The organism is Pseudonocardia halophobica, from assembly GCF_027922425.1.
Taxonomy (GTDB): Bacteria; Actinomycetota; Actinomycetes; order Mycobacteriales; family Pseudonocardiaceae; genus Pseudonocardia; species Pseudonocardia halophobica.
On record NZ_BSFQ01000034.1, the window covers coordinates 1 to 56,371 of the forward strand.

The following is a 56,371-nucleotide window of genomic DNA, read 5'->3' on the forward strand; positions in this document are numbered from 1 at the left end:
GGGACGGCCCGCGGTGGGGTGGTTCGACACCCGCCGCCTCGACGAGCCGGGCCGCGGCCCGGGGCAGCCCGGCGCAGCGGATCCCGGCCCGGGCGCCGCGCACCCCGGCCCGGGCCATCCTGCTCCCGGCCGGCCCGACGGGCCGCCCAGCTCGGGGCGTCCGAGCGCGAGCCGGTCCGGTCCGCAGCGACCCGGCCCGGCAGGCCCGCCGCCCCGCCCGGCTGAACCCCGCCCGGCTGAACCCGGCCCGGCTCAACTCGGCCCGGGTCCGTCGCGCACCGCTCAGCCGGGCCCCGATCACGCTGCGGTCACCCAGCCCGCCCCGACCCGGCCCGGTCCCGCCCAGCCCGGTCCCGCTCAGCCCGGTCCCGCTCAGCCCGGCAACGCCCAGCCCGGCAACGCTCAGCCCGCGCCCTGGCCCACAGCACGGGAGCGAACGGCGCGGCAGGAGGCCCGGGCCACCGGCCGCCCGGGTCCGCATCCCCCGAACCAGTCCCCGCCCGACCGCCGCCCCGGGCCGCCGCCCCGCCCGTCGGGACCCGGCCCCTGGCCGAACCCGCCCGACCCCGACGCGACGGCGCCGGTGCACGGCGGGCCCGCGGCGGACCGCCCCCGCCCGGGCGCCGTGACCCGCGGGCCGCAACGCCGGCCCGTCCCGCCGCCGTGGCAGCGCGTGCCGGGCGGCAACTTCGACGACCCCACCGAGCTGATGGCCCCGCTCGACCGGCCGACCGACGTGATCGCGCCCGTCGACGGCCGGGCGAAAGCCGAGCCCGGTCCGCCGAAGGGCCAGTCCCTCGCCCGGTCGAGCTCGATGATGGCCGTCGCGAACCTGGCGAGCCGGGTCACCGGCTTCCTGCGCCAGATCGCGCTGGCCGCGGTGCTGTCGTTCGGCCTGGTCAACAGCTCGTACACGATCGCGAACACGCTGCCGAACATCGTCTACGAGTTCCTCATCGGCGGCGTGCTGACCAGCGTGATGATCCCGCTGCTGGTCCGCGCCCAGAAGGAGGACGCCGACGGCGGCGAGGCCTACACCCGTCGCCTGGTCACCATGGCCGGCGCCGCCCTGCTCGTGGCGACCCTCGTCGCCATGCTCGCGGCAGGACCCCTGGTCGCCCTCTACATGGGCAGCCAGACCACGGACACGGCGAACCCCGAGCTGGCCACCGCGTTCGCCGTCCTGCTGCTGCCGGAGATCTTCTTCTACGGCATCGGCGCACTGCTGGGCGCGATCCTGAACAGCAAGGGCAGGTTCGCGGCGTTCGCGTGGGCGCCCGTGCTGAACAACGTCGTCATGTTCGCCGTGCTCGTCGTCTACGTCCTGGTGCCGGGGGAGATCAGTCTCGACCCGGTCCGGATGGGCGACACGAAGCTGCTGGTCCTGGGCATCGGGACGACGCTGGGCATCGCGGTGCAGGCGCTCGTCCTGCTGCCCGCGATCCGCCGGGCCGGGGTGTCGCTGAGGCCGCTGTGGGGCTGGGACCCGCGACTGTCGTCGGCGGGCGGGTTGGCGCTGTGGGTCGTCGCGTACGTGCTGGTGGGGCAGGCGGGTCTGATCGTCACCACCCGCGTCGCGACCGCCTCGGACCCCGGCGCCTACGCGATCTACTCCAACGCCTGGCTGCTCCTGCAGGTCCCGTACGGCGTGCTCGGGGTCTCGCTGCTCACCGCGCTGATGCCCAGGATGAGCCGGGCGGCGGCGGAGAACCGGTTCGACGACGTCGTGTCCGACCTGTCCCTCGGCAGCAGGCTCTCGACGGTCTTCCTGGTCCCGATCTCGGTGCTGCTGACCTTCTTCGGCACCGAGGTGGGCCTCGCGCTGTTCTCCCTCGGCGCGGGCAACGCGGGTGGTGGCGCCGCGAAGCTGGGCACCGCGCTGGCCTGGTCGGCCTTCGGGCTGCTGCCGTACGCGATCACGCTGCTGCAGCTGCGGGTCTTCTACGCCATGACGGACAGCCGCACCCCGACGCTGATCATGGTCGGGATCGTGGCGTTCAAGATCCCGATGCTGCTGCTCTGCCCGGTGCTGCTGCCCCCGGAGGACGTCGTCCTGGGGCTGGTCGCGGCGAATAGCCTGTCGTTCGTCTTCGGCGCGATCCTGGGGCAGTGGGTGATCGCGCGCCGGCTCGGGCACGTGCGCAGCCGCGAGGTGCTCTCGACGCTCTGGCGGACCCTCGCCGCCTCGGTCGCCGCCGGGCTCGTGGCCTGGCTGGCCGGCCTCGCGGTCCAGGCCGCCGTGGGCAGCGGGTCGGCCGGCACGGCCTGGCTGGTGCTGGCCGTGGCGCTGGTGGTCGCCACGCCGATCCTGCTGGTCGGGATGAAGCTGCTGAAGCTCACCGAGCTCGACCCGCTCTGGCGCCGTCTCCCCGGCCGTCTCGGACGCTGACGGCTCGTGAGTGGCGATGGTCGCCAGAGCGACCATCGCCACTCACAGGCGGTCACAGCATCGGCTGCCGGGCCCGGTGCCGGGCGGTGGTCGGCGGCTCGAAGTGCGCCGCCGTCCTCGGGAGCGGCCGGGTCTCGTCGGTGTCGGCCTCGGTCGTCGCGCGCGGGGCGCCCGCCCCGGTCAGCGCCCGGACCTCCATCTCGGCGTGGAGCCGGTCGTCGACGGGGTCGCGGCGGCCGAACCAGGTCCCGAGCGCGCCCAGCAGGAACGACAGCGGGATGGACACGATCCCCGGGTTGGCCAGCGGGAAGAAGGCGAAGTCCACGTCCGGCAGCATCGACGTCGGCGCCCCGGACACCGCCGGGGAGAACACGACCAGGACGACCGCCACGGACATGCCGCCGTACATGCTCCACAGCGCGCCGCTGGTGGTGAACCGCTTCCAGAACAGCGAGTAGACCAGAGACGGCATGTTGGCCGACGCGCCGACGGCGAACGCGAGCGCGACCAGTACCGCGACGTTCTGCCCGATCGCCACGACGCCGCCCAGGATCCCCAGCACCCCGACGACGAGCGCCGTCCGCCGCGCGACCCGCACCTCCTCGGCCGGTGCGGCGCTCCCGCGCTTGACGATGTTGGCGTACACGTCGTGGGCGAAGGACGCCGACGCGGTGATGGTCAGGCCCGCCACCACCGCGAGGATGGTCGCGAAGGCGACGGCGGCGACGATCCCCAGCAGCAGCTCGCCGCCGAGCCGGAAAGCCAGCAGCGGCGCCGCCGAGTTCGAGGCGCCGGGCGACTTCATGATCGTCTCCGGCCCGACGAGCGCGGTCGCCGCGGTGCCGATGACCAGCACCATCAGGAAGAACGCACCGATCAGCCAGATCGCCCACACGACCGACTTCCGGGCCTGCTTGGCGTCGGGGACGGTGTAGAAGCGCATCAGGATGTGCGGCAGGCTCGCCGGGCCGAGGATCGCGGCCAGCGACAGCGAGATGAAGTCGATCTTCGACAGCTCGGTGCGGCCGTACTGCAGGCCCGGGGCGAGCACCTTGTCGCCCTGCGGGCTGGTCTCGGTCGCCTGGCCGAGGAGGGCGGAGACGTCGAAGCCGTGCCGGCCCAGCGCCCAGAAGGACAGCACGAGCCCGGTGACCATCAGGGCGCAGGCCTTGAGGATCTGGACCCAGGTGGTGCCCTTCATGCCGCCGACCAGCACGTAGACGATCATCAGGCCGCCGACGACCGCGATCACCAGCGCCTGCCCGGCCTTCCCGGTGATCCCGAGCAGCAGGGCGACGAGCCCGCCCGCGCCGGCGATCTGGGCGATCAGGTAGAGCACCGAGACCAGCAGGGTCGAGGTGGCGGCCGCCGCCCGGACCGGGCGGCGGCGCAGCCGGAAGCTCAGGACGTCGCCCATCGTGTAGCGGCCGGTGTTCCGCAGCCACTCCGCGATGAGGAGCAGCGCGAACAGCCACCCGACGAACGAGCCGATCGCGTAGAGCATGCCGTCGTAGCCGAAGACGGCGACCGTGCCGGCGATGCCGAGGAACGCGGCGGCGGACAGGTAGTCACCGGCCAGGGCGACGCCGTTCTGCGCGCCCGTGAAGGCGCGGCCACCGGTGTAGTAGTCCGCCGCCGTCTGATTCGCGCGGGCGGCCCGGAAGACCACGACCAGGGTCAGCAGCACGAACGCGGCGAACACCGTGACCGTCACGGTGGAACTGCCGAGGCCGGACTGGGCAGCGCTCGGGGCGGCGCCCTTAGCGAGTGGACTCTGGGCAAGTGGATTCGACACCATCGGCTCCTCCTGGGCCATATGGTGGATCAGCCACCCGTGCGTGATGTGCCCCGAATGGCTGTATGGCCCTGGGCCACTCAACGACGAGGTCACCGGGAGGTCACGTCCGGACTATCGAAAGGGGGTGGCGGGCGCCCCCGATCGCGTTCCCTCGTGCACGAACGGCGCTCTCGTTCACGAGATATGAGTGACAGGGTCGGTCACCGGGCCGCAAATACGGAAGCCCCCGCCGCGGTCTGCGACGGGGGCTCCGGTGCGCCGGATTCAGTCGTCCGGGTCGTCCGTGACGTCCGTGGCGGAGGCGTGCCCGTTGGAGGTGCTCTTCACCGTGGCGCGGCTGCGGGTGGACCGGCGCTGCGCCGGGCGCGGGGGCGGCGGCGGGGTCGGGGCGGGGCCGCCGTGGCCGCGCCCGAGGATGAGCTCGGCGAAGGTGGCCATGGCCTCGTCGAGCTGGCCCGCGTTGCGCCGCTCGGACTCCTCGTTGGCCTTGGTGACGAGCGCGGTGACCGAGGTCGTGTCGGGGCGGGCCCGCAGCACGGAGTCGAGGTCGCCGAACCGGCCGTCGACCGAGCTGCCCAGGGCGGCGATCTTCTCGTCGACCGCGCCGGTGAGCTCGCCGAGCTTCTCGCCCAGCCCGTTCTCGACGGCGTCGACCCGGCCCGCGACCGCCTCGAGCCGGCCCGCGAGGATCTCCAGCCGCTCGGCCAGCGAGTCGAGCGCCTCGGTCGGGTCGACCGCGGGCCGCCCGGCGAGGTCCTCGAGCCGGCGGTGCAGCCCGACGCTCGTGTCGCCGAGCAGGTTGCGGACGCCCTCGTTGGACTCGTCCATCGCGCGCAGGGCGCCGTCGAGCTGCTCGCGCACCATCTTCTCGACGCCGTCGACCCGCTCCCGGATCGGCGTCGCGACCGCGTTGGGCATCGCGTCGAGCCGCATCTCGTGCCGGTCGAGGCGGTTGTCCAGGTCGTCGAGCCGCTTGTGCAGCCCGCCGAGCCGGTCGTCGAGGCCGTCCATCCGGCCGGAGACGCCCTCGAGGCGCCCGGCCATGCCGTCGAGCCGGCCGTCGAGCTGGGCGAAGGGCTTGGCGAGCTTGTCCGGCAGCGACTCGATCGCCCGGAGCACGGAGGCGAGCACGGCCTCCTGCGCGTCGACCTTCTGGACCGTCTCGTCGAGGCGCTCGGCGAGCACGCCGACCTCGGTGCGGTCCGGCAGCTCGGTGAGCCGCTTGCGGACGGTGCCCAGCGCGTCGAGGGCGGAGAGCCGCGCGTGGATCTCGTCGAGGGAGTCGAAGACCTGTTGCTGCTCGGAGTCGCGGATCTCGGCCGCGCGCATGAGCATGCCGCGCATCCGGTCGAACGACATCGTCGAGTTATCGCTCATTGGCGCCTGGTGCTTCCTGTGATCCGGATGGGGGAGCGGGGAACGCTGCACTGAGGGTAGCGAGCCCGCGAAACCGGCAGACACGGAGTCACCACTAGGCCGACCGGGTGGCACCCGTCCGGCCTGATTCGCCCGATCCGGCCTGGTCGGAAGGGGGTATACGGTGCCCCGGTGACCGCCCCGCTCACCCCGGACTCGATCCGTTCCGCCCCGAAGGTCCTGCTGCACGACCACCTCGACGGCGGCCTGCGGGCCGGCACCGTCGTCGCGCTGGCCGACGCCGTCGGGTACGACAGCCTGCCCACCCGCGACCCCGAGGAGCTGGCCGGGTGGTTCCTCGGCGCCGCGCACTCCGGGTCACTGGAACGTTACCTGGAGACGTTCGGCCACACGGTCGCGGTGATGCAGACGCGCGAGGCGCTGGTGCGTGTCGCCCAGGAGGCCGCGGAGGACCTGGCGGCCGACGGCGTGGTGTACGCGGAGATCCGCTTCGCCCCCGAGCTGCACGTGGAGCGGGGCCTGGACCTCGACGGCGTGGTGCAGGCCGTGCTGGAGGGCTTCGAGCGCGGCTCCGCGGGCCGCGGGATCACGGTGCGCTGCCTGCTCACCGCCATGCGGCACGCCGCCCGGTCGCAGGAGATCGCCGAGCTGGCCGTGCGGTACCGGGACGCCGGGGTCGTCGGGTTCGACATCGCCGGCGCGGAGAAGGGCTTCCCGCCCACCCGGCACCTCGACGCGTTCGACTACGTCCGGCAGCAGAACGCGCACGTCACCATCCACGCCGGCGAGGCCTTCGGGCTGCCGTCGATCTGGGAGGCGCTGCAGTTCTGCGGGGCGGACCGGCTCGGGCACGGCGTCCGGATCGTCGACGACATCACCGTCCGCTCGGACGGGACCGCCGAGCTCGGCCGGCTCGCCGCGTGGGTGCGGGACATGCGGATCCCGCTGGAGATGTGCCCGACGTCGAACGTGCACACCGGCGCCGCGACCAGCCTCGCCGACCACCCCATCGGCCTGCTCCGCGACCTGCGCTTCCGCGTCACGGTCAACACGGACAACCGGCTCATGTCCGGCTGCTCCATGACCTCGGAGATGGCCGCGCTCGTCGACACCTTCGGCTGGGGCTGGGAGGACCTGCGCTGGCTGACGATCAACGCCATGAAGAGCGCGTTCCTGCACTTCGACAAGCGGCTGGCGATCATCGACGAGGTGCTCAAGCCGGGCTACGACGCCCTGGTGTCCTGAACGGTCGTGAGTGGCGATAGTCGTCATAGCGACTATCGCCACTCACGGTTCAGCGGTGGTGCAGGCGGGCCTCGGTGGCGTGCACCAGCTCCCGCCAGCGGGCGGCCTCGGTGTCGAACGGCGGGCTGGGCGCGAGCCGGGTGGGGTTGGGCCGGATCACGAAGGACACCAGCCAGCCCAGGCTCTCGGACTCCGCCAGCGCGCGGGCCGGCTCGGGGTCGCCCGCCCACTCGGCGACGTCGAGGACCAGCTCGGCGGCCAGGTCCAGCTGGGTCGGGTCGACCTGCAGGGTGCCCTCGGCGATGTCGTCGTCGATCCCGACCAGCACGTAGTCGTTGAGGTCGTCGACCACCACGTCGAGCTCGCCGACGGCGGCCTTGTCCAGGACGTCCTGCCAGGTCGAGGCGGCGGCGAGGTCGTTGTCGTCCTTACCGCCGTCGGCCAGCCAGCGGGCCAGCGCGCGCTCGGAGTCGAAGACGTCGACGCGTCCGCCCGAGCCGAGGAACACCGGCTTGTCGTCGAGGTAGCAGCGCAGGGTGACCCACTGGCCCGCGGACGTGGTGATCCGGATCGGGTCGATCCCGATCTCCTCCCAGAACCCGACCGGGCCCTCGGCCTCGGCCTCCGCGAGCTCGGCCTCGTCCTCGGCGACCTGCTCGGTGATTGCCTCCTCGTCGGCGCGCTCGCGGGCGGCCTCCTCGAAGGTCTCGTCGTCCGTGTCGTCCCCCTCGACGTCGTCGACGCCGATCGCGGACTCCGCGTCGGCGATCCGGGCGGCGAGGGCCTCGGCCTCCTTCTCGGCGCCGGCGAGCGCACGGGCGTCGACCTCGGGGGTGGCGATCAGGGCGTCGAGCGCGTCGACGACCTCGTCCCAGTGGTCCTGCACGGTCTGGGCGAGCTGGGTCCACAGCCGGCGGCCCTCGCGCCCGGCGAACGGCAGCGTGCCCTGGTCGAGCAGCCCGAAGCCGGGGGCCGAGTCGAGGACGGCCGTGACCTCCTCGAGGTCGCAGACGTCGGCGAAGGAGCGGACCATCGCGGTGATCTCGGCGAGCTCGCCGATCGTCCAGGTGTCCGGCTCCTCGGCGACCAGCTCCGGGACGCCGATGACGTCGAAGCGGCGCGTCTCCTCGGGGGTCAGCTCCGCGACGGTCAGGGTGGGCACGGCCGACCAGGCCGGGTGGTCGGCGAGGTCGTGTTCGGTCTCCGTGCGGACGTACGCCGCGAGCCGCGCGACCTCCGGGAACGCGAAGACCGCGTCGTCGTCGCCGAGGAAGGCCTCCCACTCCTCGCCGTCCTCGCGCCACCGGGGCGCCCAGAGGGTGACGAGGTCGCCCTCGGTCAGGGACAGCTGGATCGGGACGATGTCGCTTGCCACGGCGGCGATGCTAGCGGCGGCACCGGAGTGCCGCCCCGTCCGTGCACCGCCCGCCGGCCGGTCCCGGGCATGCACGCGCGAGGAGGGTCCGGACGGCCGGTTCCCGAAGGGGCGCATCCGGTTCGGGGGGTGTCGCCCTCGTGCCGGGGAGCGTCGGGGGAGCGTGGTGCCGGGTCCGGCACCGATGGTTCCTCACGGGGCCGGGGAACCGGTGGGCCCGCCCGCGGTGCGGGCGGGCGGCCGGTGCCGGCCCGGAACGTCAGGTCGAGCTGTGCAGACGGACGACGCCCACCGTGACGTCCTCCAGACCGCCGCGGTCGAAGTCCCGACGCAGCTGGTCGGCCTTCACCGTCGCGGTCAGCCCGTCGAACGGCCCGTGCGCGTCCACCTCCCCGGTCTGCGGGTCGACGGCGAGCACCACGTACCCGTCGCACTGGGTGAGCTTCTCGGCGGCAGCCACCAGGGTCTGCTCGTCCGAAGTCGTGTTCTCCGGCACCGGATCACCTCCTTGTCACCTAGTACAGCGTCGGCGACGGCTCCGGCGTGACAGTGTTCGTGCCATACCACCCGTTCGGGTCAGATAAATGGCACCTGTGGTCACGGCCGGTGCGGAGCCCGGTGCGATGCGCGCACGATCCAGTTGATCACTGGTGTCACCTCCGGGGGTCGGGCACGCCGCGTGATTGAGATCGGCCCCGAGAAGTCGATCATGGTGTCTCGTGTGCCCAGGGTGGCCGGGGGACCGGATCGAGGGTCGTCCGCGCGGTGCACACGAGGTACCGCGGACGGCCGCACGGGGCGCACGGACGGGGACTCAGGGTGACGAAACCGCGGTCGTCCCCACCCGGACCGGCGGGTGGTCGAGGGGAGCGGCATCCCTGCGACGATCACCGGGTGCACGACCCCTCCCGGCTCGACGAGGCCAACACCGGCTACGGCTGCGAGCATCCTGGCACGGGGATCGCCGCCGTCCCGGGAGGCGCGCGGTTGTCGTGGCTGCGTCCCGCGCCGCTGTGGCGGTCCCGCAACGACCGGCTCGTCCGCCTCCTCGGCGACCCCACGGACGACATGCGCCGGGAGTGGCTGCGCCGGCTCGATGCGGAGCGCGGGCCCGATCCCGCCCGGCTCGTCGACCGGTTCGCGGGGCGGGACTCGATCGCGGTCGCGCTGCTCGGCGACCCGGGCGAGGGCGACGCCTCGCAGTACTGCGTGGTCCCCGTGCTGCAGCGGGTGGCCGGGGACACCGACCTCGCGGTCGTCGTGTCGGACGTGGTCTACCCGGCCGGCGGGCTGCGCGAGTACGCGGCCAAGCTCGCCCGCCCCTACGCGGATCACCCGGGCCCGATCTACGGCCTGCCCGGCAACCACGACTGGTACGACGGCCTCACCGGATTCATGAGCTGGTTCTGCGGCACCCCGCCGGAGGAGGCGGCGCCCGCGGACCCCGGCACGGGGTGGAAGGCGTTCCTGCGCAGGCTGCTGTGGCGCCGCGGGCCGCGCGGGCGCACCTCCGACCTCGAGGCGGCGCGGGCGTGGCGGCCGGCCGAGGCGCAGCGCGCGCTCCAGCCCGGACCCTACTGCGCGATCGACGCCGGCCCGGTCCGGCTGGTCCTCATCGACACCGGGATCCGCGGGGCCCTCGACCGGGAGCAGGGGGAGTGGCTGCGGGACAGCCTCTTCGCCGCCGACCGACCGACGATCGTGCTCACGGGGAAGCCCCTGATCACCTACGCCGAACACCACCCCTGCCCGATCGAGGACGGCGGCACGGTGGCGGAGCTGGTGCGCGACCCGCGCGCGTCCGTCGTCGCGGTGATCGGCGGCGACGACCACAACTACCAGCGCTACCCGGTCCGGCTCGCCGACGGCCGGGAGATCCTGCACCTCGTCGCGGGTGGCAGCGGGGCCTACCTCTCCGCCACGCACCCGATCCCGAACGTCGACGTGCTGGCGCCGGAGTGCACGGAGGAGGACTTCCGCTGCTACCCGCTGCGCGGGGACTCGCTCGCGCACTTCAGCCGCCGCTACGACGCGCTGCGCCGGTTCGGGACCGGCACCGCCGTCGTCTCGCCGGCCGACGCGACCACGATCATGGCCGAGCGGATCGGGATCGCGCCGCCGCGTACGGGCACCCCGCCGGCGGAGATCTCGCCGCGGGCGCGGCGGGCCGCGGAGCGGGTGCTGGGCGGGCCGAAGGGGCGCTCGGAGAACTGGACCTCCGTGCTCTACGACACCGACCGGCCGCCGATGCTCAAGAGCTTCCTGCGGCTCGACGCGACCGCCGCGGAGATCCGGATCGACTGCTGGGCGGCCACCGGCTGCCTGGAACACGAGCGCGACCCGGTGCTCGAGGACCGGATCGTGGCGCGGCCCGGGGCCGACGGCCGGTGGACGTGGGCGAGCGCCACACCGGGGCGGGCGCACCCCTGAGGAATCGGTCCTGAGGAATCGGCCCGGCGGAATCGGCCCTGAGGAATCGGCCCGGAGGAATCGGCCCTGAGGAATCGGCCCTGAGGAATCGGTACAGCTCCCGCTACTGTCCGGCCCATGGACGTGCGGGTCGTCGACCATCCTCTGGCCAGGGCTCGGCTCACCACGATGCGCGACGCGCGCACGGACAACGCGGCCTTCCGCGCCGCGCTGCGCGATCTCACGCTGCTGCTGATCGTCGAGGCGACCCGCGGCTTCGAGGTGGCGGACTTCCCGCTGCACACCCCGGTCGCCCGCACGACCGGTCACCGGCTCGCGAACCCGCCGGTGCTGGTGCCGGTGCTCCGTGCCGGGCTGGGCATGGTCGACGCCGCGCAGAACCTGATCCCCGAGGCGCAGATGGGGTTCGTGGGCGTGGCGCGGGACGAGGTGACCCACCTCCCCACCCCGTACATGGAGTCGTTGCCGGCCTCGCTCGTCGGGCGCCCGGTGTTCGTGCTCGACCCCATGCTCGCGACCGGCGGCTCGATGGTGCACACGGTCGAGCTGCTGACGGCCCGGGGCGCCGACGACGTCACCGCCGTCTGCGTGCTCGCCGCGCCCGAGGGCGTCCGGGCGCTCGAGGCCAGCGGGCTCCCGGTGCAGCTGGTCACGGCCGCGATCGACGAGCGGCTCAACGACTCCGCCTTCATCGTCCCCGGCCTCGGCGACGCGGGCGACCGGCAGTTCGGCGCGGTCTGAGCGGGCGTCAGGGCACCACGTTCTGGTTGGCGCGGAACACGTTGTTGGGGTCGAGGCGCCGCTTGAGCTCGACGAGCCGCGCGTAGTTCGTGCCGTAGGCGGCGTGGACCCGGTCCCGACCCTCCGCCCCGAGATTGTTGACGTACACCCCGGCCTCGAGGTGCGGGCGCATCGCCGCGGACGCGGCCCGGGCCCAGGCGACGTGCCGGGGCGAGTCGGCCGGATCGGGCCACTGGGCGAGCACGAGGAAGTCGTACTGCGGCGCCCGGTGCGGGAAGGCGGTCGCTCCCGGCGCGACCCGGGCCGCGGCCCCGCGCAGGCCCTGCAGGCCGATGCCGCTGTCGCCGGGTGGCATGGCCTCCGTGACCTCGAGCAGGGTGCGGATCGCGGGGTCGGTGAGGTGCCGGAGACAGGCCGAGCGCCAGTAGTGCAGGCGGCCCGGCGGGTAGCCGGCGTCGGGCACCCGCTGCCAGTCGGCGAAGGGCTGCTCCGCGACGGCGTCGAGGTCCGGGTGCAGTCGCCGGAGCGGGCGCAGGACGGGCCCGGCCGCCCCCGGCGGTCCGCACCAGCACAACGCGATCGTCAGCGCCGGCCGGCCGGACGGGCCCCACGCGAGGGACACCGCCGTCGCGAGCTCGTCGGGTGCAGTGGCGACGAGGTCGTCGTGCGCACGCAGGACCTCGCCCGCGGCCTCCCACGGGAACCCGAGGGCCCCGGCGAGCACGGTGTCGACCGGGTGCAGCCGGTAGGTGAAGGTCGTGACGACGCCGAAGTTGCCGCCCCCGCCCCGCAGGCCCCACAGGAGGTCGTCGTCGACGCCGTCGAGCAGGGTGCCGTCCGCGGTGACCAGCTGGGCATCGATCAGGTTGTCGCAGCTCAGGCCGTATCTCGGGGCCAGCCAGCCGAGGCCGCCGCCGAGGGTGAGTCCGGCGATCCCGGTCCCGGACATCACGCCGAGCGGAGTGGCGAGGCCGAACGCGCGGGTGGCGCCGTCGAGGTCGCCGAGCAGCGCCCCGCCTCCGGCACGGGCCGTCCGTGCGTCGGGGTCGACCTCGACGGTGCGCATCGGGGACAGGTCCAGCATCAGCCCGCCCTCGCACACCGCGGTACCGGCGACGTTGTGCCCGCCGCCACGCACGGAGAGCGCGAGGCCGTGCTCGCGCGCGTACCGGATCCCTCGGGCGACGTCGCCGGGCTCCCGACAGCCGACGATCACCGCCGGTCGCCGGTCGATCATGCCGTTGAACACCGCGCGGGCCCGGTCGTAGCCGGCGTCCCCCCGCCGCAGCACCGTGCCGGTCAGCTCGCCCGTCAGCCTGCTCGTGCTGGTCATCGTGCCTCCCCGTCCGTGGTGGCCCGAGAGTGCCGGCACCGGCTAATCGGCGGCTCATCCCGACGCCGTGATCGCGGCCCGCAGCGCCGCGGCCTCGGCGAGCAGGTGCGCACCGCGCCCGGGGTCCAACCCGGCCAGGCCCTCGAGCGCCGCCGCCCGGCCGGCCCGGTGGCCGATGCGACGGAAGAGGGCCAGCGCCTCGCCGAAGGCCTCCGCGGCCCGTCCGGGGTCGGCCGCGACCCGTCCCGCCAGGAGCGCCGCCGACGCCTCGCCCTCCCGGTAGCCGACCCTGCGGTACTCCGCGAGCGCCGCCTCGACGAGCCGGGACGCCTCCGCCGCGGAGCCCCAGCGGTGCTCGACCGATGCCAGGACGTCGAGCGCGAGGCCACGGGCGAGGGGCTCACCGAGACCGTCGGCGCGGGCCAGCGCACGCAGGGCGAGCGCGCGGGCGTCGTCCTCCGCACCGCGGTCCCGGTGCAGGCGGGCCAACTGTGCCTCCTCCAGCGCCGCCCGCCAGACGTCGCCGCCGCGCAGCGAGGCCGCAACGGCCTCCTCGTAGCGGGCGCGTGCCTCGTCGCTCCGGCCGTGCGCCCAGGCGACGGTGGCGGCCATCCCGAGCGCGTCGCCCTCCCAGCCGGGCTCCCCGCAGGTGCGGGCCAGGTCCCGCTGCTCCTCGAGCAGACGCGTCGCCGGACCGAACTCGGCGCGTCCGACGTGGAAGAGCACGGCGGCGGAGAGGAGCGGGAGGCGCTGCGGCGGTCCGGTCACGGCGGCGAGGCCGGCGTAGGCCCTGCGGAGCCCCTCCTCCCGGGTCCCCCGCAGATCCCAGTAGTGCCAGAGGCATCCGACGAGCCGCGCCCCCGTCGCCGGGTCCGCCTCGAACGCCCAGTCCAGCGCCGCACGCCAGTTCTCCCGCTCCCGGTGCAGGCGGTCCAGCCAGAGGGGGGCGTCGGGCCCGAAGAGGTGGGCCGACGCCTCCTCGGCCAGCTCGAGGAAGTACCCGGCGTGCCGGCGGCGCAGCGCATCCGGCTCCTCCGCCGAGCCGGCCAGCCGCTGCGCCGCGAACGCGCGGGTCGTCGCCAGCAGCCGGTACCGCCCGCCGTCGACCTGGACGGTGCTGGCCGAGACGAGCCGGTCGAGCAACTCGGCGACCTCGCCGGCCCCGGGCGCTCCCGCGCCGGTGACGACCTCGGCCGCGCGCAGGTCGAAGCCACCGGGAAAGACGGACAGCCGGGCCAGCAGCCGCCGCGCCGGGGGCGCGAGCAGGTCGTGGCTCCAGGACAGGGTCGCGGCGAGGCTGCGGTGCCGCGGGTCGGTGCTGCGGGCCGTGAGCAGACGGGCCGACGCCAGCCGGGCGGCGAGATCGGGCAGGGCCAGCGACGTCGTCCGGGCCGCGGCGAGCTCGAGCGCCAGGGGCAGGCCGTCCAGCCGGCGGCAGACGTCGAGCACCAGCGCCACGTCGGCGGGCGCCACCGCGCCGGGCCGGGCGCGGGCGGTGAACAGCCGCACGGCTTCGCAGCCCGCCGCGGTCCGCGAGTCCGCGCCCGGGTCGGCCAGGCCGAGGGGCGGCAGGACGTACACCCGTTCACCCGGGACGCGCAGGGCCTCGCGGCTGGTCACCAGGAGGCGGGCCCCGGTCCGCTCGACCACGTCGACGCATCCGTCGAGCACGTGCTCGCAGTTGTCGAGCAGCACGAGGTCGTCCCGCCCGTCGAGCGCGTCGCGGAGCGCGGTGAGCGATGTCGAGCCCGGACCGCCCCGCACCCCGAGGGCGTCGGCCACGCGTTCGGGCACCTCGGCCGGATCGGCGACGGGGACGAGATCGACGAGATGGACCGGCACGCCCAGGCCACGGGCGACCTCCGCGGCCAGGCGCGTCTTGCCGACCCCGCCCGGCCCGGTCAGCGTGACCACCCGGTGCGCCGCGAGCAGCACGGCCAGCTCGCGCCGCTCGCGGTCCCGGCCCACGAAGCTGCTCACCGCCGACGACAGCGTGCCCCACACCGGAGGGCGAAGATCGAGTTCCGGGCTGTGCCGCAGGACCGCCGTCTCGAGCCGAGCGATCTCGCGCCCGGGCTCCAGGCCGAGCTCCTCCGCCAGCACGGCGCGGAGCCGGCGGGCCGCGGCCAGCGCGTCCGCCTGCCGGCCGCTGCGGTACAGGGCGAGCATCAGCAGCGCGGTCGACCGTTCCCGGAGCGGGTCCTCGGCGACCCGCTCCTCCAGCGCGGAGAGGATCTCGCGGTGCCGGCCCTGCGCGAGCTCGGCCTCGTCCCGCAGGTCGGCGCAGTCGGTGCGGAGCCGGTCGAGGCGGGCCGCGGCGTCGCGGGCGAACGGGCGCTCGACGTCGTGCAGCGCCGGCCCCCGCCAGAGGCCGAGCGCCGAGGTCAGCGTGGCCGCGGCGCGCGCCGGCGGGGCGCGACGTCCCTCCGCGAGCAGCCGCTCGAAGAGGTCGGCGTCGATGCGGCCGGGTCCGCGGACGTATCCGTCCCCGCGGCTGAGGACCGCTCCGCGTCCGAGGCCCGCCCGCAGACCCGAGACGGCCGAGTGCACCATCGTCGCGGCGGTCGGCGGCGGGACGCCGTCCCAGATCCGGTCGGCGAGCTCGGCGACGGTCAGGGGCAGGCCGTCGGCGAGCACCAGGGCCGCGAGCACGGCCCGGCGGCGTGGCGAGCCCAGCGGCTGCGACACGCCGGCGCCGTCGAGGACGCAGACAGGCCCGAGGATGCCGAACTCGAGCGTGCCGTCGCCCGTGCCCTCCATGCCGCTCACCCCACCCGCGGAGCCGTGCGGGAAGGGTCCCGTCCGGACGGGGGCGGAGCAAGGTCGACCTGCTGCCGCCTCCTACGCCCGCCAGCCGTCGACCACCGCGCGCAGGACGACCGGGAAGCCCTTCGCCGGGTCGTCGACCGCGTCCGGGGTGTGCGCGTGCAGCTGGAGCGACACCAGCCCGTGCAGCGCCGACCAGAGCCCGAGCGCGACGGTCGGCGGGTGCGCGTCGTGCCGCAGCACCTTCGCGTCGACCGCCCGCTCCACCGCCTCGACGAGCGGGGTGAAGGCGGCCTCCTGCAGCTCGCGGGACTCGGCGTCGAGCTGGTCGCGGTCGAACATCGCGTCGTAGAGGTGCGGGTCGTGCAGGGCGTCGGCGCGGTAGGCCTCGCCGAGCGCGACCAGCTGCTCGGCCGGGTCGGCGGTGGGCGGGACCGCCGTGAGCGTCCGGCGCAGCCGCCGGAACGCGTCATCGACGAGGGACTTCACCAGGCCGGGCTTGCCGCCGAAGAGCGCGTAGACCGCCGTGGTCGACGTCCCGACGTCCGCGGCCAGCGTGCGCAGCGACAGCCCGGTCACGCCGTGTGCGCTCAGCAGCTCCGCCGCACGGGCGCGCAGCCTGTCGCGCAAGACCTCGTCGTGGACCTTGGGCCGGGGCACCGGCGGAGGCTACCTCTCCTCCCCGGGGTCCCGCCCGTTCACGGTGCGGTCACGGTCCGGACACGGGTGTGTGACGAAGCCGCGCCGGCCCGACCGCCGCGAGCGAGTAACACCCGGGGCCGCTCGGGAGATCTTCTCGTGGGTCGTGCCGGTCGGGGGCGCGCCCGATCGGGAGGGCGGCATGCGCGGCTGGCTCGGGGGGCTCCGCTGGCGGGTTCCGTTGCAGCTCACCGCGATGCTCGTCGCGGGCCTGGTCATCGCCGGGATCCCGGCCGACGAGGGCGGCACGCTGCCGGGGGTGCGCACCGCGGGCGAGGGCGCCGGGCCGAAGGCGATGCTGCGGGTCATGCCGCTCGGTGCGTCGAGCACCGAGGGCGTGGGCAGCCCCGCCACCGCCGGGTACCGCGCGCCGCTGTTCGCCGAGCTGGCCGCGGACGGCATCCGCGTCGACTACGTGGGCTCGCGCCACAACGGCCCGGCGGGAATGGCCGACCCGGACAACGAGGGGCACTCCGGCTGGACGCTGGCGAAGATGATCCCGGCGGTCGGCGCCTGGGTGGCGGAGGCCGACCCGGACGTCGTGCTGCTGCACATGGGTACCAACGACGTGAACTCCGGTGCGAAGGGCAGCGTCGCCGCGGCGAGGCTCGACGCGTTGCTCGACGAGGTCTTCGCCGCCGCGCCGCAGACGCACGTGATCGTCGCGGGGATCTGGGCGCCGCTGCCCGCCCGGGCCACGGAGCGGGCGGTGCTGGCGCGGCTGACGCCGGACGTCGTCGCCCGGCACCGCGCGCTCGGCCACTCCCTGGAGTTCGTGGACACCTCGTCGCTGCTGTCCGCCGGGGACTTCGTCGACGGCCTGCACGCCAACGCCGGGGGCTACCGCAAGATCGCCGCGATGTGGACCACGGAGGTCGAGGGCTGGCTGGCGCAGCGGCGGGCGGCGCCGGTGCCGCCGGTCCCGGCCGCGGCCGTCACTCGCTGAGCCCCGCGGCCACCGTCGCCCCGAGCTCCCAGCACGCCTCCAGCGCCGCCTTGTCCGGCGGACCCATGACCTCCACCGGGGCGGCGACCTGCTCCCAGCCCATGCCCGACGCGATCGCGCCGACGGCCTTCACCGCGCCCTCCACGCCCTGGTTGCCGTGCACGTACAGGCCGTACGGGAGCTTGCGGGTGTCGTCGCCGCAGACGTAGTAGACCTGGTCGAAGAAGTGCTTCAGCGCCCCGGACATGTAGCCGATGTTGGCGGGGGTGCCGAGCACCACGCCGTCGGCCTCGAGCAGGTCCGACGCGGTCGCGGCGAGCGCGGCCCGGCGGCGCACCTCCACCCCGGTGATCTCGGGGTCGCTGGCGCCGCGGACCACGGCGTCGAGCAGCTCCTGGGTGGCCGGCGAGGGCGTGTGGTGGACGATCAGCAGGACTGCCACGCCGCCCGTCCTACCCGATGAGGGCCGTGAACTCCTCCCGGAGCGCCGCCATCCGCCCGTCGGCGCGGGCGCGGGCGGCGTCCACGTCGTCCGTCGGCGGCTCGACGATCTCCAGGTAGGCCTTGAGCTTCGGCTCGGTGCCGGAGGGGCGCACGACGACCCGTGCCCCCTCGTTCCGCAGGCGCAGCACGTCCGGGGCGGGCCGGTCGGCGCTCCAGCCCTCCGGCGGCGCGCCGGCCAGCCGGGCGATGACGGCGTCGCGCTGCTCGGGGGCCATCCGCAGCGAGATCCCGACGGTGCGGTGCACGCCGTGGGCCCGGGAGAGCTCGTCGAGCCGGTCGAGCACGGTGAGCCCGGCGATCTTCAGTCCGGCCGCGAGATCGGCGGCGAGCACGGCCGCGGCGATCCCGTCCTTGTCCCGCACCGCCTCCGGGTCCACGCAGTACCCGAGGGCCTCCTCGTAGCCGTAGACGAGGCCCGGCCCGGCGCGGACGATCCACTTGAAGCCGGTGAGCGTCTCGGCCGACGGGGCGCCGTGGGCGGCGGCGACCTTCGCGAGCATCGAGCTCGACACCACGGTGGTCGCGACCAGGCCGGTGCGGCGGCGCAGCAGGTGGTCGCCGAGGAGGACGCCGGTCTCGTCGCCGGTGAGCATCCGCCAGCCGGCGGGCGTCGGGACGCCGAGGGCGCAGCGGTCGGCGTCGGGGTCGAGGGCGATCGCGAGGTCGACCTTCTCCTCCGCGGCCAGCGCGAGCAGCAGGTCGGTCGCCCCGGGCTCCTCCGGGTTCGGGAACTCGACGGTCGGGAAGTCCGGGTCGGGCGCCGCCTGCGCGCCGACCACGTGGACGTCCGTGAACCCGCTGCGCGCCAACGCGTGCACGACCATGGCCCCGCCGACCCCGTGCATCGGGGTGAACGCGATCCGCAGGCCGGTGGTCGCGGTGCCGAGCCCGGCCACCCGGTCCAGGTACTCCTCGGTCGGGTCGTCGACGGTCGTCGGGCCGTCGGCCGGGATCGCGACGGCGGCGGCCGCGGCGCCGATCGCGGCCTCGATCTCGGCGTCGGCGGGCGAGGTGAGCTGGGCCCCGGGGGCGTCGCTCACGCCCTCGCCGAGGTAGACCTTGTAACCGTTGTCCTGCGGCGGGTTGTGCGAGGCGGTGATCTGCACCCCGGCCGCCGCGCCCCGGCGCTGCACCGCGAACGCGAGCAGCGGGGTCGGCGTCGCCCCGGGCAGGACGTGCACCGCGAACCCGGCCGCGGCCAGGACCCCGGCCGCCTCGCGGGCGAACGCCTCCGATCCGTGCCGCGCGTCCCGCCCGACGACGACCGTGCGACCCCGCGCGCCCCGCGCGACCAGCCAGGCGGCCAGGCCCGCGGTGGCGCGCCGGACCACGGCGACGTTCATGCCCGACGGTCCCGCCCGGACCGGGCCGCGCAGCCCGGCGGTGCCGAAGCGCAGGGGACCGGACAGGGCGTCGGCGAGGGCGGTGCTGCCGCCGCCGGTCATCGCGTCGACCAGGAGCTTCTGCAGGTCCGCGCGGGTGGCGGGGTCGGGGTCGTCGGCGATCCAGCGCATCGCCGCGTCCCGCAGCGCGGGGTCGAGACCCATGTCAGGCGCGCGCGACCAGCTCGCGCAGCAGCTCGCCCATCCGGGTCGCCGAGGCGCGCCCGGCCTCCAGCACCTCCTCGTGGTCGAGCGGCTGGCCGGTCATCCCGGCGGCGAGGTTGGTGACCAGCGACAGCCCGAACACCTCGACGCCCTCGGCGCGGGCGGCGATCGCCTCGAGCACCGTGGACATGCCGACAAGGTCGGCACCGAGCGTGCGCAGCATGCGGATCTCGGCCGGCGTCTCGAAGTGGGGGCCGGGCAGCCCGGCGTACACACCCTCCTCGAGCGACGGGTCGATCTCCCGCGCGAGCTTGCGCAGCCGGACCGAGTAGAGGTCGGTGAGATCGGTGAACCGCGGCCCCACCAGCGGCGACCGGGCGGTGAGGTTGAGGTGGTCGCTGATCAGGACCGGCTGCCCGACGGACATGCCCTCCCGGATCCCGCCGGCCGCGTTGGTCAGCACGACCGTGCGGCAGCCCGCGGCGGCGGCCGTCCGGACGCCGTGCACCACGGCCTCGACCGGGTGCCCCTCGTAGCCGTGCGTACGGCCGAGCAGCACCAGGACCCGGCGGTCGCCGATGGTGAGCGTGCGCACCGTGCCGCCGTGCCCCTCGACGGCGGGCGGGACGAACCCGGGCAGCCCGGCCATCGGCACGTCCGACCCGGTCCCGATCACGTCCGCGGCGGGCCGCCACCCCGAGCCGAGGACCACCGCGACGTCGTGCGAGTCCACCCCGGTCGCGTTGGCCAGCGCCTGTGCGGCCTCCGTCGCGATGCTCATGCCCGCAGACTACGGGTGATCAACCGGCGCCCGGTGTCGTGAAGGTCGCGGCGAGCGCGGTGAACAGCGCGGCGGACCGGTCGCCCGCGCGCTCGGCCGGCACGGTGAGGGACAGGGCCCACAGCCCGTCGGCCGCCGGGACGGTGCGCAGGACCGTGGTGCGCTGCTGGGCGCCCTCGGTGGTCGTGTAGCGCCGCTCGCGGACGCCGTCGGGGGCACCGGCGGCGGGCTCGGCGGGCGTCACGTCGACGGCGTCGACCCCGAGGTGCGGGGCCGTGAGGCCGGCGGTGACCTCGTCCTCCGACCCGGCCTTCCACACCGCCATCGCCTCGGACCCGTCGGCGGAGACGAAGCGGACGACGGGGTTCGTGTCGCCGTCGCGGTACTGCGCCCAGGTCGAGGGCACGGCGACGCTCCACCCGGCGGGGTCGCTGTGCACGGTCGTGGGGCTGCGGTCGGTGGTGACCGTGACCGTCGAGGACGGGGACTGCCCGGCGAGCGAGCGGACCACGCTGTAGCCGCCGGCCGCCCCGAGCAGGACGAGCAGCGCCCCGGCGACGGCCAGCGGCAGGGCCCAGCGCGTCGGCATCGAGATCGCGGTGGTGGAGCGGGCGGCGGGTCCGGCTGTCGGGCGGACGGGCGGACGGGCCGGCGCGTGGGCACCCGTCGGGGTGGGTAGCGGGCCGGGCGAGGCGGCGAGGCCGCGCGCGGCGGGTTGCGGGTCGGCCGCCGGGAGCCGGGTCGAGCCGGCGGGGCCGTGGGTGCCGCCCCACGGTTCCGACGCCGGGACCGGGCCCGACGCGGCCACCCTCGGCTCCGGCACCGCCTCCGGGCGCGCGGCGATCGCGGAGAAGGCCGTCGGCGCGTCGGGCGAGCCGGGGTAGAGCGGGTCGTCCGGGTCGTCGAGCAGCGGGCGCAGCCGGCGGCGCACCTCGTCGAGCGGCATCCGCTGGTCGGGGTCCTTGACCATCAGCGCCGCGATGACCTCGGCGACGGGCCCGTGCTCCCGCGGGCGGGGCACCTCGCCGTCGACCACCTCGGTGATGGTGGAGACGGGGTCGCCCTTGACGTCGTAGGGCGGGCGGCCCTCGATCGCGGCGAACAGCGTGGCGCCCAGGCCCCAGAGGTCCGCGGCGGGGGTGACCGCGCCGCCCATCGCGACCTCGGGGGCGATGTAGGCGGGGGAGCCGAGGACGAGCCCGGCGGTGGTCATCGGCGCGTCCGAGGCGTTGCGCGCGATGCCGAAGTCGGTGAGCTTGATGCGCCCGTCGTGCGCGACGAGCACGTTCCCGGGCTTGACGTCCCGGTGCGTGATCCCGGCGCGGTGCGCGGCCCGCAGCGCCGCCGCGGTGGCGTAGCCGACGGCGGCGGCCTGGCGCTGGTTCAGCCGGCCCTGCTCGGAGATGAGCGTCGCGAGGTTGCGGGAGGGGACCATCTCGAGGACGACGAGCGGCTCGCCGGCTGCGTCGACGACGTCGAACACCGTGATCACGTTCGGGTGCGACAGGCCGCCCAGGGCGCGCGCCTCGCGGAGCATCCGCTCGCGCATCCCGAGCGCCTCGCGCTCCGGGACCCCGCGCGGGACCTTCAGCTCCTTGACGGCCACGCGGCGGCGCAGGACCTCGTCGTACCCCGACCAGACCGTGCCCATCGCCCCGCTGCCGAGCTGCGCGGAGAGGCGGTACCGGTCGCCGACGACGCGGCCCGGCTGCTCGTCTTCCTGCGTGGACACGGGACCATTGTCGGCGACGACCCGCACACGTGTGCGGGCGGGTGCGCCTGCGGACGACCCGGACGGGGCCGGGACCAGCACAAACGGGCACGTCACGTGACCGGGTGACGACGCTGTGCAGCCCCTTTCTTGTCGCCGAACGGCAGGGCCGCCCGTTCGTCGCAACCTGCGACAACCGCTCGTCACGGACAGGCTCGCCGTCCGCAGCAGATCGCCGACCCCTCGGCGCGGATACCCGGTGAACGCCCGGTTTCGGGTTGGTACACCGCTGACCGGGTGAGCACCATGGACCAATGCAGGAGAGAGCGAAGAGCCCTCGAGGGGCGGGTCGAGCCGGTGATGTCCGGTGACCCTGCTCGAGGCGCACCCCGAGCTCGCGACCAGCGGTGACCAGGTGGTCACCGACCTCGGTGCGGGCACCGGCCCGGCCTGGCTCGACCAGTGGCTCTCGGCCCACCGGTCCGACGTCGTCGCCGTCCGCCGGTCGCTGCACTCCGTACCCGAACTCGGGCGGGACGAGCATCGTACGACCGCCCTCGTGGCCCGCCGCCTGATGGCCGCCGGGCTCGAGCCCCGCACCCTGCCCGGCGGCACCGGCCTCGTCTGCGACGTGGGCCGCGGCGACCGCTGCGTGGCGCTGCGTGCGGACCTCGACGCCCTGCCCCTCGGCGAGGAGACCGGGCTGCCGTTCGCCTCCACCGTGCCCAACGTGATGCACGCCTGCGGGCACGACGCGCACACCGCGATGGTGCTCGGTGCGGGTCTCGCGCTCGCCTCCGCGCCCTCGCTCCCCGGCCGGGTGCGGCTGGTGTTCCAGCCCGCCGAGGAGGTCCAGCCCGGCGGCGCGATCGACGTCGTCGCCGACGGCGCGATGGACGACGTCGAGCGCATCTTCGCGCTGCACTGCGACCCGCGGCTCGAGGTGGGCCGGCTCGGCACCCGGGTCGGGCCGATCACGTCGGCCTGCGACCTCGTCGAGATCCGGCTCACGTCGCCGGGTGGGCACACCGCCCGTCCGCACCTGACCGCCGACCTCGTCGAGGCGCTCGGGCTGCTGATCACGCAGCTCCCGCTGCTGCTCACCCGCCAGGTCGACCCGCGCTCGGGCACCGTCCTGGTGTGGGGTGCGGTGCAGGCCGGCGAGGCCGCCAACGCGATCCCGCAGCACGGCGTGCTGCGCGGCACGCTGCGCACGGCCGACCACGCGACCTGGAGCGAGCTCGAGGACAAGTTCCGCGCGCTGGTCGCGGCGGTCCTCGCGCCGCTCGGCGTCGGGTACGTGATCGACCACATCCGCGGGGTGCCGCCGGTGGTCAACGAGGCCGTCAGCTCCGGCATGCTACGCGACGCCGCGATCATCACCGGCGGGCCCGACGCCGCCGCCGACACCGAGCAGTCCAGCGGCGGCGAGGACTTCGCGTGGTACCTGGAGAAGGTGCCGGGCGCGATGGCGCGGCTGGGGGTGTGGCCGGGGGTGGGTCCGATGAAGGACATCCACCAGCCCACCTTCGACCTCGACGAACGCGCCCTCCCCTTCGGCGTCCGCGTCCTGGTGAACAGCGCCCTACAGGCCCTGGCGTAATCCCCGCGAGTCGGGAGTTCTGGCAGCGCGAGTCGGGAGTTCTCGCTCGGGTGTCAGGGCTGCTCTCGGTGCCTGCGCGGCTGGAGGGTGCCGATCTTCCGGTTGAGGGTGAGCCCGCGCGCACGAAAGGCCGTGTCGAGCTCGCGTTCGACCCGGCTGAGGTCGCGCATGTCGGCCGCCCGGACACGGACGACGATGAAGCCGCGGCGCTCCAGCTCGGCCTGCCGCGCGGCATCCTCGTCCTCGCGCCCGAGGTGGGCCGCATGACCGTCGTACTCGACTGCGATGCGGTACTCGGGCCAGGCATGATCGAGAAGGAACAGCACCTCGCCCCTCGCGTCGTGCACGGGCAGGTTGACCTGCGGAACCGGAAATCCCAGGTCGACGAGCCTGAACAGCATCCGGCTCTCCGCCGGCGAGAGCGTCAGCCCGGTGGCCAGGTCCAGCAGCTGCGCCGCCCTGCGTCGCCCACGGGGGTCGCTGCGGTTCGTGATCCGCTCGCCGACGCGCTGCCGGAAAGCCTCTCGTTCTGCCGGGGCGACCGCGGCCAACGCCTGGTCGAGCACTGCAAGCGCGTCCTGCGGCCGGTCGCGGCACAACAGATCGGCCAGCACCCGATCGAGAGCGAGCACGGGAAGCCCGTCGATCTCGACCGCGTCGTCGGACAGGAGGAGACCGTTGTGGGCCACGAGGCCGGGACGTGCGCGCAGCCAGTGTCCGGACGGCACGGTGAGGTGGACCGGAAGTGGGTCGACGGCGGTGCAGCCGTGCAGCCAGGTCGCCGTCCAGTCGCTGATGACGGCCGCGGGCCCGGCGAAGGAACAGGCGGCAGCGGCGACGGTGAGAGGATCGGCCGTGCGCGTTCCTGCGACGAGCACACCGCGCCACTGCGCGTGGAGCTCGCCGGATCTCAGGGCGCCGCGCATGGCGGAATCGCCCATCTGACGTCGGACGTCCGACTTGCGGCGCGCGCCATGGGTCCCGGGTTCGGAGGTGGTCATGCTCAAACCGTGCCGCCGTAGCGTGCTGATCAGCAGATGAGCGTCGAGGCTGTGGACAGATCCACCCGGGTGTGGATGGTCAGGGACCTTCCGGCGAGGACGGCGATGACGACTGCTCGCGACTCGCGGTGTCAGATCTCGCGACTCGCGGAACGTCTCCGGGTCAGACGCTCTTCTGGCTCGGGCGGTTGCGGAGTTCGGTGACGTAGTCGTCCGGGGCGCCGGCGGCTTCCGCGGCGTCGGCGATCACGCCGAGGTAGCGGGCGCTGGGGAGGCCGCCCTCGTAGGCGTTGAGCACGTAGATCCAGGCGAGCACGCTGCCCTCGAGGGTCTGCACCCGCAGCCGGAGCTTCTTGTGCAGCCCGAGCTCGCCACCCTCCCAGCGGTCGAGCTGGGCGGCGTCGTGGTCCGGGACGTCGTAGAGCACCACGAACACCTGCGAGGTCGGGTCCTCGACCACCGTGGAGAGCGCGCCCTCCCAGGCGTAGTCCTCGCCGCCGAAGGTCAGGCGCCAGCCCATCAGCCACCCGGTGCCCGCCATCGGCGAGTGCGGGGCGCGCTCCTTCATCTGGCCCGGATCCATGTTCGACCCGTAGGCGGCGTACAGCGGCACGGGGACAGGGTAACGGCGCCCGCCTCGTCCGGGTCCTTCGGGACCGCTCGGCGGACACGCGTACGGTATGAACGGGCGCCGGGCGGCGTCCGCACCGGTCGGATCGATCCAGGACCGGCCGTCGGATCTGCTGTCTCGCGGAGGGGCGTGCGTACGGTGACCCGCATCGTGATCATGGGCGGTGGCCCCGCCGGGTACGAGGCGGCGCTGGTCGCGGCCCAGCACGGCAGCGACGTGACCGTCGTCGAGAAGGACGGCATGGGCGGCGCGTGCGTGCTGCACGACTGCGTCCCCTCCAAGACCTTCATCTCCTCCGCCGCGGTCCGCGTGGACCTGCACCGCGCCGAGGACCTGGGCGTGCTCCTCGACCGCAACACCGCCGGCGTCGACCTGCCCAAGGTCAACGGCCGGGTGAAGGGCCTGGCGCTGGCCCAGTCGGCCGACATCCGGGCCCGCGTGGAGAGCGAGGGCGTCCGGATCATCCACGGCGCCGCCTCCTTCCTCGACGAGACGAGCGGCCGCCAGCCGCACACCGTCGAGGCCCGGCACCAGGACGGGACCGTCGAGAAGCTGGCGGCCGACACCGTGCTGATCGCGACGGGCGCCACCCCGCGCGTGCTCGACTCGGCCCGGCCGGACGGCGAGCGCATCCTCACCTGGCGCCAGCTCTACGACCTGCCCGAGCTGCCGGAGCACCTGATCGTGGTCGGCTCCGGCGTCACCGGCGCCGAGTTCGTCTCCGCCTACGTGGAGCTCGGCTGCAAGGTCACGCTGATCTCCAGCCGGGACCGCGTCCTCCCTAGCGAGGACGCCGACGCCGCGGCCGTCCTCGAGGACGTCTTCGCCGAGCGCGGGGTCGACATCCTCCCGAAGGCCCGCGCCGAGTCCGTGGTGCGCGACGGCGACGGCGTGGTCGTCACCCTCGCCGACGGCCAGGTCGTCCACGGCTCGCACGCGCTGATGACCGTCGGGTCGGTCCCGAACACCCGCGACATCGGCCTGGAGAAGATCGGCATCGAGACCGACCGCGGCGGGTTCATCCCGGTCGACCGGGTCTCGCGCACGTCCGTGCCCGGCATCTACGCCGCCGGCGACTGCACCGGCCTGCTCATGCTGGCCTCGGTCGGCTCGATGCAGGGCCGCATCGCGATGTGGCACGCCCTCGGCGAGGGCGTCGCGCCGATCCGGCTGCGCACCGTCGCGTCCAACGTCTTCACCCGCCCCGAGATCGCGACCGTCGGCATCAGCCAGCGCGCGATCGACGCGGGCGAGGTCCCGGCCCGCACCGTGATGCTCCCGCTGGCCACCAACCCGCGCGCGAAGATGCGCGGGCTGCGCCGCGGGTTCGTCAAGCTGTTCTGCCGCCCGGCGACGGGCGTGGTGATCGGCGGCGTGGTCGTGGCCCCGGTGGCGAGCGAGCTGGTGCTGCCGATCGCGATGGCGGTGCAGAACGGGCTCGGCGTCGACGACCTCGCCCACACCTTCTCCGTCTACCCCTCGCTGTCCGGCTCGATCACCGAGGCCGGCCGGCAGCTCATGCAGCACAGCGACCTGGACTAAGGGACGAGTCGGGGTCATCCCCGATTTCGCGGCCTGCAGCGCGGCGGACCGTGGACGCATGACCACTCCCGTCCCCACCCGCGTGCCGGTCCTGCCGGTGGTCGCGGCCGGGGTCGCCGGGCAGCTCGCCGACGACCTCCTGTTCGTGTTCCTGCCCTCCTTCCCGGGCGCCGCGGCGATCCTGGCGATCGTGCTGACCGCCGGCGCCGCCCGGCTGGTCACGGCGAAGCTGCACGGCGCCGCCGTGCCGCGCGCCGGGCTCGCCGTCGGTGCGGTGTCCGCGGGCGTCGGGCTGCTGCTGAGCGGCCTCGGGCTCGTCTCGATCATCGTCGCCGGGCTGACGGTGCTCGCCGGCGTGGGCGGGGCGATCCTCGGTCGCCCGGAGGTCCGCCCGCACCGCGACTGACCACGACGGCGCCCCCGGCGGACGGTGTCCACCGGGGGCGCGATGTCGGCTCAGCCCGCCGCGGCGAGACCGGGGCCGGGCCCCGTGCGGCACGACGCGAGGACGCACGCCTCGGCCGCCCGCGCGGACCGGATCGGGGACGACGCGGCGGAGAGGCTCCCCGCGAACGGCCACTCACCGGCGAAGCGCTGCAGGTACCAGTAGACGAACAGGTAGTCCTGCGTGTGGGGCTCCGCGACGAACACCGCGCGGCCGGGCAGCCGCTCCACCCAGCGGGCGTAGGCGATCGTCGCGAGGGCCGGGGGACGTGCGGCCCGCCGGGTGGCGAGCCAGTCCCCGGCCCGGGTGCGCCAGTCCTGCAGCGACGCCGGATGCAGGGTGGCGCCGGGCAGCTCCCGCAGGTTCGCGGTGAACGTCCCGGTCGGGACCCCGTCGGCGCGATGTGCCGCCGAGGTCAGGGTGAGCAGGGAGTGCGGGCCCGGGATGGGCCCGTCGGTGTGGATGTGGGTCGTGACGAACACGGTCGTCGGGTCGGACGGGGTGTCGGGGGGCATGACGGATCCTGGTTCTCGAGTGGTTGTCGAGGACGTGCCCGCGACGAGGTGGCCTCGTGTCGGGCGGGATCCGCGGCGCGGTCCTGGCCGCGTGGCGGAGGGACCGGGCCCCGTGGGGTGATCACACGGGTGCGTGTCGGGCGCTGTGTACTTGTGCAGCACAGGCGCGCCGAACACGGTCGAACCTGGCGCTGAGGAGTCAACCCGACGCCGAGGGTGACGTCAATCCATGATCAGCAGATCCGGCGCACCGGACCGCGCCGCGAGCCGGGCGGCGGCCGGGCCGGAGCCGCCGCACCGGATCCGCTCCAGACCGAGCCCGCCGGCCGCGAAGCGCAGCACGGCGCCCAGCGCGGTCGACGTCATGCCCCGGCCGCGGGCGCGCCCCAGCGCCCAGCAGGTGATCTCCGGGGTGTCGGTGCCGAGCCCGGTCAGCGCGATCTCACCCAGCATCTCGCCGGTCGTCGGTTCGGCGACCGCCCACGAGCACCCCGTGTCCGACGACCACCGCGCGGCCCGGAGCCGGACGTGCGCGAGTGCGTCGGGCACGCCGGCCTCGGTGAGGGCGGGGACGTCGGTGACCCGGTCGTCGGCGCGCAGGGCGCGCAGGTACCAGGTCCCGGCGTTGATCTCGACGGGTTCCATCGCTGCAGGTCGGACGGGGTCGTGAGTGCCGAGTGCCCCTCTAGGGGCACTCGGCACTCACGGGTCAGTCCTTGATCTCGCAGACGACCGTGCCCTGCGAGATGGAGGAGCCGGCCTCGGCGGACAGGCCGGTGACGGTGCCGTCCTTGTGCGCGGTGACCGGGTTCTCCATCTTCATGGCCTCGAGGACCACGATCAGGTCGCCGGCCGAGACGGTGTCGCCGTCCGAGACCGCGACCTTGATGATCGTGCCCTGCATCGGGGCGGTGACGGCGTCGCCGGAGGCCTTGGCCCCACCGCCGCCCCCGCCGCGCTTGCGCGGCTTGGCCTTGGCCGCACCGCCGGCGGCACCTCCGCCGCCGAAGGAGATGTCGCCGGGCAGCGAGACCTCGACGCGCTTGCCGCCGACCTCGACGACGACGTTCTGCCGCGGCGCGGTCTCCTCGTCGGCCTCGGCCGCGCCGGTGAAGGGCTCGACCGTGTTGTCCCACTCGGTCTCGATCCAGCGGGTGTGGACGGTGAAGTCCTCCTCGCGGTCGGCCGCGAAGGCCGGGTCGGACACGACGAGCCGGTGGAAGTCCAGCACGGTCGCCATGCCGCCGACCTGGAACTCCGCCAGGGCGCGGCGGGAGCGCTCGAGCGCCTGGTTCCGGTCCGAGCCGGACACGATCAGCTTGGCCAGCAGCGAGTCGAACTGCCCGCCGACGACGGACCCGGCCTCCACACCGGCGTCGACGCGCACCCCCGGGCCGGCCGGGTAGGCGATCGACTCCACGGTGCCGGGGGCGGGCAGGAAGTTGCGGCCCGCGTCCTCGCCGTTGATCCGGAACTCGATCGAGTGCCCGCGGGGCTCCGGGTCGTCGAGGAGGTTGAGCTCCTTGCCCTCGGCGATGCGGAACTGCTCGCGCACCAGGTCCAGGCCGGAGGTCTCCTCGGACACCGGGTGCTCGACCTGGAGCCGGGTGTTGACCTCGAGGAACGTGATCAGGCCGTCCTGCCCGATGAGGAACTCGACGGTGCCGGCGCCGTAGTAGCCGGCCTCCTTCACGATCGCCTTGGAGGCGTCGTAGAGGGTCTTGCGCTGCTCCTCGGTGAGGAACGGCGCGGGGGCCTCCTCGACCAGCTTCTGGAAGCGGCGCTGCAGCGAGCAGTCGCGGGTGCCGACGACGATGACGTTGCCGTGGGTGTCGGCCAGCACCTGGGTCTCGACGTGCCGGGGCTTGTCCAGGTAGCGCTCGACGAAGCACTCGCCGCGACCGAAGGCGGCGGTGGCCTCGCGGACCGCCGACTCGTACAGCTCGGCGATCTCCTTCTCCTCGCGCGCGACCTTCATGCCGCGCCCGCCGCCGCCGAACGCCGCCTTGATCGCGACGGGCAGCCCGTGCTCCTTGGTGAACTCGATCACCTCGTCCGCGCCGGAGACCGGGTCGGCGGTGCCGGGGACGAGCGGGGCGCCGGCGCGCATCGCGATGTGCCGGGCGGTGACCTTGTCGCCGAGGTCGCGGATGGACTCCGGCGACGGGCCGATCCAGGTGATGCCGGCGTCGATCACCGCCTGGGCGAAGTCCGCGTTCTCCGACAGGAAGCCGTAGCCGGGGTGGATCGCGTCCGCCTCCGCCTGCTTCGCGGCCCCGATGACCTTGTCGAAGTCGAGGTAGGACTCGGCGGCGGTGGTGCCGCCCAGGGCGTAGGCCTCGTCGGCCAGGCGCACGAACAGCGCGTCCCGGTCCGGGTCGGCGTAGACCGCGACACTGGCAAGGCCCGCGTCCCGTGCGGCCCGGATCACCCGTACGGCGATCTCCCCGCGGTTGGCGACGAGAACTTTGCGCAGTTCAGGCACGTTCGGTCTCCTCGTGGCTCGCGGCCGACCTCCGTTGCGTCGGCGCGTTGGTTACCGCGGAGTCTAGGAGTTCACCCAGCGAACACCGAACGCGAGCGGATGTGGCATCCGTCATCGAACGGTCACGGCTGACCGTCTCTCCGCGCCCGAACCTTCCCCGGGAGGGGCGTGCCGAAACGTGGATCAGCGCCGGAAGAGCCCGGCGACCTGCGTGATCAGCCGGCGGCGCGGCGGTCGGACGCCGTCGTAGCGGTGGGTCCGCTCCCGGGCGGCGAGCTCGCGGCCGGCGCCCTCGGTCAGCCGATCCGCCGATCGGGCGGCCAGGGCGACGTCCCAGCCGTCCCGGAACGCCCCCGAGACCGGACGCCCGGCGAGCACCGCGCAGGCGAACGCGGACCAGTCGGCGCCGAGGCCGGCCGCGAGCAACGGCCACGCCGCGGCGGCCTGGCCGGACCGTTTGCGCAGCAACGCTTCCCGGGTCGCGGCGAGCCGGTCGGCGGCGAAGCCGGGCGGGTCCGGGGCGCCGTCGACGAGGGCCGCGACGAGGGCCGCCTGCCGTGCGGCGAGATCGCCGGCGCCCGTCGGACCGGCTCCGCCGGCGCTCAGGGGGCCCGCCCCGCCGGCGCTCACGGGACCGGCTCCGGCGACGCCGAGGGGACCGTCTCCGAGGGCGCCGACGGGATCGGCCCCAGCCGCGCCGACGCCACGATCGCCGCCAGCTCCCCGCGCAGCTCCGCGGCGGGCGGGTAGCGGCCGTCCCGCTCCAGCATCACGGCCGGCGCGGCGCCGCGCTCGCGCACCTCCTCGAGCAGCATGAGCACGGCCGAGGGGACGGGGTCGAGGTGCGTGTCGTGGTACAGCCCGTCGTGGACCGCCCCGCCCGCCACGTGCACGTACGCCACCCGACCGAGCGGCATCCGGTCGAGGACGGCGGACGGGTCCTGCCCGCGGTTGCGGGCGTTGGCGTGGACGTTGGCGACGTCGAGCAGCAGCAGCGCACCGGTGCGGTCGAGCAGCTCGGTGAGGAAGTCGCCCTCGGCGTACTCGTCGTCCGGCCAGTCGAACAGCGCCGCGATCGGCTCCAGGGCGAGCGGGACCTCCAGCTCGGCCTGCGTGCGGCGGACACCCTCGACCAGCACGTCGAGCGCCTCGCGGGTGCGCGGCACCGGCAGCAGGTGCCCGGCCTCGCGGCCAGCCGCCCGGACGAACGCGACGTGCTCGCTCACCAACGGCGCGTCGAGCGCCCGGGCGCAGGCGGCCAGGTGGGCGACCCGGCCCGGGTCGACGCCCTCGGCGTCCCCGAGGCCGAGCCGCACCCCGTGCGGGACCACCGGGATCCCGCGGCCCCGCAGGTCCGTCACCCCTCGAGACGGACCTGCGGGCGGACGGTCCGGGTGCCGGAGGTCGAGCGACTCCGCGATCACCTCGCAGAACCCGAGGTCGGGCAGCCTCGCGACGACCCCGGCGATCTCGGGCCGCCAGCCGACACCGAGGCCGGCCACCGGCGCGGGGAGCACACCCGGCGGGCCCTCAGCCGCCGCAGCCACCGCCGCCCCCACCGCCGCAGCCTCCGCCGCCCCCACCGCCGCAGCTGCTGCCGCCCCCGCCGTCGCCCCCGCCGCCGAAGGCCCAGCTGCTGCTGCCGGAGTCCGAGTAGCCACCGCTCCAGCCGCCGGTCGCGGCCGCGGCCTTCTGCGCCGCCAGCTCGTCGGCGAAAGCGGGGTCGGAGGCCCACAGGGCGCCCATGCCGAAGATCCCGACGCCGAGCGCCGCGGCCCCGGCGCCGTGCGCCACCCAGTCCGGCTTCATGCTGGGCGACAGGTCGGAATGCTTGTCGCGGAGGAACTCCAGGGCGCGCTGCCCGGTCGCCGTGCGCTGCGGCACGCGGACGAGCTGGACCAGCCCGATCACGGCGACGACGACGGTCGCGGCCACGAGGAAGCCGATCGGCCGGGCGTCGGCCACCCCGGCGATGATCCGGACCAGCCCGAACACGGCGACCGCCAGCATCCAGCCGCCGATCCGGCGGATGCGGTCGCGCTGGGCCTCGGACAGCAGGAGCTGCTCGGCGACGAGCCGCTCCCGGATCCGGTCGAGCGCCGCGGCGACCGACCCGTGGAACCGCAGCCGGTGCTGCGGGGTCCGCGAGGTCGCCGTCGCGTGAATCGCCCGCTCGAGCTCGGTGGCCCGCGTCTCGGGCCGGCCGACGGCCTGGACCACGCCGCGCCCGGCGGTCGCGATCGTGCCGGACAGGTGCATGGCGCTCAGCGCGGACCAGACGGCCAGCTCCGGGCCGCCGTGCAGGTACGCCACGTCCTGGGGGCGGCCGGAGAGCGGACCGGTCCGGTCCGCGGCGGTGGTGCGCCCGGCCCCGGCGATCCGCCGCCGCGCCCGCGTCGCCGCGACGAGCACCGCCGCGGCGAGGACCAGGTAGAGGAACAGGAAGGTGGGGCCATCGACGCCCCAGGTGTCTCCCGGTGCTGCGAGTACCGCCATCACGACCACCCCCCGGTCGGTCGTCCTGTGGGACACCGACAGCATGGGGTGGCGCAGGCCACTGCGGAACGTTCTTGACGAAGGCTTAGGGTTCGCGGGCCCGCCGTCGCCTCAGCGAGCCCTCAGCGACCGACCGGCCGGTCCTCACCCCGCGACCGCGGCCCGCACCTGCTTCTTGATCCGCGCCAGCATCGCCGCCATGCCGCGGATCCGCAGCGGGCTGACGGCCTGGGTGAGGCCCAGCGCCGTGTAGAAGTCGTCCGGCACCGCGAGCACCTCGCTCGCCGGCTCGCCGTCCAGGCCGGTGTGCATGATCCCGGCGAAGCCCCGGGTGGTGGGGGCCTCCGGCGGGGCGGAGAAGAAGAGGTGCACGCGCCGGTCCGCGTCCTCGTCGACCTCGACGGCGAGGAACAGCGGCGACTGGCACTCGTGCACCTGCTCCATCGACCCCGCCGCGTCGGCGTACCGGTCGGGCAGATCGGGGAGCTCCTGGCTGAGCTCGAGGAGGAGCTGGAGGCGGTCCTTCGGACCGACCGCCTCGAAGTCCTCGACGAGCTCCGCCAGGGCGGGAGGAAGGCTCATTTCTCCACGGACCCCTTGTCGGCGCCCTGCACGATCGGGACCCGCACCGAGTTGCCCCACTCGGTCCAGCTGCCGTCGTAGTTGCGGACGCCCTCGAACCCGAGCAGGTAGGACAGCACGAACCAGGTGTGGCTGGACCGCTCGCCGATGCGGCAGTAGGCGATCGTGGGCGCGTCCTTGGCCAGGCCCTGCTCGTCCTCGTAGATCTCCGAGAGCTCCGTGCGGGACTTGAACGTGCCGTCCTCGTTGGCCGCGCGGGCCCACGGCACGCTGGACGCGCCGGGGATGTGGCCGCCGCGGACCGCACCCTCCTGCGGGTAGTCCGGCATGTGCAGCAGCTCGCCGGAGTACTCGCCCGGGGACCGGACGTCGACGAGCTGGCCGCCGAGGTGGCCCAGCACGTCCTCCTTGAAGGCGCGGATCGCGATGTCGTCCCGCTCCACGATCGGGTACTCGACCGGGGTCGGCTTCGGCTGCTCGGTGGTCATCTCGCGGCCCTCGGCGGCCCACTTGGCGCGCCCGCCGTCGAGGATCCGGACGTCCTCGTGGCCGAACAGCCGGAACACCCAGAGCGCGTAGGTGGCCCACCAGTTGTTGCGGTCGCCGTAGAACACGACGGTGCTCTCGCGCGCGATGCCGCGCTCGCCGCACAGCTGCGCGAAGGCCTCGGGGTCGACGTAGTCCCGCGTGACCGGGTGGTTCAGCTCGGTGTGCCAGTCCACCTTGACGGCGCCCGGGATGTGGCCGGTGTCGTAGAGCAGCACGTCCTCGTCCGACTCGACGACGACGACGTCCGGGTCGCCGAGGTGTTCGGCCAGCCAGGCCGTGGTGACGAGCCGCTCCGGGTGGGCGTACTCGGCGAACTTCGGGTCCGGGTCAGTGGGAGCCATGGCCGCGAGGGTAGTCCCGGCGACCGCCGCTCCGCCGCCGGTCGTCAGTCCTCCGGGGGAGTTGTCCACAGGTCCGTCGGGGAGATCCCCAACGCCCCCAGCAGCCGCCGCACCAGCGGCAGGCTGATCCCGATGACGTTGGACGGGTCCCCGTCGATGCCGTCGACGAACCAGCCGCCGAGCCCGTCGAGCGTGAAGGCACCGGCGACGACGAGCGGCTCGCCGGTCGCCAGGTACGCCTCCAGCTCGGCGTCGGTCGGCGTGCCGAACCGGACGGTCGTGGTCGCGTGCCCCTCGGCGACCCGCTCGATGTCCCCGTCGACGACGTGCAGCACCGCGTGCCCGGTGACGAGCTCGCCGGTCCGCCCGGCCATCGCCTTCCAGCGGGTGCGCGCGGTGTCGACGTCGTGCGGCTTGCCGACCAGCTCCCCGTCGATGAGCAGCATCGAGTCGCAGCCGACGACGACGGCCCCGTCGGCCGTCCCGTCGGCCGTCCCGTCGAGCGTGCGGGCGACGGTGGTGGCCTTCGCGCCGGCCAGCTTGGTCACCTTCTCCGCCGGCGGCGCCCCGGGGATCGCGGCGAGCAGCGCGTCCTCGTCGACGTCGGAGACCCGGACGAGGGGATCGAGGCCGGCCGCGCGGAGGACGGACAGCCGGGCGGGGGAGGCGGAGGCGAGGACCAGACGCACGCGGCGACTCTACGAGCGCCCCGTGCGGCCGTGCGCGGTCAGGCCGGGGCACCGCTCACCGGGCGCGGATCACCCGCCCGCGAGCCCGTGCCGGTAGGCGTACCTCACGGCCTGGGCCCGGTCGCGCAGCCCCGCCTTGGCGAACAGGTGGTTGACGTGGGTCTTGACCGTCGCCTCGCCGACGACCAGCCGGCGGGCGATCTGCTGGTTGGACAGGCCCTCGGCGATGAGCGTCAGCACCTCCGCCTCGCGCGGGGTCAGCCCGTCCGGCAGGGCGCCCGGAGCGGCCGCCGGCGGCGGGGCGGACCCGCCGACGAGCCGCGCGGCGGCGACCGGGTCCAGCGTGGTCTGCCCGTCGGCGGCCGAGCGGAGCGCCCGCCCGATGGCCTCGGCGTCGGCGTCCTTGGAGAGCCAGCCCACGGCGCCCGCGCGCAGGGCGGGGACCACCGCCTCGTCGTCGACGTACGTGGTGAGGACGACGACCGCGGTGCCCGGGTGCTCGGCGCGGACCCGCCGGGTGGCCTCGACCCCGTCGACGCCCGGCATCCGCAGGTCCGTGAGCAGCACGTCGGGGGCGTGCTCGGCGACCAGTTCCAGCGCGGCGGCGCCGTCCGCGGCCGCCCCGACGACCTCGATCCCGGGCAGCAGGCCGAGCAGGGTGACCAGGCCGTCCCGGACGATCCGCTGGTCGTCGGCCAGCACGACCCGCAGTGTCATGGCGCAGCCGGGACCCTCAGCCGCACCCGCCATCCGTCCTCCGTCGGTCCCGCGTCCAGCCGGGCGCCGACCAGCGCCGCCCGCTCGGCCATCCCGACCAGACCGTAGCCGCCGGCCCCGGGGTCGGGACGGGCGCCGGTCACGTCGGTGACCTCGAGCTCGACCTCCCCGCCCGCCGGCCGGAGCCGCACCGTGACGGGGGCACCGGGGGCGTGCCTGCGGGCGTTGGACAGGGCCTCCTGCGTGGTCCGGACGAGGGTGTCGCGGGCCTCCGGGGAGACCGCCGGCAGGTCGTCGGCCAGGTCGAGGGTGGCACCGGGATGGTCGGCGGCGAGCACCCGCAGCGCGGTGGGCAGGTCGACGGGTCCGCTGCGCAGCGCGTGCACGGCCCGGCGCGCCTCGGCCAGGCCCTCGGTCGCGAGCCGCTGCGCCCGCTCCACCTGCGCGACGGTGTCCGCGGGCGCGCCGTCGCGATGCAGCATCAGCCGCGCACCCTGCAGCTGCACCGACAGCGCCGACAGCGAGTGCGCGAGGACGTCGTGCACGTCGCGGGCGATGCGCGCGCGTTCGGCCAGCGCCGCGGCCCGGGCGTGCTCCTCGGCGGCCCGGGTCTCCGCGGCGCGGGCGAGCTCGCGTTCCTCCGCGCGGCGGTGCGCGTCCCGCCGGCTCATCCCCAGCAGCAGCACGCTGGCCATCCCGAGCGTGACGAGCAGCGACTCCGTCAGCTCGCCGCGCGCGATCGTCAGCGCGAGGGCCAGGGCCACCGCGGCCGCGAGCGCGACGGCGGGGAGCCGGCCGAGCCGGGCCCCCGCGGCGCCGACGGCCACGAAGCAGAAGGCCACCGACACCGACCAGCTCCCGGCCAGGGCGGCCATGAGGCAGCCGCCGGCGGCCGTCGCGACGAGCCCGGCGGGGTCCCAGCCGGGGCGCCCGATGCGGGCCGCCGTGATCACCCAGCCGGCGCTCGCGAGCGCCGTGGCCGCCACCGCGAGCGGGGTCACGGGCAGCCGTGGGGTCCCGGCCCAGGCGGCGGCGACGATGATCGGCAGCCAGACCAGGGCCGCGGCCCGCCGCAGGACGGAGGGCCGCGACCCGGGTCCGGCCGCGTCGAGCATCACCCCCCGATCCTCGCGCGCGGCGACCCGGCCCCGTCAACGCCGGCCGCCGCGGCGACCCGGGCGCGCAGCACCAGCAGCGTCAGCACGCCGAGGACCGTCAGCACCAGCGGCACGAACATCGCACGCCGCGGTGTGGGCCGGTCGGTCAGCTGGCGGGCCACGACCAGCACGAGCAGCACCCCGACGAGCAGAGCGGTGACCAGCGGGTTCCCCGAGGCGAGGTCCATGCCCCGGAGCGTGCTCCGGGGGCCGCCGCGGGTCGTCGATCCGCGGGTCGATCCCGGGTGGAGCGGCAGCTCCACCCGGGGGTGGAGGTCAGCCCGCGATCTCCGCCACGACCGGCGGGGCCTCCACCTCGGCCGTCGCCTCGCGGACGGAGCGGGCGATCGTCGGGTCGTCGAACGACGTGTCCTTGGCCTTCGCGACGAACTCGTGCCGCAGCCGGGCGTAGCCGAAACGGTCGTCGAACATGTCCCGGCTCATCTCGGCGAGCTCCTGGACCCGGTAGGTCTCCAGCGGGCGGCGGAGCTCGTCGGCCTCCCGGGCGGCCTGCTTGGCGGCCAGGGCGGCGGCGTACCCGTCGCCGGTGGCGAGCCGGACCGCGTGCTCCACGACCTGCTCGTCGAAGGCCGTACGGTCGCCCTCGAGCACCTCGTCGACCAGGCCGGTGCGCAGCGCCTCGGCCGCGCCGACCGGCAGGCAGTCCCGGGTGAACCGGACGGCGTCGGCCATCCCGACCCGCCGCGGCAGCGCGTAGGTCCAGTACTCCGAGCCGGTCAGGCCCATGTTCCGGTAGTGCGGGTTGAGCACGGCGCCGCGGCGCAGCAGCACGGTGTCCGCGCCGAGCGCCATCATCACGCCGCCGGCGCCCGCCGGCCCGCCCACGGCGGTCACGACGAGCTGCGAGGTGCAGGTGAGCAGCTCGCGGCAGACGTCGTTGATCGCGTTGATGTTGCGCCAGCTCTCCACCGTCGCGTCGGGGCGGCCCTCGGCGACGTTGAGGTGGATGCCGTTGGAGAAGATCTCGCCGCCCTCGAAGACCAGGACCTTCGTGTCCTGGGCGGCCGCGTGCCGCAGCGCGGCGGCGACCCGGTGGCCCTGGCTCGCCGACATGGCGCCGTTGTAGAGATCGGCGCGCACCACGCCCACGCAGCCGTCCGGGCCGACGCGGCGGTAGCTGATCTCGCGGTAGCCGTCCGACGGACCGGTGGGCCGCTCGAGCGACTCCGGCACCTCGTCGAGGGCGCCCTCGAGGGCGCCGCCCAGCACGGTCGCGGCGGGCAGCTTCACCCCGCCCGGGATCCGGGCGTGCCCGATCCACACCGCGCCGTCGCCGGTGCGCACCAGGAGGGCGCCGTGCCGGCGCAGCGCGATCGAGCCGGGGGCGCCCGGGGTGGCGGAGCCGCGGTGGGCGTCGAACACCGACAGCGCGACGCCGGCGAGCTCCGAGCGCACGCCCGGCGCCCCGTCGCCCGCCCGCACGCGGCGCAGCACGTGGTCGGTCGGGTCCTCCCAGGAGAAGACCCGGTCGGTCTGCTTCATGGTCGGCCGGAGCCGCCCGATCACCGCGTCGCCGAAGGACTCCGCGGGCTGCGGCTCGAACGCCGGGTCCTGCGCCTTCGCCACGACCTCGCGCGCCAGCTCGACGGCGGCGTCGGCGACCGGTCCGTTGTAGACGGCGGACTTGCGCGGCGGCTCGGCCGGCATCGGGAAGGTCCGGTGGCCCCAGATCGGGCCGGCGTCCATCTCCTCGACGGCCTGCAGCGCGGTGACACCCCACACCGGCTCCGCGTCCGTGATCGCCCAGTCGATCGACGACGGGCCGCGGTCGCCCAGCGGGCCCGGGTGGATCACCACGACCCGCTGACCCCGCCAGACGTCCTCGGGGACCCGCTCCTTGAGGAACGGGCAGAGCACCAGATCGGGTCGCGTGGTCTCGACGGCCTTGCGGATCGCGGCCTCGTCGTGCGCGAGGCGGACGTCGAGGTGGTGACCGTCCTCGCGGAGCTCCGTCCAGACGCGCTGGGTCAGCCCGTTGTAGGACGAACAGAGCAGCAGGATTCTCACGTACTTCTCCGGGTGATCGACCAGTGGGGGAGCACTGCCGACCGGGCGCCACGCTGCACCGCGGTCTCCACGACCGCGCGCGGGTTGCCCCCCGGTGCTGCACGTGGACCGCAAGGCACGTTACCTCGGTCGTGCGGGTGATCGACTGGGCCGATCGGCCGAGAAGATCGACTCCGGGCGGAGGTACCCGACCCGCGAGCGAGAACGTCGTCGCAGGTGGTCAGGGGTCCTGCGGGCCCGAGCTTCCGCACGCCGACACGCCGAAGTGGACGCGGTGAGTCGCCGAGCGGTCACCTCGGGTACCTCGACCGCTGCTCCGAAGAGGTGAATTCGCCGCGCTTCGGGGTCGTGTGCTCACTTGCGGTCGCCCTCCCGGCGTCCCGGTGCCGGACGCGTCCGAAGGGCCTATCGACCGCCTCCGCGGGCTCACAGGGAGGGCGGTCCAACGACCGTCCCGGACGTTCTCTCGCCGGATGAACCTCTTTCGCGGCGAGTGGTCGGCAGTCTGAGCCCGGCGGTCGCAACGGCCCCGGACCGGGCACCGCACTCTGCCGAACGGCGGTGTCCGGTTCACCTCGGACAGGGGCGAAAGGCCCGGATCCCGCGACGATCGGCAGTCCGCAACGGCGTTGACCGCCCGTTCGCACGCGATCGAGTCATGCCCGGGACACGCTCCGTGTACCTTCCGCCGTCGACGCGTGCGAAATCCGGCGGGGCCCCGACCCGAACGGATGACTGCCCGGACGGGCCCGGGGCCGAGAGTGAGCGGCCTGCCGGCGACGCGCGACGAGCTGGACGAAGCGACGGAGAGGGTGGCCGACGAATGACGAGGCTGCTGGACTGGCTGCCACGCGGCAACACGCTCGACGAGGCGTCGTTCCGCAGGCGGCATCTTCTGCTGCAGTGGGTCCTGGCGGCCCACATCCCCGTGCTGTTCCTGTTCGGGTGGCTGCTCGGCAACCCGCTGGGGCTGGTGCTCGGGGCCGCCATCGCGCCCGTCGTCGTACTGCTGGTGGTCGGGCACTTCGTGACGCAGCGGCGCGTCGCGTCCTCGTGCGTCAGTGCCGGGCTGGTGTGGTGCTCCATCGCGCTCGTGGCCGTCACGCACGGCACGATCGAGTCGCACTTCCACTTCTTCATCATCATCGGCTTCATCGCGCTGTACCAGGACTGGGTGCCGTTCCTCTGGAACATCCTGCTCACCGGCGTCTCGCACGGGATCGGGACGATCTTCTACCCGACGTTGATCTTCAACCACCCCGCGGCGCAGCGTGACCCGTGGCTGTGGGGCGGCATCCACGCCGGCGCGGTACTGCTGGCCTGTGTCGGCATGGTGATCTTCTGGCGGATCACCGAGGACGAGCAGCACGAGAAGGAGGAGCTCGGCCGCGAGCTCGTCCGCGCCGACGCCGAGATCGGCCGCCGGCAGTTCACCTCGGACATGCTGGTCAACCTGGCCCGCCGCAACCAGTCGATGCTCTACCGGCAGCTGGACATCATCAACCAGCTCGAGGAGAAGGAGCAGGACCCCGACGCGCTCGCCGAGCTGTTCAAGCTCGACCACCTCGCCACCCGCGTCCGCCGCAACGCCGAGAGCCTGCTCGTCCTCTCCGGCGAGCAGCCGCCCCGCGTCTGGTCGGCGCCCGTGTCGATGCGCGACGTCGTGCGCGCGGCGATCGCCGAGACCGAGGACCTCGAGCGGGTCGAGTTCTCCGTCGACGACCGGATCGCGGTCGCCGGCCACAGCGTCGCCGACCTGACCCACCTGCTGGCCGAGCTCACCGAGAACGCCGTCCGCTTCTCCCCGCCGGACACCGCCGTGACGATCCGGAGCCGCCCCCAGCGGGCCGAGATCGGCGGCCAGATCCTGACGATCGAGGACTGGGGCGTCGGCATGCCCGACGACGAGCTGGCCGCGGCCAACGAGCTGCTCATCCGGCCCCGCGAGGTCGACCTCTCGGTGTCGCAGCGGCTGGGCTTCCACGTGGTCGCGCGGCTCGCGGCGCGGCACGGCATCGAGGTGTCGCTGTCCACCACGCCGGGCTCCGGGTTGACCGCCGTCGTGGTCCTCCCCGCGGCGCTCTTCGTGTCCGACCCGCAGGCCGGGCCGCACGCCGGGATCGGCAGCGGGCCGGAGCAGACCCGCCGGGCCACCGCGGTGCACGAGCAGCCGCCGGCCGAGCACGCCCGCCGCGCCCAGGCCACCGCGACCGCCGAGCGCAGCCCGCTCCCCGGCATCGCGGCCGCCACCGCCCCGGCCTGGACCCCGCCGGCCCCCGCGACCCCGCAGGACCGGCCGACCCCCGTCGCGCGCCGGGCCCCGGCCGCGTCGGCGACCCCGCCGGCCTCGCCCGCCACCCCGGCGGCGCTGCCGGTCACCCGGTCCGCGCCGATCCCGGCCGTGCCGGGCGGCAACTGGTCGGGCTGGTGGGACCCGGCGCCCGCCGACCGTGTCCCCGGCCCGGTCGGGGACGACCGGTCCGGCCGGAACGGCACCGGCCACGCGGCCAACGGGCTCAACGGGCTCAACGGCCACGGCCCGAACGGCGCCGGCCACAACGGGCACGGCCTCGGTGGCAACGGGGGTTCCCACGGCAGTGCCAACGGGAACGGGGCCCACGGCCTCGGTGTCAACGGGAACGGTGTCAACGGGAACGGCGCCCACGGCCTCGGGCAGGGCACCGTCGGCCACAACGGCACCGGCAGGAACGGTCACGCCCTCCTCGGGGGCGACGGCGCCACCTCCGCCGGCCCGACCCCCGACGCCCGCGCGAACGGCACCGACGGGCACGCAGGGCACGCGAACGGGAACGGCGCCGACGGCCACGAGCCGGACCGCGCCACCGACCGCGCCACCGAGCGGACCGACGGCGCCACCGACCGCGCCGGCGACACGGACGGCACCGACACCACCCGGGTCCCGATCCCGACCCCCCGCCCGGCGCCGGCTGAGGGCCTCCGGCCCCCGGCCACCGGCTCCAGCGGGCTGCGGCGCCGCGTCCCGCAGGCGTCGCTCGCCCCCGAGCTGCGCGGTGGCACGGCCGAGCCCGTCGCCCCGGCGGCGCCCGCCGCCCCGGCCGGGCCCAGCGCCGATGCCGCCCAGGCCCTGTCCCGCTACCAGGCCAGCCGGCAGGCCGCCCAGGCCGTCGCCGACCAGGGCCTCGACGGGACCGGGATGCACGACCAGCACGACCAGCACATCACCGACAGGAGGACCAACCCGTGAGCACGTCGACCGGCCGGCTGGACTGGCTGCTCGTGGAGTTCACCCGGGACGTCCCGGGCGTCGTCAACGCCGTCGTCGTCTCCGGCGACGGGCTGCGCCTCGCCTCCTCGCCGGGTGTCGGCGAGGCCCTCGGCGACCAGCTGTCCGCCGCGGCCTCCGGCCTGGTGAGCCTGGCCAACGGGACCGCCCAGCTGCTGGGCTCCGGTGCGGTGAGCCAGACCATCCTCGAGATGGAGGGCGGCTACCTGTTCGTCACCGCCGTCAGCCGCGGGGCGACGCTCGCCGTCCACGCCGAGCGCGCCTGCGACATCGGCATGATCGGCTACGAGATGACCCTGCTGGCGTCGCGGGTCGGCCACGCGCTGACCCCGGCGCCACGCACCCCGGCGGGCCGCTGAGGTGCGGGACGGAACGGCGGACGACCAGCCCGTCAGACGGGCGGGCCGGGTCGTCCCGGTCTACGCGGTCACCGGCGGGCGGACCCGCTCGGCCGGCAAGGAGCTGCCCGTCGAGGCGCTCGTGACGGTCACGCACTCGGGCCGGCACGCGGCCGACCTGCAGCTGGAGTACCGGACGATCCTCGGCCTCGCCGCGGCCCCGGTCTCGCTGGTCGAGATCGGTGCGGCCCTGCAGGTGCCGGTGGGCGTGGCCCGGGTGCTGGTCGGCGACCTCGCCGACGCCGGCTACGTCGCGGTGCACCTGCCGCAGGTCGGGGGCGACGGTGCCCCCGGCCCCGAGATCCTGGAGAGACTGTTGGAGGGGCTCCGTGCGCGATCGGCGTGAGCTGTACCCGCTGAAGATCCTCGTGGCCGGTGGCTTCGGGGTGGGCAAGACGACCTTCGTGCGGTCGTTGTCGGAGATCCCCCCGCTGCTCACCGAGCAGGCGATGACCTCCGCGTCGGTCGGCGTCGACGACACCGTCGCCGTGCCGGACAAGACCACGACCACGGTCGCGATGGACTTCGGACGCATCACGGTCGACGAGTCGCTGATCCTGTACCTGTTCGGCACGCCCGGGCAGTCCCGGTTCTGGTTCATGTGGGACGAGCTGGCGCGCGGCTCCGTCGGCGCAGTCGTCCTGGTCGACCTGCGCCGGGTCGACGAGTGCTTCCCGGCGATCGACTACTTCGAGGACCGGCGGATCCCGTACGTCATCGGGGTCAACCGGTTCCCGGGCTCGGACGCGCACTCCGAGGACGACGTGCGCGACGCGCTCGCGCTCGCACCGGAGACTCCGGTGCTGTGGATGGACGCCCGCGAGGCCGACTCGAGTCTCCGGTCGCTGGTGGCGCTGGTCGAGCACGCGCTGTCGCGCACGGCCGTCGCGGGCTGACGCGCCGGGATCCTCCGGCGCGCGTCTTCATCACGGACCCCGCTCCTCGGCGACAGGGCTCCCACCCGCTCGGGTGGGAGCCCGTCGTCGTTCTCGGGGCCTTCCGGGTCCGTGCTCGGCTGGTCCGTACCGGGGGAGGATCAGCGGGGCAGCACCGAGGCGCGCCAGGCGCCCGGGCCGACGTCGAGCGGCCGGCGCACCCGGTCCGCCGGGTTCGACCACAGGTCGCGCGCCTTCGGCGGCGGGGTGTCGCCACCGCTCGCGGCCGCCGCGAGGACCACGGTCAGCGCCGCCAGCTCCTCGGGCGTCGGGTCACCCTTGACGACCCGGAAGAGCGCGCGGCGCTCCTCCGGGGTCTTCTCCTCGACGTTCTCGCTCATCCCCGCACCTCTCCGCCTCGTGAGTGCCGACGGTCGCCCTGGCGACGATCGCCACTCACAGCGGGATGTTGCCGTGCTTGCGGGCCGGGCCCTGCTCCCGCTTGGTCGCGAGCATCCGCAGCGAGCGGCCCACGTACCCGCGGGTGTGCGACGGCGGGACCACCGCGTCGATGTACCCGCGGTCGGCGGCGATGTAGGGGTTGGCGAGGGTGTCCTCGTACTCCTGCTGCAGCTCGGCGCGCTTGGCGGCGAGCTCGTCGCCCTCCAGGCCCTTGAGCTCCTTGCGGTACAGGATGTTGACGGCCCCGGAGGCGCCGGTGACGGCGATCTGCGCCGTGGGCCAGGCGATGTTGACGTCGGCGCCGAGGTGCTTGGAGCCCATGACGTCGTACGCGCCGCCGTAGGCCTTGCGGACGATCACCGTGACCTTGGGGACGGTCGCCTCGGCGTAGGCGTAGATCAGCTTGGCGCCGCGGCGGATGATGCCGTTCCACTCCTGGTCGGTGCCCGGCAGGAAGCCCGGGACGTCGACGAAGGTGAGGATCGGGATGTTGAAGGCGTCGCAGGTCCGCACGAAGCGGGCGGCCTTCTCGGAGGCGTCGATGTCGAGGCAGCCGGCGAACTGGGTCGGCTGGTTGGCCACGATCCCGACCGAGCGGCCCTCGACGCGGGCGAAGCCGGTCACGATGTTCGGCGCCCACAGCTCCTGGACCTCGAGGAACTCGCCCTCGTCGACCACCCGGCTGATGACCTCGCGGATGTCGTAGGGGGTGTTCGCCGAGTCCGGGACGAGCTCGTCGAGCTCGCGGTCGGTGTCGGTGATGCCGTCCTCGATCGAGCCGGCGGTGGGCTCGGGCGCCGGGTAGGTCGGCGGCTCGGACAGGTTGTTCGACGGCAGGAAGCTCAGCAGCTCCTTGACGTAGTCGATCGCGTCCTGCTCGTCGGAGCCGAGGTAGTGCGCGACGCCGGACTTGGAGTTGTGCGCCCGGCCGCCGCCGAGCTCCTCCATGTCGACGTCCTCGCCGGTGACCGTCTTGATGACGTCCGGGCCGGTGATGAACATGTGGCTGGTCTCGTCGACCATCACCGTGAAGTCGGTGAGCGCCGGGGAGTACACCGCGCCGCCCGCCGACGGGCCCATGATCAGCGAGATCTGCGGGATCACGCCGGAGGCCCGCACGTTGCGGACGAAGATCTCGCCGTAGAGGCCGAGGGCGACCACGCCCTCCTGGATGCGGGCGCCGCCGCCGTCGTTGATGCCGATGACCGGGCAGCCGATCTTGGCGGCCACGTCCATGACCTTGACGATCTTCTCGCCGTAGACCTCGCCGAGGGAGCCGCCGAACACGGTGGCGTCCTGGGAGAACACGGCGACCGGGCGGCCGTCGATCGTGCCGGTGCCGGTGACGACGCCGTCGCCGAAGGGGCGCTTCTCCTGCATCCCGAAGTTGGTGGAGCGGTGCCGCACGAGCGCGTCGAGCTCGACGAACGAGCCGGGGTCGAGCAGCTGGTCGATCCGCTCGCGGGCGGTCTGCCGGCCCTTCGCGTGCTGGCGCTCCGCCGCCGCCTCGGAGGGCAGGGCCTCGGTGTACCGCTTGTACAGGTCGGCCAGCTTGCCGGCCGTCGTGTGCACGTCCGGCTCGACGTCCGGGGCGTTCGACGGGTCCCCCATCGGCTCCGTTGCAGCGCTCATGGCTGCGGAGCCTAACCCGGCCGTTACGCGCCCGGGCCGCCCGGCGGAGCGGTCTGCGTCACGTTCCCGCCGGTCACCCCGGTCGGGCCCGGTCGGCCGGTGTGCCGCCGGTCGGTCGCTCGGCGCGCCGCTCGGCGCACCGGACGCGCCTCCGGCACCGTCGGGCGCCTTCACCACGCCTCGGGCCGGGAAGGGCGGCGCGTGCGGAGATAGGTTCCGGCGGTGAGCACCCCCGCGCCGCAGCCCTTCGACGAGCACGCGCTGCGACACGCCCTGCTCGGCCCCGCCGGGCGCTGGTCCCGGCTCGACGTCGTCGAGGAGACCGGCTCGACCAACGCGGACCTGATGGCGGCCGCCCTCGCGGGCGCCCCGGACGGCTCGGTGCTGGTCACCGAGCACCAGACGGCGGGCCGCGGCCGGCTCGACCGCACCTGGGAGGCGCCCCGCGGGTCGGGGATCGCCGTGAGCGTGCTGTGGCGGCCCGAGGGCATCCCGGCCGAGCGGCTGGGCTGGCTGCCGATGCTCGCCGGCGTCGCGCTGCTCGACGCGGTCAGGGCCGTCGCGCCGGACGTCGCCGCCGGCCTCAAGTGGCCCAACGACCTGCTGCTCGGCCCCGACCGCCGCAAGGGCGCGGGGATCCTCGCCGAGATGACGCCGGTGTCCGGCGGCGGCCCGGGCGTCGTCCTCGGAATGGGGATCAACGTCGACGCCCCGGCCGGGACGTTGCCGGAGACCGCGACGTCGCTCGCCGCCGAGGGGGGCCGGGTGGACCGCTCGGAGCTGCTCGTCGCGCTGCTGCGCAACCTCGCCGAGCGCGAGTCGGCCTGGCGCGCCGCGGCCGGCGACGCCGACGAGTCGGGCCTGCGCGGCGACTACCGCGCCGGCTGCCTCTCGCTCGGGTCCGAGGTGCGGGTCGAGATGCCCGGCGGCTCGGCGCTGGTCGGCATCGCGGAGGACGTCGACCCGCAGGGCCACCTGCTCGTCCTCGAACCCGACGGGCACCGCCGCGCGATCGCGGCGGGCGACATCGTGCACCTGCGGCCGGCGGACCGTCCCGACGCGTGATCCCCCGGATACGGTGGGTGCGTGGCCTATCCGGACGAGCTGCTGGTCGAGGGCGAGCGGGTGGTGCTCCACACCCGGCCGCACTGGAAGATGCTGGTGCTCCCGGTGCTGGTGTTCCTCGTGGTGGTCGGCGCGGCGTCGTTCCTCGCGGCGCTGGTGAGCGCGCAGAGCTGGGCGCTCGTCGCCTGGGTCGCGCTCGCCGTCGTCGCGGCGGTGCTGGTGGGGCGGTTCACGGTGCTGCCGTTCGTGCGCTGGCGGACCACGCACTTCGTCGTCACCACCCGCCGGGTGCTCGTCCGCGAGGGGGTCCTCTCGCGCAGCGGCATGGACATCCCGATGTCGCGGATCAACACCGTGCAGTTCCGGCACACCGTCGCGGAGCGCATGCTGGGGTGCGGGACGCTCGTCATCGAGTCGGCCTCCGACGAGCCGCTGGAGTTCACGGACGTCCCCGCCGTCGAGAAGGTGCATTCGCTGCTCTACCAGGAGGTCGCCGACGATGCCTGAGCTGCCCATGACCGTGCCCACCGCGGGGCTGCCCGCGCACGTGACGATCTACGAGGTCGGCGCGCGGGACGGGCTGCAGAACGAGAAGGCCGTCGTGCCGGTCGAGGTGAAGGCCGAGTTCCTGTCGCGGCTCGCCGACGCCGGCCTGACCACGCTGGAGGCCACCAGCTTCGTGCACCCGAAGTGGGTCCCGCAGCTGGCCGACGCCGCCGAGCTGCTCGCCGCGCTCGACCGGCGGCCGGGCGTCGACTACCCCGTCCTGGTGCCCAACGACCGCGGCCTGGACCGTGCGATCGAGGCCGGGGTGGACCACGTCGCCGTGTTCGCCAGCGCCACCGAGACCTTCGCGGCGAAGAACCTCAACCGCACCCTCGACTCGCAGTTCGACATGTTCGAACCCACCGTGAAGCGGGCGCTCGACCACGGGATGCGGGTGCGGGCGTACGTCTCGATGGCCTTCGGCGACCCGTGGGAGGGCGCGGTCGAGCCCGCACAGGTCGCGGCCGTCGGACGCCGGCTCATGGAGATGGGCTGCTGGCAGCTCTCGCTGGGGGACACCATCGGCACCGGCACACCCGGGCACGCCGAGGCCGTGATCGACGCGTGCGTGGCGGCGTCGGTCGCCGTCGACGGCATCGCCGTGCACTTCCACGACACCTACGGCCAGGCCCTGGCCAACACCCTCGCCGCCCTGCGCCGCGGCGTGACCACGGTCGACGCCTCCACCGGCGGGCTCGGCGGCTGCCCGTACGCGAAGTCCGCCACCGGCAACCTCGCCACCGAGGACCTCGTCTGGATGCTCGACGGGCTGGGGATCACGCACGGCGCGAACCTCGACGCCCTCGTCGCGACCAGCGTGTGGATGGCGGGGAAGCTCGGCCGCCCGTCGCCCTCCCGAGTGGTCAAGGCGCTCTCCGGCGCCTGAGGTCCATGATCGTCATGCGCGTGCGACGGCGGCCGTGCTGGCAGCCGGGGATGCACGCGATCGCCGATCCCTGAGCCCGTCGTGTGGTCGACGGGCTCAGGGGCGGGGCTGGTCCCGGGAGCCGAACATCCCGGTGAAGCGGGCGCGGTAGACCACGTCCTCGCTGTCCGCGGCGCCCCGGCGCATCCACGCCCGCAGGGTGATCAGGCCCATCCACGGCTTCGACGACGACCGCCGCGCCTCGAGGATCTCGAGCGAGGCGAACAGCTCGTCGCCCGCGAAGACCGGCGCCGGCCAGGCGATCTCGTCGCCGCCGGGGGAGCCGAGGGCGGTCGAGCGCAGCAGGAGGTCGTCGACGTAGAGCCGCATCCACAGCCCGGCCGTGAACCAGCCCGACGCGGCGAGCTGGCCGAAGATCGACTCCTTGCCCGCGGCCTCGTCGAGGTGGAACGGCTGGGGGTCGAAGCGGCGGGCGAACTCGACCATCTCGTCGTGGTCGACGGTCACGGAACCGAAGTCGAAGACCCGGCCCGGCGTGAGGTCCTCGAACGCGATCTCGGAAGCATCCGGCATGAACGAACGTTAACCCGCGCCCGGCCTCAGCCCGCCCCGAGGATCGTCACAGCGGCGTCGTGCAGCAGGCCGTTCGAGGCGATGCCGTTGCCGCCGGCGAAGCCCGGCCGGCCCTGCAGGTCGGTGAGCCGGCCGCCGGCCTCCTCGAGGATCGGCTGCACCGCGGCGAGGTCCCACGCGTTGGCCTCCGGCTCCACGGCCAGGTCGATGACGCCCTCGGCGACCAGGCAGTGCTGCCAGAAGTCGCCGAAGGCCCGCGTCTCCCAGCAGGCCCCGGTGAGCGCGAGCCAGCCGTCGAGCAGGCCGTGCGCGCGGAAGGTGTTGAGGTCGGTGGTCGAGACGTAGCAGTCGGCCAGGTCGGCCACGCCGGTGACGGAGATCCGCCGCGACTCCCCGCCCGGGCGGTCGCTCGTCCACGCGCCGTGGCCGGCGGCGCCCCACCAGCGCCGGCCCAGTGCCGGGGCGCTCACCACGCCCACCGTCGGCCGGCCGTGCTCGGTCAGCGCGATCAGCGTGGCCCACACCGGCATCCCGCGGGAGAAGTTCTTGGTGCCGTCGATCGGGTCGAGCACCCAGCCGCGCCCGCTCGGCGGCAGCGCGTCGAGCGAGCCGCCGCGCTCCTCGCCCAGCACGGCGTCCCCCGGCCGCTGCCCGCCCAGCGCGGCGCGCAGGGCGTCCTCGGCCGCGGTGTCGGCGTCGGTCACGGGCGTGCGGTCCGGCTTGCGCGTGACCCGGAGGTCGGTGGCGCGGAAGCGCGGCAGGGTGATCGCGTCGGCGATGTCGGCGAGCTGGAGCGCGAGGGCGAGATCCGCCCGCGTGTCCGAATCGGTCCCGGTGGAGGTCACGGGCGGGGAGCATGCCACGCGTGCCCGGGTGCGGACGGGCCTAAGCTCACCGGCGTGACCACCGTCCTGTTGGCGGAGGACGACGCCGCGATCGCGGAGCCGCTCTCCCGCGCCCTGCAGCGCGAGGGCTACGAGGTGGACGTCGCCGCCGACGGCACCACCGCGCTGGAGACCGTCCGGCAGGGGCACGTCGACCTGCTGGTCCTCGACCTCGGCCTGCCCGGCATGGACGGGCTCGAGGTCTGTCGCCGGCTGCGGCCCGACTTCCCCGACCTACCGGTGCTGATGCTCACCGCGCGGACGGACGAGGTCGACTTCGTCGTGGGCCTCGACGCCGGCGCCGACGACTACGTCGGCAAGCCCTTCCGCCTCGCCGAGCTGCTCGCCCGCGTCCGCGCCCTGCTGCGCCGGCTCACGCCCGAGACCGTCGAGGTCGGCGGGGTCCGGATGGAGCTCTCCGGCCGCCGGGTCCTGGTCGACGGCGAGGAGGTCGGCCTGGCGAACAAGGAGTTCGAGCTGCTGCGCGTGCTCCTGCTGCGGGCCGGGCAGGTCGTCACCCGCGAGGAGATCCTGCGCGAGGTGTGGAACGACCCCGACATGAAGACCTCCAAGACGCTGGACATGCACATGTCCTGGCTGCGCCGCAAGATCGGCGGCGAGCGGCGCATCGCGACGGTGCGCGGCGTCGGGTTCCGCTTCAACCACGGCTGACGCGTGCGCCGCCGGATCCTGCTCTCGACGCTGTTCGTCGTCGCGGTGACGGCGCTGGTCCTGGGCGGTCCGCTGGCCTTCACCACCTGGCGGCTGGTCGACGACTTCACCCGCGCCGAGCTCATCCAGCGGCTCGAGCAGATCGACGACCGCCTCGACGACAAGCCACCGGGCACCCCGCTCGACTCGGCCGCGATCGCCCTGGCCGTGCCCGCGGGCGGCGAGCTCGTCGTCGACCTCCCCGGCGTGCCGGTCCAGCGGGTGGGCACCGTCGAGAGCCCGGACATCCTGTCCGAGTCGCTGCCCTTCGGCCAGGGCGGCACGATCACGCTCTCCGAGCCGATCTCCGTCATGCGCACCCAGCAGCTCCAGGTCGTGGTGATCGTCATGCTGCTGGTCGTGCTGTCCGTGGGGACCGGCGCGGTGGTCGCCACGGTCACCGCCCGACGGCTGGCCGAACCGTTGCTCGACGTCGCCGAGCGGGCCGCCCGGCTCGGCGCCGGCGACTTCCGCCGCACCCCGCTCCGCCACGGCATCCCCGAGCTCGACCGGGTGTCCGACGTGCTCGACACCTCGGCGGGCGCCCTCGCCGATCTCGTGCAGCGGGAGCGTGCGCTGGTCGGCGACGTCTCGCACCAGCTCCGCAGCCGCATCACCGCACTCACGCTGCGGCTCGACGAGCTCTCCACCCATCCCGACCCCAGCGCCCGCCGCGAGGCCCTCGCCGCCCTGGAACAGACCGAGAAGCTCTCCGAGGTGCTCGACGAGCTGCTGGAGGCCGCCCGCGCCGCGCGCGCCGCGGGGGCCGAGCCGATGGACCTGCGCTCGGGCCTCACCGAGGTGGCCGACGAGTGGCGCCCCGCCCTCGAGTCCGCCGGGCGGCGGCTCAAGCTGCGGGTCCCGGAAGGCCTGCTCGCCCGGGTCACGCCCGCCAGGATCCGGGAGGCCGTCGGCGCCCTCGTCGACAACGCCCTGCAGCACGGCGGCGGCACCGTCACCATCTCCGCGCGGGAGGGGGCGAACATGCTGGTCGTGGAGGTGAGCGACACCGGCGCCGGGATCCCGGAGGAGCTGGTGCCGCACGTGTTCGACCGGGGGGTCTCGGTGCAGTCGTCCACCGGGTTGGGGCTGGCCCTGGCCCGCGCGCTGGTCGAGGCGGACGGTGGGCGGTTGGAGCTCTCCCGCGCCCGCCCCCCGACCTTCACGATCTTCCTCCCCGCCGCCCGCGCCGACGACGTGGTCGGCCCACCCCGTCCCGCTGCAACCCCGCGGTAGGAGTCGCGGGGCGGGCCCGGCGGTCGGGTGGCGAGGGGCACCACTCCGCCCCGCTCGGTCCTCCCACGGGCCGTCGACCGGGTGTGGCGCGGCGCCGGCGGGTGTGCGACGGGGGTCGGAGGGGTGTGCTCGCGTCGAACTCCGGCCGTCGCCCGTCCGAGCCACCACTACCTGAACGCCCGCTCGGTTACGGTGCGGGTATGGCGGAGCGGACGGTCGAGGTGGGCGACGGGGTGCGGCTGCGGGTCACCGAGGAGGGCTCGGGCCGGCCGGTGATCCTGGCGCACGGCTTCCCGGAGCTGGCGTACTCGTGGCGGCACCAGATCCCGGCGCTCGCGGCCGAGGGCTACCGCGCGGTCGCGCCGGACCAGCGGGGGTACGGCGGCTCGTCACGCCCCGAGCGGGTGGAGGACTACGACATCCACCACCTCACCGGCGACCTCGTCGCGCTGCTCGACGACCTCGGCGAGGACCGGGCCGTGTTCGTCGGGCACGACTGGGGCGCCATGGTCGTGTGGAACCTGGCGCTGCTGCACCCCGAGCGGGTCGCGGGGGTCTGCGGGATGAGCGTGCCGTTCGTGCCGCGCGCGCAGCGGCCGCCGACGGAGATCTGGCGCGAGAAGCTGGCCGGAAAGTTCTTCTACATCCTGCACTTCCAACAGCCGGGCGTCGCCGACGCCGAGATGGCCGAGGACCCGGCGCTCACGATGCGCGGCATGCTCAGCGGCCTGGTCGCCGGGGACGGGACGAGGCTGATCGGCGCGGACGACGGCCGCGGGATCGTCGAGCGGCTGCCGCAGCCGGAGTCCCTGCCGGACTGGCTCACGCAGGAGGAGCTCGACCACTACGCCGCGGAGTTCGCGCGCACCGGGTTCACCGGCGGGATCAACTGGTACCGGAACTTCGACCGCAACTGGGAGCGCACGCCCGAGCTCGCGGGAGCGCGCGTCGCGGCGCCGAGCTTCTTCGTGGCCGGCGACGCCGACCCGGTGCTGCGGATGACGCCGCCGGACCGGCAGGGGGAGTATCTCGACGACCTGCGCGGGGAGGTCCTGGTCGAGGGCGCGGGGCACTGGGTGCAGCAGGAGCGCCCGGCGGAGGTGAACGCCGCGCTGCTCGGCTTCCTGGGCGCGATCGACTGGTGAGCCGGCCTACTGCCCCAGCTCGTCGAGGTGCTCGGGGACGGTGACCTGGCGGCGCACGTTCTCGTCGGGGAACACGAACCGGCGGAAGGCCCACCAGCGGAACGCCATGCCGACGAGCGTGCCGAGGATCTGCCCGCTGACGAAGTCCGCGACCTCCTGGGCGAGCAGCGACACCTCGGGCACCTGCAGGTGGAACAGGTAGCGCGAGGCGGCGAGCGGCGCGGAGTACATCGCCACCCCGAGGCCGCTGACGACGAAGAACAGCAGCGCCTCGTGATGACGCTCACGGCCGCCGCGGGTCCGGAAGGACCACTCGCGGTTCATGACGTACGACACGATGGTGGCCACCAGCACTGCCATGATCTTGGCGGTGAGCGGCTTGGTGTCCAGCACCGTGGTCTTCAGGACCAGGAAGACCACCGTGTCGATCACCCACGTCGCCCCGCCGACGATCGCGAACTTCAGCAGCTCCCGGTGCTTGATGGCGATGCCGCGGAAGGGCTCGGGGATGAGCGCCAGCGTCGTCTCGACCAGGGACACTCGATCGATCGTGCCAGAGCCACGCAGCGCACCGGCGTCCGGCCCGGGTCTCCCGCGTGTCGGTGGGTAGGCTTCTCCGACCGTGAGCACCTCTGCACCGCGCCGGGACTTCCCGGTCGTCGGGATGGTCGGCGGGGGCCAGCTGGCCCGGATGACGCACCAGGCCGCGATCGGGCTGGGCCAGTCGCTGCGGGTCCTGGCCGTCAAGCCGGACGAGCCCGCGCCCCTCGTCGCGCCGGACGTCGTGCCGGGAGGGGCGGACGACCTCGCCGCGCTCGAGGCGCTCGCGGTCGGCTGCGACGCTTTGACGTTCGACCACGAGGGCGTGCCGCAGGAGCACCTGCGCGCGCTGGTCGCGAACGGCGTGCCGGTGCGGCCGCACCCCGACGCCCTGCAGCACGCCCAGGACAAGCTCGTCATGCGCCGTCGGCTCTCGGCGATGGGGCTCCCGGTGCCGGCCTTCGCCGAGATCACCACGCCCGAGCAGGTCGACGCGTTCGCCGCCGAGCACGGCTGGCCGGTCGTCCTCAAGGCCGCCCGCGGCGGGTACGATGGCCGCGGCGTCTGGTTCCTGCGCGACGCGGATCCCGATCTCGTCCGCGAGCTGCTGGCCGCCGGCACCCCGCTGCTGGCCGAGGAGGCCGTCACCATGCGCCGCGAGCTGGCCGCGCAGGTCGCGCGCTCGCCGTTCGGGCAGGCCGCCGCGTGGCCCGTCGTCGAGACGGTGCAGGAGGCCGGCCAGTGCGTCGAGGTCCTGGCGCCCGCGCCGGACCTGGCCGAGGAGCGTGCACTCGAGGCCCAGTCGCTCGCCCTGCGGATCGCGCAGGAGCTCGACGTCACCGGGCTGCTGGCCGTCGAGCTGTTCGAGACCGACTCCGGGCTCGTGATCAACGAGCTGGCGATGCGCCCGCACAACTCCGGGCACTGGACGATCGAGGGCGCCCGGACGTCGCAGTTCGAACAGCACCTCCGCGCGGTGCTCGACTACCCGCTGGGCACGACCACGATGACCGCGCCGGTCGTCGTCATGGCCAACGTGCTCGGCGCGGACCGCACGCCGGAGATGAGCGTCGACGAGCGCATCCACCACCTCTTCGCCCGGTTCCCGGACGTCAAGGTCCACCTCTACGGGAAGGGCGAGCGGCCGTTGCGGAAGGTCGGGCACGTCAACGTCCTCGGCACCGACCTCGCCGAGACCCGGCGCAAGGCCGTCCTCGCCGCGCAGTGGCTGTCCACCGCGGAGTGGACGGACGGCTGGTCGGTCCACGACGGGGCCGCGGCGGCCGGAGCTCCCACCGAGGCGGGAGCACGGGTGTGAGCGCCCGCGTCGGCGTAATCATGGGCAGCGACTCGGACTGGCCGGTCATGGAGGCCGCCGGGACCGCCCTCGCCGAGTTCGACGTCGAGTACGAGGTCGGCGTGTACTCCGCGCACCGCACCCCGCAGCGGATGCTCGACTACGCCCGGGACGCCGCGGGCCGCGGGATCCAGGTGATCATCGCCGGGGCCGGTGGCGCCGCCCACCTGCCCGGCATGGTCGCCGCCGCGACCCCGCTGCCGGTGATCGGCGTGCCGGTGCCGTTGAAGGTGCTCGACGGGCTCGACTCGCTGCTGTCGATCGTGCAGATGCCCGCCGGCGTACCGGTCGCGACGGTCGCGGTGGGCAACGCGCGCAACGCCGGCCTGCTCGCCGTGCGGATCCTCGCCGCGGCCGATCCGGAGCTGCGGGCGCGGATGGAGAGCTTCCAGTCCGCGCTCGAGGAGATGGTGCTGCAGAAGGACGCGGCGCTGCGCGAGAAGGCCTCCGGGCCGGGCTCCTGATCACACTCCCCAATTTCGTGGCGCGCGGCCGCCCCGCAGTCGTAGGGTGGCGGTACACGAGAAGGGAGGTGGTCCGACGTTGATTAGCGACAGGACTCGTGAGGTGGCTGTCCGCTAGGCACCAACAGGACGTCTTCCTGACGGCCAGTGGAAGCCGGTAGGTGCCGGCGAATCCCAGGCGGTCACCAGTGTTCCCCGGGCCCGAGCCCAGTCCAGCTCGGCGTGCGCTCCCCGTTCCGACGGGGTTGCGGCCCGGGGATCACTCATGTCCGGGGGCCGTCAGACCCCGGCCGCGTCCCGCGGGCCCATGCCCGCCGCCTCCGCCACCAGCTCGCGGAGCACCTGCTCGTCCACCTTCCCGAGCGCGGTGAACCGCACGCACGACTTCCCGATCGACGCCCCCGGTAGCCGGTCGGCGTAGGTCTCGGCCAGGTACCGGCCGTCGACCGCACAGAGCACGTAGAGCGAGAGGTACCGCTTCTGCGCGGCCAGCCCGATCAGCGCGGCCTCGCCCTCCCGCCCCGTGGCGTAGCGGTAGCGGAAGGGGCCGTAGCCCAGCATCCCGCGCTGCACCACACGGTCGAGGCCCGGCGCCTCCTCGCGGATCAGGGCGTCGAGGGCCCGGACGTCCGCGCGGCGCTTCTCGTCGACGGCGTCGAGGTACTCGTCGGGGCTCATCTCGCTCACCGGGTGATCGTGGCGTACCCGCCCGGACCGGGAATCGGCCGTCCGGCTCAGCTGGTGCGGCGTTCCAGCGAGCGGGCCGCGCGCTCCAGCCGGCGCGCCACCTGCTCCAGGTCCGGCGCCTGCTCCAGCGGCAGCATGCCGGCGACCTTGCGGAAGTGCGCCCGGCAGGCCTCGGTGCCCCCGGCCGTGCCGCCGTCGGCCAGCCAGCGGCGCAGGGCCTGGTTGTGCGCGGCGACGACCGCCGCCCCGGTGACGGCCGCGCGCAGGTCCCCGTCCTCGACGTCGGCGAGCCGCGCCGCCAGCTCCTTGGTGAACAGCCGCCGGTAGCGGTGCACCATGGCCGCCTCCCGGTCGCGCAGCGCGGGCACCTCGTGGACCAGCGCGAACCGCTTCCGGGCGGTTCCCGGGTCGGACAGGTAGAGGTCGAACACCGTCTCCCCGGCCCGCAGCACCACCGACAGCAGCGGCTCGGTGGGGTGCGCGGTCGCGAAGACCTCGGCGATCCGGGCGAGCCCGAGCTCGTGGTCGGGGGAGACCGCGTCCTCCTTGCCCTTGAAGTACCGGAAGAAGGTCCGGCGCCCGACGCCGGCGGCGGCCGCGATGTCGTCGACCGTCGTGTCGTCGTAGCCCCGCGCGGTGAACAGGTCCACCGCCGCCGTGACGAGGTCGCGACGCACCTCCGCGCGCCCCTCGGCCGAACGGCCGCGGCGCGAAGTGACGTTGGACATGGCACGGAGGGTAGCAGGGGCGTTGTTATGTGGCACGGAGTGCCGTTAGAGTGGACGCACCCGGACACACCGACGTGGGAGAAGAGATGCTGAACGCCGAGTTCGACGCCTACCGGCTGAGCGAGGAGCACGAGGCCCTCCGCGACGCCGTGCGTGCGCTCGCCGAGAAGGAGATCGCGCCGCACGCCGCGGAGGTGGACGAGCAGGCGCGCTTCCCCCACGAGGCCAAGGACGCGCTGGTCAAGGCCGGTTTCCAGGCCGTGCACATCCCCGAGGAGTACGGCGGGCAGGGGGCCGACGAGCTGGCCGCCTGCATCGTGATCGAGGAGGTCGCGCGGGTGTGCGCGTCGTCGTCGCTCATCCCGGCGGTCAACGGCCTGGGCTCGGTCCCGATCCTGCTCTCGGCCTCCGAGGAGCTGAAGAAGCAGGTCCTGCCGTCGATCGCCGCCGGCGAGGCGATGATCAGCTATGCGCTGTCCGAGCGCGAGGCGGGG

Annotated in this window: 54 protein-coding genes (1 of these 54 cut by a window edge); 21 read left to right on the plus strand and 33 right to left on the minus strand. The window is 74.6% G+C overall.

Annotation, left to right across the window (positions count from 1 at the left end):
* The first annotated feature begins 673 nt into the window (after positions 1-673).
* A complete protein-coding gene (murJ, locus tag PKE99_RS28565) occupies positions 674-2,389 on the plus strand; it encodes a murein biosynthesis integral membrane protein MurJ (protein WP_231498232.1) in 1,716 nt (571 codons plus the stop codon).
* A 52-nt stretch (positions 2,390-2,441) separates the two neighbouring features.
* On the opposite strand, the gene PKE99_RS28570 is transcribed toward murJ, so the two are convergent.
* Positions 2,442-4,187: a monocarboxylic acid transporter gene (locus PKE99_RS28570; RefSeq protein ID WP_081924181.1), complete on the minus strand. Its 1,746-nt coding sequence runs from the start codon at positions 4,185-4,187 to the stop codon at positions 2,442-2,444.
* 264 nt (positions 4,188-4,451) lie between these two features.
* Positions 4,452-5,564: a PA containing protein gene (locus PKE99_RS28575; RefSeq protein WP_051737509.1), complete on the minus strand. Its 1,113-nt coding sequence runs from the start codon at positions 5,562-5,564 to the stop codon at positions 4,452-4,454.
* A 171-nt stretch (positions 5,565-5,735) separates the two neighbouring features.
* On the opposite strand from PKE99_RS28575, the gene PKE99_RS28580 reads away from it, so the two are divergent.
* Positions 5,736-6,809, plus strand: a complete 1,074-nt coding sequence (locus PKE99_RS28580) for an adenosine deaminase (RefSeq protein ID WP_037046370.1) — start codon at positions 5,736-5,738, stop codon at positions 6,807-6,809.
* A 49-nt stretch (positions 6,810-6,858) separates the two neighbouring features.
* Here PKE99_RS28580 and PKE99_RS28585 read toward each other — a convergent pair whose 3' ends face one another.
* Entirely contained in the window at positions 6,859-8,184 is a 1,326-nt protein-coding gene (locus tag PKE99_RS28585) for a SatS C-terminal domain-containing protein (protein WP_037046664.1), read from the minus strand.
* A gap of 259 nt (positions 8,185-8,443) precedes the next feature.
* Positions 8,444-8,680 carry a hypothetical protein gene (locus tag PKE99_RS28590; RefSeq protein ID WP_037046372.1) on the minus strand — a complete coding sequence of 79 codons (237 nt, stop codon included), beginning with the start codon at positions 8,678-8,680 and terminating at the stop codon, positions 8,444-8,446.
* A gap of 398 nt (positions 8,681-9,078) precedes the next feature.
* On the opposite strand from PKE99_RS28590, the gene PKE99_RS28595 reads away from it, so the two are divergent.
* Together PKE99_RS28595 and upp are read left to right on the plus strand one after the other, a co-directional pair.
* Positions 9,079-10,614 carry a metallophosphoesterase family protein gene (locus tag PKE99_RS28595; protein ID WP_051737511.1) on the plus strand — a complete coding sequence of 512 codons (1,536 nt, stop codon included), beginning with the start codon at positions 9,079-9,081 and terminating at the stop codon, positions 10,612-10,614.
* A gap of 117 nt (positions 10,615-10,731) precedes the next feature.
* Positions 10,732-11,355 (plus strand): uracil phosphoribosyltransferase, encoded by a 624-nt coding sequence (gene upp, locus PKE99_RS28600; RefSeq protein ID WP_037046374.1) that lies wholly within the window; start codon positions 10,732-10,734, stop codon positions 11,353-11,355.
* Between the two features lie 7 nt (positions 11,356-11,362).
* Here upp and PKE99_RS28605 read toward each other — a convergent pair whose 3' ends face one another.
* The 3 genes from PKE99_RS28605 to PKE99_RS28615 all read right to left on the minus strand — a co-directional run bounded on the left by PKE99_RS28605 (position 11,363) and on the right by PKE99_RS28615 (position 16,114).
* Positions 11,363-12,688 (minus strand): FAD-binding oxidoreductase, encoded by a 1,326-nt coding sequence (locus tag PKE99_RS28605; RefSeq protein ID WP_037046376.1) that lies wholly within the window; start codon positions 12,686-12,688, stop codon positions 11,363-11,365.
* Positions 12,689-12,742: 54 nt separating this feature from the next.
* Positions 12,743-15,448, minus strand: a complete 2,706-nt coding sequence (locus PKE99_RS28610) for an ATP-binding protein (RefSeq protein WP_156067641.1) — start codon at positions 15,446-15,448, stop codon at positions 12,743-12,745.
* Positions 15,449-15,529: 81 nt separating this feature from the next.
* Positions 15,530-16,114 carry a TetR/AcrR family transcriptional regulator gene (locus PKE99_RS28615; RefSeq protein WP_037046378.1) on the minus strand — a complete coding sequence of 195 codons (585 nt, stop codon included), beginning with the start codon at positions 16,112-16,114 and terminating at the stop codon, positions 15,530-15,532.
* A gap of 181 nt (positions 16,115-16,295) precedes the next feature.
* Here PKE99_RS28615 and PKE99_RS28620 point away from each other — a divergent pair, with 181 nt between their 5' ends.
* Entirely contained in the window at positions 16,296-17,099 is an 804-nt protein-coding gene (locus tag PKE99_RS28620) for an SGNH/GDSL hydrolase family protein (protein ID WP_156067642.1), read from the plus strand.
* Here the strand turns inward: PKE99_RS28620 and PKE99_RS28625 are convergent.
* From PKE99_RS28625 to PKE99_RS28640, 4 genes are read right to left on the minus strand one after another with little or no spacing between them, the layout of a single operon-like run.
* Positions 17,089-17,541, minus strand: coding sequence for a flavodoxin family protein (locus tag PKE99_RS28625; RefSeq protein WP_037046380.1), 453 nt, complete (start codon positions 17,539-17,541; stop codon positions 17,089-17,091). The genes PKE99_RS28620 and PKE99_RS28625 overlap by 11 nt on opposite strands.
* Before the next feature lie 10 nt (positions 17,542-17,551).
* Positions 17,552-19,150 carry a phospho-sugar mutase gene (locus tag PKE99_RS28630; RefSeq protein WP_037046382.1) on the minus strand — a complete coding sequence of 533 codons (1,599 nt, stop codon included), beginning with the start codon at positions 19,148-19,150 and terminating at the stop codon, positions 17,552-17,554.
* Between the two features lies 1 nt (position 19,151).
* The gene (locus PKE99_RS28635; protein WP_037046385.1) at positions 19,152-19,931 is read right to left on the minus strand and encodes a purine-nucleoside phosphorylase; all 780 of its coding nucleotides are present in this window, start codon (positions 19,929-19,931) and stop codon (positions 19,152-19,154) included.
* 19 nt (positions 19,932-19,950) lie between these two features.
* Positions 19,951-21,663 (minus strand): serine/threonine-protein kinase, encoded by a 1,713-nt coding sequence (locus PKE99_RS28640; protein ID WP_037046388.1) that lies wholly within the window; start codon positions 21,661-21,663, stop codon positions 19,951-19,953.
* A gap of 346 nt (positions 21,664-22,009) precedes the next feature.
* Here PKE99_RS28640 and PKE99_RS28645 point away from each other — a divergent pair, with 346 nt between their 5' ends.
* On the plus strand, positions 22,010-23,245 hold the full coding sequence (locus PKE99_RS28645; protein WP_037046391.1) for an amidohydrolase: 1,236 nt from the start codon (positions 22,010-22,012) through the stop codon (positions 23,243-23,245).
* Positions 23,246-23,298: 53 nt separating this feature from the next.
* Here PKE99_RS28645 and PKE99_RS28650 read toward each other — a convergent pair whose 3' ends face one another.
* Positions 23,299-24,246, minus strand: coding sequence for a type IV toxin-antitoxin system AbiEi family antitoxin (locus PKE99_RS28650; protein WP_081924170.1), 948 nt, complete (start codon positions 24,244-24,246; stop codon positions 23,299-23,301).
* A gap of 163 nt (positions 24,247-24,409) precedes the next feature.
* Positions 24,410-24,859, minus strand: coding sequence for a gamma-glutamylcyclotransferase (locus PKE99_RS28655; protein WP_037046394.1), 450 nt, complete (start codon positions 24,857-24,859; stop codon positions 24,410-24,412).
* Positions 24,860-25,015: 156 nt separating this feature from the next.
* Here PKE99_RS28655 and PKE99_RS28660 point away from each other — a divergent pair, with 156 nt between their 5' ends.
* Positions 25,016-26,419 (plus strand): NAD(P)H-quinone dehydrogenase, encoded by a 1,404-nt coding sequence (locus PKE99_RS28660; protein ID WP_037046397.1) that lies wholly within the window; start codon positions 25,016-25,018, stop codon positions 26,417-26,419.
* 58 nt (positions 26,420-26,477) lie between these two features.
* Positions 26,478-26,825 carry a hypothetical protein gene (locus PKE99_RS28665; protein WP_037046400.1) on the plus strand — a complete coding sequence of 116 codons (348 nt, stop codon included), beginning with the start codon at positions 26,478-26,480 and terminating at the stop codon, positions 26,823-26,825.
* A gap of 50 nt (positions 26,826-26,875) precedes the next feature.
* On the opposite strand, the gene PKE99_RS28670 is transcribed toward PKE99_RS28665, so the two are convergent.
* The 13 genes from PKE99_RS28670 to PKE99_RS28730 all read right to left on the minus strand — a co-directional run bounded on the left by PKE99_RS28670 (position 26,876) and on the right by PKE99_RS28730 (position 38,423).
* The gene (locus PKE99_RS28670) at positions 26,876-27,379 is read right to left on the minus strand and encodes a hypothetical protein (protein ID WP_037046401.1); all 504 of its coding nucleotides are present in this window, start codon (positions 27,377-27,379) and stop codon (positions 26,876-26,878) included.
* Between the two features lie 222 nt (positions 27,380-27,601).
* Complete coding sequence (locus PKE99_RS28675; protein ID WP_063739770.1) at positions 27,602-28,024, minus strand: GNAT family N-acetyltransferase; 423 nt, start codon at positions 28,022-28,024, stop codon at positions 27,602-27,604.
* A gap of 64 nt (positions 28,025-28,088) precedes the next feature.
* Positions 28,089-29,864, minus strand: coding sequence for an acetyl/propionyl/methylcrotonyl-CoA carboxylase subunit alpha (locus PKE99_RS28680; RefSeq protein WP_037046404.1), 1,776 nt, complete (start codon positions 29,862-29,864; stop codon positions 28,089-28,091).
* 183 nt (positions 29,865-30,047) lie between these two features.
* Entirely contained in the window at positions 30,048-30,494 is a 447-nt protein-coding gene (locus PKE99_RS28685) for an SCO6045 C-terminal-like domain-containing protein (protein ID WP_051737515.1), read from the minus strand.
* On the minus strand, positions 30,491-31,411 hold the full coding sequence (locus tag PKE99_RS28690) for an MbnB/TglH/ChrH family RiPP precursor modification enzyme (protein ID WP_231498224.1): 921 nt from the start codon (positions 31,409-31,411) through the stop codon (positions 30,491-30,493). Before PKE99_RS28690 ends, PKE99_RS28685 begins: the two co-directional genes overlap by 4 nt.
* Entirely contained in the window at positions 31,395-32,360 is a 966-nt protein-coding gene (locus PKE99_RS28695; protein WP_037046684.1) for a TIGR04222 domain-containing membrane protein, read from the minus strand. The genes PKE99_RS28690 and PKE99_RS28695 overlap by 17 nt, the downstream gene beginning before the upstream one ends.
* 144 nt (positions 32,361-32,504) lie before the next feature.
* The gene (locus tag PKE99_RS28700; protein ID WP_037046410.1) at positions 32,505-32,942 is read right to left on the minus strand and encodes a SufE family protein; all 438 of its coding nucleotides are present in this window, start codon (positions 32,940-32,942) and stop codon (positions 32,505-32,507) included.
* Positions 32,939-33,832, minus strand: a complete 894-nt coding sequence (locus tag PKE99_RS28705; RefSeq protein WP_037046413.1) for a sulfurtransferase — start codon at positions 33,830-33,832, stop codon at positions 32,939-32,941. The genes PKE99_RS28700 and PKE99_RS28705 overlap by 4 nt, the downstream gene beginning before the upstream one ends.
* Positions 33,833-33,876: 44 nt before the next feature.
* Positions 33,877-34,521: a Maf family protein gene (locus tag PKE99_RS28710; RefSeq protein ID WP_037046416.1), complete on the minus strand. Its 645-nt coding sequence runs from the start codon at positions 34,519-34,521 to the stop codon at positions 33,877-33,879.
* A 69-nt stretch (positions 34,522-34,590) separates the two neighbouring features.
* Entirely contained in the window at positions 34,591-35,238 is a 648-nt protein-coding gene (locus PKE99_RS28715; protein ID WP_037046685.1) for a response regulator, read from the minus strand.
* Positions 35,235-36,353: a histidine kinase gene (locus PKE99_RS28720; RefSeq protein WP_231498233.1), complete on the minus strand. Its 1,119-nt coding sequence runs from the start codon at positions 36,351-36,353 to the stop codon at positions 35,235-35,237. The genes PKE99_RS28715 and PKE99_RS28720 overlap by 4 nt, the downstream gene beginning before the upstream one ends.
* Positions 36,353-36,583 carry a hypothetical protein gene (locus PKE99_RS28725; RefSeq protein WP_156067643.1) on the minus strand — a complete coding sequence of 77 codons (231 nt, stop codon included), beginning with the start codon at positions 36,581-36,583 and terminating at the stop codon, positions 36,353-36,355. Before PKE99_RS28725 ends, PKE99_RS28720 begins: the two co-directional genes overlap by 1 nt.
* Positions 36,584-36,671: 88 nt before the next feature.
* On the minus strand, positions 36,672-38,423 hold the full coding sequence (locus PKE99_RS28730) for a hydrogenase maturation protein (RefSeq protein WP_063739771.1): 1,752 nt from the start codon (positions 38,421-38,423) through the stop codon (positions 36,672-36,674).
* Positions 38,424-39,246: 823 nt separating this feature from the next.
* Between PKE99_RS28730 and PKE99_RS28735 the strand changes: the two genes are divergently transcribed.
* The 4 genes from PKE99_RS28735 to PKE99_RS28750 are packed head-to-tail and all read left to right on the plus strand — an operon-like array spanning position 39,247 to position 42,982.
* Positions 39,247-41,649: a sensor histidine kinase gene (locus PKE99_RS28735; RefSeq protein WP_051737518.1), complete on the plus strand. Its 2,403-nt coding sequence runs from the start codon at positions 39,247-39,249 to the stop codon at positions 41,647-41,649.
* A complete protein-coding gene (locus tag PKE99_RS28740) occupies positions 41,646-42,047 on the plus strand; it encodes a roadblock/LC7 domain-containing protein (RefSeq protein WP_037046421.1) in 402 nt (133 codons plus the stop codon). Before PKE99_RS28735 ends, PKE99_RS28740 begins: the two co-directional genes overlap by 4 nt.
* 1 nt (position 42,048) lies before the next feature.
* Complete coding sequence (locus PKE99_RS28745; protein WP_037046423.1) at positions 42,049-42,432, plus strand: DUF742 domain-containing protein; 384 nt, start codon at positions 42,049-42,051, stop codon at positions 42,430-42,432.
* Positions 42,416-42,982 carry a GTP-binding protein gene (locus tag PKE99_RS28750; protein ID WP_197040656.1) on the plus strand — a complete coding sequence of 189 codons (567 nt, stop codon included), beginning with the start codon at positions 42,416-42,418 and terminating at the stop codon, positions 42,980-42,982. The genes PKE99_RS28745 and PKE99_RS28750 overlap by 17 nt, the downstream gene beginning before the upstream one ends.
* A 140-nt stretch (positions 42,983-43,122) precedes the next feature.
* On the opposite strand, the gene PKE99_RS28755 is transcribed toward PKE99_RS28750, so the two are convergent.
* Together PKE99_RS28755 and PKE99_RS28760 are read right to left on the minus strand one after the other, a co-directional pair.
* Positions 43,123-43,362 (minus strand): acyl-CoA carboxylase subunit epsilon, encoded by a 240-nt coding sequence (locus tag PKE99_RS28755; protein WP_037046426.1) that lies wholly within the window; start codon positions 43,360-43,362, stop codon positions 43,123-43,125.
* 55 nt (positions 43,363-43,417) lie between these two features.
* A complete protein-coding gene (locus tag PKE99_RS28760) occupies positions 43,418-45,055 on the minus strand; it encodes an acyl-CoA carboxylase subunit beta (protein ID WP_037046428.1) in 1,638 nt (545 codons plus the stop codon).
* Between the two features lie 222 nt (positions 45,056-45,277).
* On the opposite strand from PKE99_RS28760, the gene PKE99_RS28765 reads away from it, so the two are divergent.
* Genes PKE99_RS28765 through PKE99_RS28775 form a run of 3 tightly spaced genes read left to right on the plus strand, consistent with a single transcriptional unit; the run spans position 45,278 to position 47,552 of the window.
* The gene (locus PKE99_RS28765; protein ID WP_037046431.1) at positions 45,278-46,120 is read left to right on the plus strand and encodes a biotin--[acetyl-CoA-carboxylase] ligase; all 843 of its coding nucleotides are present in this window, start codon (positions 45,278-45,280) and stop codon (positions 46,118-46,120) included.
* 21 nt (positions 46,121-46,141) lie between these two features.
* A complete protein-coding gene (locus PKE99_RS28770) occupies positions 46,142-46,627 on the plus strand; it encodes a PH domain-containing protein (RefSeq protein WP_037046432.1) in 486 nt (161 codons plus the stop codon).
* Positions 46,620-47,552 carry a hydroxymethylglutaryl-CoA lyase gene (locus PKE99_RS28775; protein WP_037046435.1) on the plus strand — a complete coding sequence of 311 codons (933 nt, stop codon included), beginning with the start codon at positions 46,620-46,622 and terminating at the stop codon, positions 47,550-47,552. Before PKE99_RS28770 ends, PKE99_RS28775 begins: the two co-directional genes overlap by 8 nt.
* Before the next feature lie 96 nt (positions 47,553-47,648).
* Here PKE99_RS28775 and PKE99_RS28780 read toward each other — a convergent pair whose 3' ends face one another.
* On the minus strand, positions 47,649-48,125 hold the full coding sequence (locus tag PKE99_RS28780) for a MaoC family dehydratase (protein ID WP_037046437.1): 477 nt from the start codon (positions 48,123-48,125) through the stop codon (positions 47,649-47,651).
* A 26-nt stretch (positions 48,126-48,151) separates the two neighbouring features.
* Positions 48,152-48,970: a histidinol-phosphatase gene (gene hisN / locus PKE99_RS28785; RefSeq protein WP_037046440.1), complete on the minus strand. Its 819-nt coding sequence runs from the start codon at positions 48,968-48,970 to the stop codon at positions 48,152-48,154.
* 54 nt (positions 48,971-49,024) lie between these two features.
* On the opposite strand from hisN, the gene PKE99_RS28790 reads away from it, so the two are divergent.
* The 3 genes from PKE99_RS28790 to PKE99_RS28800 all read left to right on the plus strand — a co-directional run bounded on the left by PKE99_RS28790 (position 49,025) and on the right by PKE99_RS28800 (position 52,101).
* Positions 49,025-49,681, plus strand: coding sequence for a response regulator transcription factor (locus tag PKE99_RS28790; protein ID WP_037046442.1), 657 nt, complete (start codon positions 49,025-49,027; stop codon positions 49,679-49,681).
* 3 nt (positions 49,682-49,684) lie between these two features.
* Positions 49,685-50,956, plus strand: coding sequence for an ATP-binding protein (locus PKE99_RS28795; protein WP_037046444.1), 1,272 nt, complete (start codon positions 49,685-49,687; stop codon positions 50,954-50,956).
* Between the two features lie 200 nt (positions 50,957-51,156).
* On the plus strand, positions 51,157-52,101 hold the full coding sequence (locus tag PKE99_RS28800) for an alpha/beta fold hydrolase (protein WP_156067645.1): 945 nt from the start codon (positions 51,157-51,159) through the stop codon (positions 52,099-52,101).
* A 6-nt stretch (positions 52,102-52,107) separates the two neighbouring features.
* Here PKE99_RS28800 and PKE99_RS28805 read toward each other — a convergent pair whose 3' ends face one another.
* A complete protein-coding gene (locus tag PKE99_RS28805) occupies positions 52,108-52,641 on the minus strand; it encodes a GtrA family protein (RefSeq protein ID WP_051737519.1) in 534 nt (177 codons plus the stop codon).
* 82 nt (positions 52,642-52,723) lie between these two features.
* Between PKE99_RS28805 and PKE99_RS28810 the strand changes: the two genes are divergently transcribed.
* Positions 52,724-53,959, plus strand: a complete 1,236-nt coding sequence (locus tag PKE99_RS28810; RefSeq protein ID WP_269323008.1) for a 5-(carboxyamino)imidazole ribonucleotide synthase — start codon at positions 52,724-52,726, stop codon at positions 53,957-53,959.
* The gene (gene purE / locus PKE99_RS28815; RefSeq protein WP_269323009.1) at positions 53,956-54,462 is read left to right on the plus strand and encodes a 5-(carboxyamino)imidazole ribonucleotide mutase; all 507 of its coding nucleotides are present in this window, start codon (positions 53,956-53,958) and stop codon (positions 54,460-54,462) included. The genes PKE99_RS28810 and purE overlap by 4 nt, the downstream gene beginning before the upstream one ends.
* 279 nt (positions 54,463-54,741) lie before the next feature.
* Here purE and PKE99_RS28820 read toward each other — a convergent pair whose 3' ends face one another.
* Together PKE99_RS28820 and PKE99_RS28825 are read right to left on the minus strand one after the other, a co-directional pair.
* On the minus strand, positions 54,742-55,140 hold the full coding sequence (locus tag PKE99_RS28820; RefSeq protein ID WP_037046736.1) for a DUF1801 domain-containing protein: 399 nt from the start codon (positions 55,138-55,140) through the stop codon (positions 54,742-54,744).
* A 56-nt stretch (positions 55,141-55,196) separates the two neighbouring features.
* Positions 55,197-55,877: a TetR family transcriptional regulator gene (locus PKE99_RS28825; protein ID WP_037046447.1), complete on the minus strand. Its 681-nt coding sequence runs from the start codon at positions 55,875-55,877 to the stop codon at positions 55,197-55,199.
* 86 nt (positions 55,878-55,963) lie between these two features.
* On the opposite strand from PKE99_RS28825, the gene PKE99_RS28830 reads away from it, so the two are divergent.
* Positions 55,964-56,371: the start of an acyl-CoA dehydrogenase gene (locus PKE99_RS28830; protein ID WP_037046448.1), read on the plus strand. It continues 750 nt past the right edge of the window; only the first 408 of its 1,158 coding nucleotides appear in the window; it begins with the start codon at positions 55,964-55,966; the stop codon falls past the right edge of the window.

What these genes read in the sequence shown, in the direction of transcription:
- PKE99_RS28570 (WP_081924181.1), bottom strand. Translation starts at nt 4,187, where the DNA reads ATGGTGTCGAATCCACTTGCCCAGAGTCCACTCGCTAAGGGCGCCGCC.
- PKE99_RS28575 (WP_051737509.1), bottom strand. Translation starts at nt 5,564, where the DNA reads ATGAGCGATAACTCGACGATGTCGTTCGACCGGATGCGCGGCATGCTC.
- upp (WP_037046374.1), top strand. Translation starts at nt 10,732, where the DNA reads ATGGACGTGCGGGTCGTCGACCATCCTCTGGCCAGGGCTCGGCTCACC.
- PKE99_RS28605 (WP_037046376.1), bottom strand. Translation starts at nt 12,688, where the DNA reads ATGACCAGCACGAGCAGGCTGACGGGCGAGCTGACCGGCACGGTGCTG.
- PKE99_RS28610 (WP_156067641.1), bottom strand. Translation starts at nt 15,448, where the DNA reads ATGGAGGGCACGGGCGACGGCACGCTCGAGTTCGGCATCCTCGGGCCT.
- PKE99_RS28620 (WP_156067642.1), top strand. Translation starts at nt 16,296, where the DNA reads ATGCGCGGCTGGCTCGGGGGGCTCCGCTGGCGGGTTCCGTTGCAGCTC.
- PKE99_RS28630 (WP_037046382.1), bottom strand. Translation starts at nt 19,150, where the DNA reads ATGGGTCTCGACCCCGCGCTGCGGGACGCGGCGATGCGCTGGATCGCC.
- PKE99_RS28635 (WP_037046385.1), bottom strand. Translation starts at nt 19,931, where the DNA reads ATGAGCATCGCGACGGAGGCCGCACAGGCGCTGGCCAACGCGACCGGG.
- PKE99_RS28650 (WP_081924170.1), bottom strand. Translation starts at nt 24,246, where the DNA reads ATGACCACCTCCGAACCCGGGACCCATGGCGCGCGCCGCAAGTCGGAC.
- PKE99_RS28665 (WP_037046400.1), top strand. Translation starts at nt 26,478, where the DNA reads ATGACCACTCCCGTCCCCACCCGCGTGCCGGTCCTGCCGGTGGTCGCG.
- PKE99_RS28670 (WP_037046401.1), bottom strand. Translation starts at nt 27,379, where the DNA reads ATGCCCCCCGACACCCCGTCCGACCCGACGACCGTGTTCGTCACGACC.
- PKE99_RS28675 (WP_063739770.1), bottom strand. Translation starts at nt 28,024, where the DNA reads ATGGAACCCGTCGAGATCAACGCCGGGACCTGGTACCTGCGCGCCCTG.
- PKE99_RS28695 (WP_037046684.1), bottom strand. Translation starts at nt 32,360, where the DNA reads ATGGCGGTACTCGCAGCACCGGGAGACACCTGGGGCGTCGATGGCCCC.
- PKE99_RS28700 (WP_037046410.1), bottom strand. Translation starts at nt 32,942, where the DNA reads ATGAGCCTTCCTCCCGCCCTGGCGGAGCTCGTCGAGGACTTCGAGGCG.
- PKE99_RS28705 (WP_037046413.1), bottom strand. Translation starts at nt 33,832, where the DNA reads ATGGCTCCCACTGACCCGGACCCGAAGTTCGCCGAGTACGCCCACCCG.
- PKE99_RS28715 (WP_037046685.1), bottom strand. Translation starts at nt 35,238, where the DNA reads ATGACACTGCGGGTCGTGCTGGCCGACGACCAGCGGATCGTCCGGGAC.
- PKE99_RS28720 (WP_231498233.1), bottom strand. Translation starts at nt 36,353, where the DNA reads ATGCTCGACGCGGCCGGACCCGGGTCGCGGCCCTCCGTCCTGCGGCGG.
- PKE99_RS28725 (WP_156067643.1), bottom strand. Translation starts at nt 36,583, where the DNA reads ATGGACCTCGCCTCGGGGAACCCGCTGGTCACCGCTCTGCTCGTCGGG.
- PKE99_RS28735 (WP_051737518.1), top strand. Translation starts at nt 39,247, where the DNA reads ATGACGAGGCTGCTGGACTGGCTGCCACGCGGCAACACGCTCGACGAG.
- PKE99_RS28755 (WP_037046426.1), bottom strand. Translation starts at nt 43,362, where the DNA reads ATGAGCGAGAACGTCGAGGAGAAGACCCCGGAGGAGCGCCGCGCGCTC.
- PKE99_RS28760 (WP_037046428.1), bottom strand. Translation starts at nt 45,055, where the DNA reads ATGAGCGCTGCAACGGAGCCGATGGGGGACCCGTCGAACGCCCCGGAC.
- PKE99_RS28775 (WP_037046435.1), top strand. Translation starts at nt 46,620, where the DNA reads ATGCCTGAGCTGCCCATGACCGTGCCCACCGCGGGGCTGCCCGCGCAC.
- PKE99_RS28780 (WP_037046437.1), bottom strand. Translation starts at nt 48,125, where the DNA reads ATGCCGGATGCTTCCGAGATCGCGTTCGAGGACCTCACGCCGGGCCGG.
- PKE99_RS28800 (WP_156067645.1), top strand. Translation starts at nt 51,157, where the DNA reads ATGGCGGAGCGGACGGTCGAGGTGGGCGACGGGGTGCGGCTGCGGGTC.
- PKE99_RS28820 (WP_037046736.1), bottom strand. Translation starts at nt 55,140, where the DNA reads ATGAGCCCCGACGAGTACCTCGACGCCGTCGACGAGAAGCGCCGCGCG.
- PKE99_RS28825 (WP_037046447.1), bottom strand. Translation starts at nt 55,877, where the DNA reads ATGTCCAACGTCACTTCGCGCCGCGGCCGTTCGGCCGAGGGGCGCGCG.